The organism is Streptomyces sp. NPDC002776 (assembly GCF_053592195.1).
In genome coordinates this window covers 301,570-359,240 of record NZ_JBSFVG010000007.1, presented here as the reverse complement: position 1 = coordinate 359,240, position 57,671 = coordinate 301,570, and the positions used below count along the sequence as shown (strand labels likewise).

43 protein-coding genes and 1 pseudogene (1 of these 44 running past the window's edge) are annotated in these 57,671 nt (G+C 71.3%); 23 read left to right on the top strand and 21 right to left on the bottom strand.

What is annotated here, in order from left to right; genetic code table 11:
* From ACWD11_RS17665 to ACWD11_RS17635, 7 genes and pseudogenes are all read left to right on the top strand, one after another.
* Positions 1–13: the 3' portion of a VOC family protein gene (locus ACWD11_RS17665; protein WP_451283918.1), read on the top strand. Its footprint begins 521 nt before the window's first position; only the last 13 of its 534 coding nucleotides appear in the window; its start codon lies beyond the left edge, outside the window; the stop codon is at positions 11–13.
* A 69-nt stretch (positions 14–82) separates the two neighbouring features.
* A pseudogene (locus tag ACWD11_RS17660) lies at positions 83–166 on the top strand (alpha/beta hydrolase); the annotation flags it as partial.
* A 191-nt stretch (positions 167–357) separates the two neighbouring features.
* Positions 358–942 (top strand): redoxin family protein, encoded by a 585-nt coding sequence (locus ACWD11_RS17655; RefSeq protein ID WP_389417376.1) that lies wholly within the window; start codon positions 358–360, stop codon positions 940–942.
* A gap of 5 nt (positions 943–947) precedes the next feature.
* Positions 948–1,811 (top strand): cytochrome c biogenesis CcdA family protein, encoded by an 864-nt coding sequence (locus ACWD11_RS17650; RefSeq protein ID WP_451283916.1) that lies wholly within the window; start codon positions 948–950, stop codon positions 1,809–1,811.
* A gap of 184 nt (positions 1,812–1,995) precedes the next feature.
* Positions 1,996–2,385 carry a hypothetical protein gene (locus ACWD11_RS17645; RefSeq protein WP_389417374.1) on the top strand — a complete coding sequence of 130 codons (390 nt, stop codon included), beginning with the start codon at positions 1,996–1,998 and terminating at the stop codon, positions 2,383–2,385.
* 77 nt (positions 2,386–2,462) lie between these two features.
* On the top strand, positions 2,463–4,496 hold the full coding sequence (locus ACWD11_RS17640; RefSeq protein ID WP_451283914.1) for a flotillin family protein: 2,034 nt from the start codon (positions 2,463–2,465) through the stop codon (positions 4,494–4,496).
* Positions 4,497–4,575: 79 nt separating this feature from the next.
* Positions 4,576–9,489 carry a DNA repair ATPase gene (locus tag ACWD11_RS17635; protein ID WP_451283912.1) on the top strand — a complete coding sequence of 1,638 codons (4,914 nt, stop codon included), beginning with the start codon at positions 4,576–4,578 and terminating at the stop codon, positions 9,487–9,489.
* Between the two features lie 50 nt (positions 9,490–9,539).
* Here the strand turns inward: ACWD11_RS17635 and ACWD11_RS17630 are convergent, their stop codons facing one another.
* Entirely contained in the window at positions 9,540–10,115 is a 576-nt protein-coding gene (locus tag ACWD11_RS17630) for a CGNR zinc finger domain-containing protein (protein ID WP_451283910.1), read from the bottom strand.
* A gap of 87 nt (positions 10,116–10,202) precedes the next feature.
* Between ACWD11_RS17630 and ACWD11_RS17625 the strand changes: the two genes are divergently transcribed.
* Positions 10,203–11,084 carry an alpha/beta fold hydrolase gene (locus ACWD11_RS17625; RefSeq protein WP_451283908.1) on the top strand — a complete coding sequence of 294 codons (882 nt, stop codon included), beginning with the start codon at positions 10,203–10,205 and terminating at the stop codon, positions 11,082–11,084.
* Positions 11,085–11,097: 13 nt separating this feature from the next.
* On the opposite strand, the gene ACWD11_RS17620 is transcribed toward ACWD11_RS17625, so the two are convergent.
* Together ACWD11_RS17620 and ACWD11_RS17615 are read right to left on the bottom strand one after the other, a co-directional pair.
* Complete coding sequence (locus tag ACWD11_RS17620; protein ID WP_451283906.1) at positions 11,098–11,934, bottom strand: DUF3592 domain-containing protein; 837 nt, start codon at positions 11,932–11,934, stop codon at positions 11,098–11,100.
* 103 nt (positions 11,935–12,037) lie between these two features.
* The gene (locus ACWD11_RS17615) at positions 12,038–12,277 is read right to left on the bottom strand and encodes a DUF5132 domain-containing protein (protein ID WP_451283904.1); all 240 of its coding nucleotides are present in this window, start codon (positions 12,275–12,277) and stop codon (positions 12,038–12,040) included.
* A 262-nt stretch (positions 12,278–12,539) separates the two neighbouring features.
* Here ACWD11_RS17615 and ACWD11_RS17610 point away from each other — a divergent pair, with 262 nt between their 5' ends.
* A complete protein-coding gene (locus tag ACWD11_RS17610; RefSeq protein WP_389417367.1) occupies positions 12,540–12,752 on the top strand; it encodes a hypothetical protein in 213 nt (70 codons plus the stop codon).
* Positions 12,753–12,779: 27 nt separating this feature from the next.
* Here the strand turns inward: ACWD11_RS17610 and ACWD11_RS17605 are convergent, their stop codons facing one another.
* The 11 genes from ACWD11_RS17605 to ACWD11_RS17555 form a co-directional block, all read right to left on the bottom strand.
* Positions 12,780–14,063: an acyl-CoA dehydrogenase family protein gene (locus tag ACWD11_RS17605; RefSeq protein WP_389417366.1), complete on the bottom strand. Its 1,284-nt coding sequence runs from the start codon at positions 14,061–14,063 to the stop codon at positions 12,780–12,782.
* 119 nt (positions 14,064–14,182) lie between these two features.
* Positions 14,183–14,407: an MbtH family protein gene (locus ACWD11_RS17600; RefSeq protein ID WP_389417365.1), complete on the bottom strand. Its 225-nt coding sequence runs from the start codon at positions 14,405–14,407 to the stop codon at positions 14,183–14,185.
* A 304-nt stretch (positions 14,408–14,711) separates the two neighbouring features.
* Positions 14,712–16,961 (bottom strand): ATP-binding cassette domain-containing protein, encoded by a 2,250-nt coding sequence (locus ACWD11_RS17595; protein WP_451283901.1) that lies wholly within the window; start codon positions 16,959–16,961, stop codon positions 14,712–14,714.
* Positions 16,962–17,041: 80 nt separating this feature from the next.
* Positions 17,042–24,412 carry an amino acid adenylation domain-containing protein gene (locus ACWD11_RS17590; RefSeq protein ID WP_451283899.1) on the bottom strand — a complete coding sequence of 2,457 codons (7,371 nt, stop codon included), beginning with the start codon at positions 24,410–24,412 and terminating at the stop codon, positions 17,042–17,044.
* 316 nt (positions 24,413–24,728) lie between these two features.
* Complete coding sequence (locus ACWD11_RS17585; RefSeq protein WP_451283897.1) at positions 24,729–25,508, bottom strand: IclR family transcriptional regulator; 780 nt, start codon at positions 25,506–25,508, stop codon at positions 24,729–24,731.
* Positions 25,509–25,524: 16 nt separating this feature from the next.
* Positions 25,525–26,790 (bottom strand): ABC transporter substrate-binding protein, encoded by a 1,266-nt coding sequence (locus ACWD11_RS17580; RefSeq protein ID WP_451283895.1) that lies wholly within the window; start codon positions 26,788–26,790, stop codon positions 25,525–25,527.
* 93 nt (positions 26,791–26,883) lie between these two features.
* The gene (locus ACWD11_RS17575) at positions 26,884–29,352 is read right to left on the bottom strand and encodes a glycoside hydrolase family 3 protein (RefSeq protein WP_451283893.1); all 2,469 of its coding nucleotides are present in this window, start codon (positions 29,350–29,352) and stop codon (positions 26,884–26,886) included.
* A gap of 360 nt (positions 29,353–29,712) precedes the next feature.
* Positions 29,713–32,286, bottom strand: a complete 2,574-nt coding sequence (locus tag ACWD11_RS17570) for a family 78 glycoside hydrolase catalytic domain (RefSeq protein WP_451283891.1) — start codon at positions 32,284–32,286, stop codon at positions 29,713–29,715.
* Between the two features lie 70 nt (positions 32,287–32,356).
* The gene (locus ACWD11_RS17565; RefSeq protein ID WP_451283889.1) at positions 32,357–33,265 is read right to left on the bottom strand and encodes a carbohydrate ABC transporter permease; all 909 of its coding nucleotides are present in this window, start codon (positions 33,263–33,265) and stop codon (positions 32,357–32,359) included.
* 4 nt (positions 33,266–33,269) lie between these two features.
* On the bottom strand, positions 33,270–34,154 hold the full coding sequence (locus tag ACWD11_RS17560; RefSeq protein ID WP_389417357.1) for a carbohydrate ABC transporter permease: 885 nt from the start codon (positions 34,152–34,154) through the stop codon (positions 33,270–33,272).
* Positions 34,155–34,241: 87 nt separating this feature from the next.
* Positions 34,242–35,558, bottom strand: coding sequence for an ABC transporter substrate-binding protein (locus ACWD11_RS17555; RefSeq protein WP_451283887.1), 1,317 nt, complete (start codon positions 35,556–35,558; stop codon positions 34,242–34,244).
* Positions 35,559–35,820: 262 nt separating this feature from the next.
* Here ACWD11_RS17555 and ACWD11_RS17550 point away from each other — a divergent pair, with 262 nt between their 5' ends.
* Positions 35,821–36,870, top strand: coding sequence for a LacI family DNA-binding transcriptional regulator (locus ACWD11_RS17550; protein ID WP_451283946.1), 1,050 nt, complete (start codon positions 35,821–35,823; stop codon positions 36,868–36,870).
* A gap of 93 nt (positions 36,871–36,963) precedes the next feature.
* On the top strand, positions 36,964–37,983 hold the full coding sequence (locus ACWD11_RS17545; protein WP_451283944.1) for a LacI family DNA-binding transcriptional regulator: 1,020 nt from the start codon (positions 36,964–36,966) through the stop codon (positions 37,981–37,983).
* A gap of 10 nt (positions 37,984–37,993) precedes the next feature.
* Here the strand turns inward: ACWD11_RS17545 and ACWD11_RS17540 are convergent, their stop codons facing one another.
* Together ACWD11_RS17540 and ACWD11_RS17535 are read right to left on the bottom strand one after the other, a co-directional pair.
* Positions 37,994–39,235 carry an MFS transporter gene (locus ACWD11_RS17540; RefSeq protein WP_451283885.1) on the bottom strand — a complete coding sequence of 414 codons (1,242 nt, stop codon included), beginning with the start codon at positions 39,233–39,235 and terminating at the stop codon, positions 37,994–37,996.
* Between the two features lie 225 nt (positions 39,236–39,460).
* The gene (locus tag ACWD11_RS17535) at positions 39,461–40,372 is read right to left on the bottom strand and encodes a LysR family transcriptional regulator (protein WP_389417353.1); all 912 of its coding nucleotides are present in this window, start codon (positions 40,370–40,372) and stop codon (positions 39,461–39,463) included.
* Positions 40,373–40,509: 137 nt separating this feature from the next.
* Between ACWD11_RS17535 and ACWD11_RS17530 the strand changes: the two genes are divergently transcribed.
* The 10 genes from ACWD11_RS17530 (at position 40,510) to ACWD11_RS17485 (ending at position 49,244) form a co-directional block, all read left to right on the top strand.
* Entirely contained in the window at positions 40,510–41,508 is a 999-nt protein-coding gene (locus tag ACWD11_RS17530; RefSeq protein WP_451283883.1) for a fumarylacetoacetate hydrolase family protein, read from the top strand.
* Entirely contained in the window at positions 41,505–42,461 is a 957-nt protein-coding gene (locus ACWD11_RS17525; RefSeq protein WP_451283882.1) for a cyclase family protein, read from the top strand. Before ACWD11_RS17530 ends, ACWD11_RS17525 begins: the two co-directional genes overlap by 4 nt.
* A 24-nt stretch (positions 42,462–42,485) precedes the next feature.
* On the top strand, positions 42,486–43,616 hold the full coding sequence (locus ACWD11_RS17520) for an FAD-dependent oxidoreductase (protein WP_451283880.1): 1,131 nt from the start codon (positions 42,486–42,488) through the stop codon (positions 43,614–43,616).
* Positions 43,613–44,638, top strand: a complete 1,026-nt coding sequence (locus ACWD11_RS17515) for an amidohydrolase family protein (RefSeq protein ID WP_451283878.1) — start codon at positions 43,613–43,615, stop codon at positions 44,636–44,638. The genes ACWD11_RS17520 and ACWD11_RS17515 overlap by 4 nt, the downstream gene beginning before the upstream one ends.
* A gap of 5 nt (positions 44,639–44,643) precedes the next feature.
* Positions 44,644–45,576: a VOC family protein gene (locus ACWD11_RS17510; RefSeq protein ID WP_389417348.1), complete on the top strand. Its 933-nt coding sequence runs from the start codon at positions 44,644–44,646 to the stop codon at positions 45,574–45,576.
* An 84-nt stretch (positions 45,577–45,660) separates the two neighbouring features.
* Entirely contained in the window at positions 45,661–46,632 is a 972-nt protein-coding gene (locus ACWD11_RS17505; RefSeq protein WP_451283876.1) for a fumarylacetoacetate hydrolase family protein, read from the top strand.
* Positions 46,629–47,384, top strand: coding sequence for an SDR family NAD(P)-dependent oxidoreductase (locus ACWD11_RS17500; RefSeq protein ID WP_451283874.1), 756 nt, complete (start codon positions 46,629–46,631; stop codon positions 47,382–47,384). The genes ACWD11_RS17505 and ACWD11_RS17500 overlap by 4 nt, the downstream gene beginning before the upstream one ends.
* Positions 47,381–47,845: a hypothetical protein gene (locus ACWD11_RS17495; RefSeq protein ID WP_451283872.1), complete on the top strand. Its 465-nt coding sequence runs from the start codon at positions 47,381–47,383 to the stop codon at positions 47,843–47,845. The genes ACWD11_RS17500 and ACWD11_RS17495 overlap by 4 nt, the downstream gene beginning before the upstream one ends.
* Positions 47,842–48,597, top strand: a complete 756-nt coding sequence (locus ACWD11_RS17490; protein WP_451283870.1) for a CoA transferase subunit A — start codon at positions 47,842–47,844, stop codon at positions 48,595–48,597. Before ACWD11_RS17495 ends, ACWD11_RS17490 begins: the two co-directional genes overlap by 4 nt.
* Complete coding sequence (locus tag ACWD11_RS17485; RefSeq protein WP_389417343.1) at positions 48,597–49,244, top strand: CoA transferase subunit B; 648 nt, start codon at positions 48,597–48,599, stop codon at positions 49,242–49,244. Before ACWD11_RS17490 ends, ACWD11_RS17485 begins: the two co-directional genes overlap by 1 nt.
* A 491-nt stretch (positions 49,245–49,735) precedes the next feature.
* Here ACWD11_RS17485 and ACWD11_RS17480 read toward each other — a convergent pair whose 3' ends face one another.
* On the bottom strand, positions 49,736–50,182 hold the full coding sequence (locus tag ACWD11_RS17480; protein WP_389417342.1) for an SsgA family sporulation/cell division regulator: 447 nt from the start codon (positions 50,180–50,182) through the stop codon (positions 49,736–49,738).
* A 195-nt stretch (positions 50,183–50,377) separates the two neighbouring features.
* Here ACWD11_RS17480 and ACWD11_RS17475 point away from each other — a divergent pair, with 195 nt between their 5' ends.
* Complete coding sequence (locus ACWD11_RS17475; RefSeq protein ID WP_451283867.1) at positions 50,378–51,367, top strand: Gfo/Idh/MocA family protein; 990 nt, start codon at positions 50,378–50,380, stop codon at positions 51,365–51,367.
* A gap of 104 nt (positions 51,368–51,471) precedes the next feature.
* Here ACWD11_RS17475 and ACWD11_RS17470 read toward each other — a convergent pair whose 3' ends face one another.
* The 4 genes from ACWD11_RS17470 to ACWD11_RS17455 all read right to left on the bottom strand — a co-directional run bounded on the left by ACWD11_RS17470 (position 51,472) and on the right by ACWD11_RS17455 (position 56,304).
* Positions 51,472–52,914 carry a GH1 family beta-glucosidase gene (locus ACWD11_RS17470; protein ID WP_451283865.1) on the bottom strand — a complete coding sequence of 481 codons (1,443 nt, stop codon included), beginning with the start codon at positions 52,912–52,914 and terminating at the stop codon, positions 51,472–51,474.
* A gap of 47 nt (positions 52,915–52,961) precedes the next feature.
* Entirely contained in the window at positions 52,962–53,885 is a 924-nt protein-coding gene (locus ACWD11_RS17465; protein WP_389417339.1) for a carbohydrate ABC transporter permease, read from the bottom strand.
* A 12-nt stretch (positions 53,886–53,897) separates the two neighbouring features.
* Entirely contained in the window at positions 53,898–54,896 is a 999-nt protein-coding gene (locus tag ACWD11_RS17460) for a carbohydrate ABC transporter permease (RefSeq protein ID WP_389417338.1), read from the bottom strand.
* Positions 54,897–54,990: 94 nt separating this feature from the next.
* Entirely contained in the window at positions 54,991–56,304 is a 1,314-nt protein-coding gene (locus ACWD11_RS17455; RefSeq protein WP_389417337.1) for an ABC transporter substrate-binding protein, read from the bottom strand.
* A gap of 303 nt (positions 56,305–56,607) precedes the next feature.
* Between ACWD11_RS17455 and ACWD11_RS17450 the strand changes: the two genes are divergently transcribed.
* Positions 56,608–57,624: a LacI family DNA-binding transcriptional regulator gene (locus ACWD11_RS17450; RefSeq protein ID WP_451283863.1), complete on the top strand. Its 1,017-nt coding sequence runs from the start codon at positions 56,608–56,610 to the stop codon at positions 57,622–57,624.
* The last annotated feature ends 47 nt before the right edge of the window (positions 57,625–57,671 follow it).

The window sequence follows — 57,671 nt, the reverse complement described above, 5'->3', positions numbered from 1 at the left end:
GACCGCCGGTTGACGGACTGCGGCCTGGCGTCGGCGCGGCGGGTCCGCAGCGACCTCGGCGAGGGTCGGGGGCCCGGTGTACGGCTACGCGGTGGCCTCCATCGACACCGCCGGATGCGGCGACCGGCCTCTCTCCGCCGCCAACCTGCTAACCCGCGCCGACCTCCCGGCCACGGGCCCAGTCGGCCTGCGACGTCAGGCGGTGCCGCCACCCGGGCACCGCCTCCCGCACGCTGCCGGACGCCGCCTCAGCCCAGGGCACCGCAGGCCGACGTCATCGAACCGTAAGATCGCCGCCCTGCCCTGCGAGGCCCAGGAGACCTACAGTCGCAGCAGCCCACAACCAGAGGAGTCCTCATGCGCGCCCGCGCCCTCGTCCCGGCCGCCTTGGCCGCCGCCCTGCTGACCATGACCGGCTGCGGTTCGGACGGCAGTTCCGGCTCTGGAGGCGACTCGGCGCCGAAAGCCTCCTCCCCGGCCTCATCCGCCACCGGACAAGCCTCCCCGTCGGACGCGGGCGGCGCGGGGACCGCGGTTCCCGAGGCGCTGACCTTCTCCGGCACCACCGTGGACGGCGAACCCTTCGACGGCAAGACCCTCGCAGGCAAGCCCACCGTGCTGTGGTTCTGGGCGCCGTGGTGCCCCAAGTGCCGCGCCCAGGCCGCCGAGACCGCGAAGGTCGCCGCCGACTACGCGGGCAAGGCCAACGTGGTCGGCATCGCGGGCCTCGACACCAACGCCGCCATGAAGGACTTCGTCGCCGAGACGGACACCGCCTCCTTCCCCCACCTGTCCGACGAGGACGGTGCCCTCTGGAAGCGGTTCGAGGTCACCGAGCAGAGCCGCTACGTCATCCTCGACAAGGCCGGCAAGACCGTCTACGAGGGCGTCCTGCCCGGTGGCGAGGGCCTGGCCGACAAGGTCGCCGGGCTCACCGGCTGAACCCCATGTCCGACCTGCCTCTCGTCCTCGCCCTCGGCGCGGGCATGCTCGCCGCCGTCAACCCGTGCGGCTTCGCCCTGCTCCCCGCCTACTTGTCCCTGCTCGTCCTCGGCGACGACTCCCCCAGCCGCGCGGTCTCCCTCGGCCGCGCCCTGATCGCGACCGCCGCGATGACGGTCGGCTTCGTCGCGCTGTTCGGCATCTTCGGCCTGGCCGTGCAACCCGTCGCCGGTCAGGTGCAGCAGCATCTGCCCTGGTTCACCATCGGCTTCGGGCTGCTCATGGCGATCGCGGGTGCCTGGATGCTCGCCGGGCGACAACTGCCCACCCTGGCGCCGAAGATCCGACGGGCACCCACCGTCACCCGCTCCCTGCCCTCCATGATGCTCTTCGGCATGGCCTACGCCACCGCCTCGCTGGGCTGCACCATCGCACCGTTCCTCGCCATCGTGGTCTCCGCCTTCCGCAGCGGCTCCACCGGCGAGGGCGTCGCCCTGTTCGCGGCCTACGCGGGCGGGATGGGGCTGGTCGTGGGCATCGCCTCGCTCACCGTCGCCCTGACCCGCGCCACCGCCGTCACCCGCCTGCGCCGCATCGGCTCGTTCGCACCCCGCCTCGGCGGCGCTCTGCTCCTCCTCGTGGGCGCTTACGTGGCCTACTACGGCTGGTACGAGATCCGCGTCCAGGACGACCCCACGGTCCAGGACCCGGTCATCGACGCGGCGGGCACCGTTCAGCGCGCCATCGCCGACGCCCTGGACGCCGTAAGCCCGGCGATGGCCCTGCTCGTCTTCGTCGGTCTGCTGATCGCAGTGGTCGTGCCGCTGCGGCTGAGGCAACGCCGCCTGCGGCAACGGCAGATCGTCTGAGCATCACCCCGCCCAAGCCACCGAAGCACCAACCCACCCGGCCGCAGGCCCAGGCCGCTGCAGGCTCCGGCATGCAGAACATGTCGAACACTGCCGGGATCCGGCAATGCACGGCCGTGGGCCGGTCGGCCAGCATGGGGCGAGGACAGCACGGCGGAACGCTCAGGTGAGGGGGGATCGGGACATGCGAACCCTTCTGGTTGCCGCCACGGGGCTTCCCACGATCCTGCTGACCGCGGCGCTCGTCGTGGTCGTGTGCTTCTGGCTGCTGGTCGCCGTGGGCGTCACCACCCCCGACAGTTTCGACACGGACGTGGATCTGCGGGCACAGCGCCTGAGCGGCGTGCCGGTCGCGGTCGCCTTCACGCTGCTGACCGTGGTCGGCTGGGCCTTGAGTGTCGGGGCGACCGTCGCCCTGACCGCGGTCGCGCCGCAGGGACCGGCCACCGGGCTGCTGCGCCTGGCCGTCCCCGTGGGGGCGCTGTTCGTGGCCTGGCCCACCACCTGCTGGATCGTACGGCGGTTGCACCGCCTCTCCCCGGACGAACCGGGGCCTTGGCATCCCGCGGCCTGAGCCGCGGACGTCGCCTCCTTTCCCCTCTCGCGTACCTGCCTGTCGCCTCAACTCCGCTACGCCTCAAGGACGTATCCATGACTGCCATGATCCTGGGCGTCGGCGTGCTCGTCGCCGTCTGCCTGCTCGTCGTACTCGTCGTCGCCCGGTTGTTCCGCAAGGTGGAGCAGGGCAAGGCGCTGATCGTGTCCAAGATGCGGAAGGTCGATGTGACCTTCACCGGACAAGTCGTGCTGCCGGTGCTTCACAAGTCCGAGGTGATGGACATCTCGGTGAAGACCATCGAGATCACCCGTGCCGGCAAGGAGGGACTGATCTGCAGGGACAACATCCGTGCCGATATCCGGATCTCGTTCTTCGTGAAGGTCAACAAGACCGTCGAGGACGTCATCAAGGTCGCCCAGGCTGTCGGCACCGCGCGGGCGAGCGACCGGAACACGCTGCAGGAGTTGTTCCACGCGAAGTTCTCCGAGGCCCTCAAGACCGTCGGCAAGCAGCTGGACTTCACCGACCTGTACACCAAGCGCGAGGAGCTGCGGTACCGGATCATCGAGGTCATCGGCGTCGACCTGAACGGGTATCACCTGGAGGACGCGGCGATCGACTACCTGGAGCAGACGCCGATCACCCAGCTCGACCCGGCCAACGTCCTCGACGCCCAAGGCATCCGCAAGATAACCGAGTTGACGGTCGTGGAGCACGTGGCCACGAACGAGGCGCAGCGCACCGAGGAGAAGGAGATCACCCGGCAGAACGTCGATGCCCGCGAGGCGATCCTGGAGCTCGAACGGCGCCAGGTGGACGCCGAGATCAAGCAGCGGCGGGAGATCGAGACCGTACGGGCGCGGGAGGAGGCCGAGACGGCGCGGGTGGTGGAGGAGGAGCGGCTGCGGGCGCAGTCCGCGTTCCTGAGGACGGAAGAGCAGCTGGGCGTCCAGCGCGAGAACCAGGCCCGCGAGGTCGCCGTCGCCGCGAAGAACCGCGAGCGGGTCATCGCCATCGAGAGCGAGCGTATCGAGAAGGAACGTCTCCTCGAAGTCATCGCGAGGGACCGGGAGACCGAGCTGACCCGGATCGCGGCCTCGAAGGAGGTCGAGGCGGAGAAGCGGGAGATCGCCGAGGTCGTCCGCGAGCGGGTCGCGGTGGACCGTACGGTCGCCGAGCAGGAGGAGTCCATCAAGAAGCTGCGTGCCGTGGAGGAGGCCGAGCGGCGGCGGCAGTCCGTGATCATCGCCGCCGAGGCCGAGGCGCAGGAGAGGCTGGTCAAGGACATCAAGGCCGCGGAGGCCGCCGAGCAGGCTGCCACCCACCGCGCGGCGGAGGAACTCTCCCTCGCGGAAGCGCGGTTGCAGACCGCCGACCTGGACGCGCAGGCCAAGCTGCGGCTCGCTGAGGGCGTTCAGGCGGAGGCCGCCGCGGAGGGCCTGGCCGCCGTCCAGGTCCGCGACAAGGAGGCCGAGGTCATCGAGAAGGCCGGCCGGGCGGAGGCCGAGGCCGCCGAGGCGCGGATGCGGGCCGAGGCGGAGGGCTCGCGGGCCAAGGCGCTCGCCGAGGCCGTGGGCATCGGCGAGAAGCTCAAGGCGGAGGCCGCCGGTCTCACCGAGAAGGCCGCGGCGATGGCCGCGCTCGACGAGGCGTCCCGTACCCACGAGGAGTACCGGCTGCGGCTGGAGGCCGAGAAGGACGTCCGGCTCGCCGGGCTCGACGTGCAGCGGCAGGTCGCCGAGGCGCAGGCCACGGTCCTCGCCACCGGTCTGGAGAACGCCGACATCAGCATCGTCGGCGGCGACTCGGTCTTCTTCGACCGCCTCGTCTCCTCGATCGCGCTGGGCAAGGGGCTCGACGGGTTCGTCCAGCACTCCGAGACCGCCCAGGCGCTCGCCGGGCCCTGGCTGGACGGTACGGCGAGTTTCACGGACGACTTGGGCCGGATGCTCGGCCAGGTCTCCACGGCCGACGTGCAGAACCTGACTGTCTCGGCGCTGCTGATGAAGCTCATGAAGTCGGGCGGCGCGAACTCGGGACAGCTCCAGCAGCTGCTGGACAAGGCGGGCGAGCTGGGTCTCGCCGACACCTCCCTCGTCGCCCTCAACGGCAACGCCAAGGGCTGACCGGTGCCTGGTCCACAACTGCCGCACGGGGGACGGCAGTTGCGGGCCGCGTTCTCCCTGCGACCTCCTGGAAGGACCCATGACCACCGGCCTGGACACAAGCACGTACGAGGTGCTGCGCGACCGGCTCACCGCGCAGGCGGCCGAGCTGGCCCGCCGCGCCGAGGCACTGAACGCCCGCCGCATCGAGGAGTTCGGCTCGATCCGGTTCGAACTCGCCGGCACCGAGCGGCTGCGCACCGAGCACGCCTGTGTGCCCCGTGACATCGTCGCCGTCGGTGACGTACTGCTCTTCGGCCACAACGTCTTCCTCGGCCTGAAGCCGGAGACAACCGTCGGCGACGTCTTCGCGCTGCACGACCGCGACTTGAAGCGGCTGCCCGACGACGCGATCCCCGGGCTGCTCGACGACGCCGCGTTCCGGCGGGAGTTCACCGCCCTGTACCGCTACTACCGCCAGGCCCACCTGCTCCAGCTCCGCCGCGTCGACGGCATGCTGCTGGCCGTCTTCCAGACCGGTGAGAAGGCCGACGACATCCGCGTGCTGCGCTGGGCCCTGGCCGAGGACGGCCAGCCCCGCTTCCTCGACGCCCGCGGCGAACGCGACCACGTCTTCCCGCCCTCCCACGACTTCGATTGGCGGCGCACCACCCGCGAGGACCACATCCTCGGCCGGCACCCGCACGTCTGCGTCGAGGGTGAGATCTTCGTCGAGACGGTCGGCGGCACCCTCACCGTCAAGGTGGAGGACAACACCGAGACGGGCGAGGGTATTTACGCCGAGCCGGTCGACGAGCCGCTGCAGTCCCTCGCCGACGCCGACATCGCCTACGCCCGTGTCGGCGCCCTGATCCTGCTGCGGATCCGTCCGTACAAGGAGGACGCGCACCGCTTCCTGGTGTTCAACACCCTCACCAAGACCGTCGTCCGCCTCGACGGCATCGGACAGGCATGCCGTCGGCTGCCCGAGGACCAGGGGATCGTGTTTCCCGGTGGCTACTGTCTCGCCACCGGGACGTACAAGACGTTCGACGCCGTCGACACCATGGACCTGGAGTTCGAGCGTGCGGTCCGCTCCCCGAACGGCGAGGACGTGCTGTTCGCCTTCCACGCGCGGGGGGAGGGCCGCAGCCTCCTGCTGCCGTACAACATGATCCGCAAGGAGGTCAGCACTCCGCTGTCCTGCCACGGCTGGGCCCTCTTCGGCGACGGCTCGCTGGTGGTCCTGCGCGCCGACGGCGACGAGCCGCAGCGCGTGCACCCCGTGCAGCGGTGGAACTCCCCGTTCGTCTCCGACACCCACGCCGCCGCCCAGCCCGTAGGCACCGGTCGGCTCGCCCGGGTCGGCAACGCCGACCTCGTCCGCGGGATCTCCGACTGTCTGTCCCTCACCCGCGCCGTCACCGAGACGACCCCGACGACCGAGGTGTACGAGGCCCTGGTCGCGGCCTGCGCGCGGACGGCGGACTCCTACCACTGGCTGCCCGAGCCCGAACTCGGCGATCTGCACACACCGTTGGAGCAGGTGCGGGCCACGGCCGAGCAGGTACTGGGCGAGTTCGAGACCGTCCAGACCCTCACCCGGCAGGCCGCCGACGCCCTCACCGAGGCCGCCGAGCGCACCGCCACGGTCGTACGACGGCTGCGCGGCGAGACTCCCCGGGACGCCACCGCCTGGATCGCCGGGTTGACCGAACTCCGGCATGCCCAGGGCCACTTGCTGACCCTGAAGGACCTGCGGTACGCGGACGCCGCGCGTATCGACGAACTCGCCACCGGCGTCGAGGCCGATCTCGCCACCTTCGGGCAGCGGGCCGTCAGCCACCTCGCCCGTGACGACGCCTTCGCCGGGCACCAGGTCGCCGTCGAGCGGCTCGTCGCCGACGCCGAGGCCATCTCCACCGTCGCCGAGGCCGCGCCCGTCGCCGCTCGCCTCGACGAACTCGTCGGCGGGCTGCACACGGTCACCGAGGTCGTCACCGGGCTCGACATCGGTGACGCCACCGTCCGTACCTCCATCCTGGAGCGCATCGCCGAGGTCCTGGGCGGCGCCAACCGCGCTCGCGCCACGCTCGACGGCCGACGCCGCGCACTCCTCGATCGCGAGGGGCGAGCCGAGTTCACCGCAGAGTTCGCGCTGCTCGGCCAGGCCGTCACCGGTGCTCTGGCGGCCGCCGACAGCCCGGAGGCGTGCGACAACCAACTCGCGCGAATACTGGTGCAGTTGGAGAATCTGGAGTCCCGGTTCGCCGAGTTCGACGACTTCCTGGACGAACTCGCGGACAAACGCGACGAGGTCCACGAGGCGTTCTCCTCTCGCAAGCAGACCCTCGCCGACACCCGCGCCCGGCGCGCCGAACGACTCGCCGATTCGGCGGCCCGGGTCCTGCACACCGTGGCCCGGCGTGCGGCCACGCTCGGCGACGCGGACGCCGTCGCCACGTACTTCACCTCCGACCCGATGACCTCCAAGGTCCGCCGTGTCACGGACGAGCTTCGTGAACTCGGCGACCATGTGCGGGCGGAGGAGCTGGGGGGGCGGCTGAAGTCCGCCCGGCAAGAGGCACTTCGCTCCCTGCGCGACCGTAACGACCTGTACACCGACGACGGCCGCACGATCCGCCTCGGCAGCCACCGATTCGCGGTCAACTCCCAGCCCCTGGAACTCACGCTGGTTCCCCACGGCGACGGTCTCGCCTTCGCCCTGACCGGCACGGACTACCGTGCCCCCGTCACCGACCCCGACTTCGCCGCCACCCGCCCGTACTGGGACCGCCCACTGCCGTCCGAGTCACCCGAGGTCTACCGCGCCGAGCACCTCGCGGCCCGCCTCCTGGACGAGCACGGCCCGGCGGCCCTGTCCGACGCCGACCTGCCCGCCCTGGTCCGCCAGGCAGCGGAGGCGGCGCACGACGAGGGCTACCAGCGTGGGGTCCACGACCACGACACGGTCCTGATCCTCGCGGCCCTGCTGCGCCTGCACGAGGGCGCGGCCCTCCTGCGCCACGAGCCCGCCGCCCGGGCCACGGCTCAGCTGTTCTGGGCGCACGGCACGACCGCCGACGAGCGCGCGTCGTGGGCTCGCCGTGCGGTGTCCCTGGCGCGCGCCCGGGAGACGTTCGGCCTGGCCCCCGCCATCGCCGACCTCGAGAGGGAACTCGCCCACGCCATCGGCCTCCGGGCAGGAAAGGACCCGGCATCGGTCTCCGGGCCCACCGACGAGGCGCTCGCCGCCGCCTACCTCTTCGACGAGCTGACCAGCGGCCCCGACGGCTTCGTCCTCAGCACCCAGGCCCGCACTCTGCTGGACAAGTTCCGCCGCACCGTCGGGACTTCGGCCTACGACGACGACCTCGCCGCCCTCGGTGACCTGGCTGCCCGCACGCAGCTCGTCGAAGCGTGGCTGTCCTCGTACGCTTCCGCGACCGGCCTGGACATCGCCCCCGGCGACCTGGCCGAAGCGGTGGCCGCCGAGCTCTGCCCGGACCTGGCCCGCTACGAGTCCGACGCACCGCTCACGCAGACCGTGGAGGGACTGCTCGGCACCCACCCGCGCATCGACGGCCGTAGGCTCACCGTCCGCATCGACGAACTCCTCGCCCGCACCAGGGCGTTCCGCGCCCGCGAGGTCCCCGAGCACCGCGCCTACCAGCGCCGCCGCACCGCGCTGGTGGCCGCCGAGCGTGCCCGGATCCGGCTGGACGAGTTCCGGCCACGGGTGATGTCCGCGTTCGTGCGCAGCAGGCTCATCGACGAGGTCTACCTCCCGCTGGTCGGCGACAGCCTCGCCAAACAGCTCGGCACCACCGGCGAGTCCAAGCGCACCGACACCGGCGGCCTGCTCCTGCTCATCTCCCCGCCGGGCTACGGCAAGACGACGCTCATGGAGTACGTCGCCGACCGGCTCGGCCTGCTCCTGGTCAAGGTCAACGGCCCGGCGCTGGGCCACTCCGTCACCTCGCTCGATCCTGCCGAGGCCCCGAACGCCACCGCCCGCCGGGAGATCGAGAAGATCAACTTCGCGCTGGAGGCGGGCAACAACACCCTGCTCTACCTGGACGACATCCAGCACACCTCACCCGAGCTGCTGCAGACGTTCATCCCGCTGTGCGACGCCACCCGCCGCATCGAGGGTGTGCGGGACGGCGAACCGCGCACCTACGACCTGCGGGGCAAACGCTTCGCCGTCTGCATGGCCGGCAACCCCTACACCGAGTCCGGCAGCCGCTTCCGGGTGCCCGACATGCTCGCCAACCGTGCCGACGTGTGGAACCTGGGCGACGTCCTGACCGGCAAGGACGACGCTTTCGCCCTCAGCTTCGTCGAGAACACGCTCACGTCCAACCCCGTCCTGGCGCCGCTCGCCGGCCGGGACCGCGCCGATCTCAGCCTGCTGATCCGCCTCGCGCATGGCGACTCGACGGCCCGCGGTGACCGGCTCAACCACCCCTGCTCCCCCGCCGAACTGGAACGGATCGTGGCCGTGCTGCGCCATGTGATCACGGCTCGCCAGACGGTTCTGGCGGTGAACGCCGCGTACATCGCCTCGGCAGCCCAGTCCGACACCACGCGGACGGAACCGCCCTTCCGACTCCAGGGCTCCTACCGCAACATGAACAAGATCACCCAGCGCATCCAGCCGGTCATGAACGACGCCGAACTGGCCGCCCTGGTCCACGACCACTACTCGGCCGAGGCCCAGACCCTCACCACCGGCGCCGAGGCCAACCTCCTGAAACTGGCCGAGCTGCGCGGCACCCTCACCACCGAACAGGCGGCGCGCTGGGCCACGTTGAAAGCGACCTACGTGCGCGCGCACGCTCTCGGCGGCCCGGATGCCGACCCCCTCACCCATGCCGTCGCCGCCCTCGGACTCCTCGCGGACCGAGTCGCTGCCGTGGAGTCGGCGATCACCCGAGCCGCTGATCCGCGCCGCCTGATGGCCAACCCGACAGCTCGCCACGCGGTTCGCCCGGACGTGGAGGGCGGCTGAGAGCGCGGCGATCCCTCGGCGGGTGACGGAGTGCCACAGCATCGGCGGGCTCAATCGGCCTTGTGGCGCTGGTAATAGCGGGCGACGCGCGTGCGGTTGCCGCACCGGGCGGCCGAGCACCAGCGGCGGCGCGGATGCGCGGGCAGGAACAGCATCACGCAGTCCTCGGCCTCGCAGGGGCGGACCTTGCGGACGGCCGGATCGGCCAGCAGTACGGCAGCGTCCTCGGCGAGCAGGGCGGCGAGCCGCGTGCCGGGGGTGCCCGAACGGCGGGTGGCGAGGGTGACCGCGGTGCCGTCCCAGCCGACTCGCGGGACGGCGGGCGCGGCGGACAGCGCCTTGTTGAGGCCGTCCAGTGCGGCCGTGGGGGGCCGCTCGCCCTGACGCGCGGCGTTCACGGCGGCCGCGACGTGTTCGCGTACCTCGTGCACGGCGGCCAGATCCGCGTCGGAGAGAAGCGTCGTGTCCGACGCCGGTTCCGGGAGGCGGTTCGCCTGGAGAACGAGCCAGGACCGCAACTGCGTGACGTCGCCGAGCAGGTCGAGCGGGCCGTCGGCCGTGTGCGGTCTGGTGTTGACCAGGTCGAGGGCCAGGGGCTCTCCGGTGAGCGGTCTGAGATCAACCATGGGCCTAATGATACCTAGATCCGTTGACGCGTTAGATCTCCACCGGTACAACTAATGCGTAACCTCACTCAGGAGGCATGTGAAGTCATGGTTGCCGCCCTCGCACGCACCGTCCACCGCCACGTCGACGTCGACGGGGTGCGGGTCTTCTACCGCGAGTCGGTCCCCGTCCGGGCCGACGCCCCCGTCCTGCTCCTTCTGCACGGATTCCCGTCGGCCTCCCACCAGTTCCGACGCCTCATCGACGCTCTCGGCACGCACTACCGGCTGATCGCGCCGGACTACCCCGGCTTCGGGCACACCGAGACCCCCAGCGACTTCGTCTACACCTTCGATCACCTCGCGGACGTCGTCGAAGGCGTCGTGGAACGGCTGGGCCTGACCCGGTTCGTGATGTACGTCTTCGACTTCGGGGCCCCGGTCGGCTTCCGGCTGGCGACCCGGCACCCGGAGTGGATCGCCGGCTTCGTCGTGCAGAACGGCAACGCCTACCAGCAGGGCCTGTCATCCGGCGCCCGTGACTTCATCGCCCTCACCCCGGACACCCCCGGCAGCGAAGACGCCATCCGCGGCCTGCTGACCCTGCCCGGCACGCGCGGACAGTACGAGGGCGGCACCAGCGTTCCCGAACTCGTCGCCCCCGACGGCTGGACCCTCGACCAGCACTTCCTGGACCTGCCCGGGCGCAAGGAAGCCCAGATCGCCCTGGCCTTCGACTATCACACCAACGTCGAGCGCTATCCGCAGTGGCAGGCATGGCTGCGCGACCACACTCCGCCCGCCCTGATCACCTGGGGCCGCAACGACCCGTTCTTCCCAGAGGCCGGCGCGCACGCCTACCTGGCGGACCTTCCCGACGCCGAACTCCACATCTTCGACACCGGTCACTTCGCCCTCGAAGAGAAGCTGCCCGAGATCGCTCCGCTCATCGCCGACTTCCTCGACCGCACCAGCGCTGCGATGACGTAGTTTCCACCGCGGTTCAGCCGTGCAGGAGGCTGTCCAGCACGGCGATGACAAAGCCGGTCAGCGGCACGAAGGTTGCGAGCGAGCCGAGTACGGCGACGAAGAGACCCGCGCTCATATGGGCCGGGGCTCGGCCGCCTCGGACCCTGCTGGGGTTCTGCGGATCGTAGGTGACATCCACGGCCGGGCTCCGGCGCCGCATCAGTACGGTGACCGTCGACTCCTGAGTGACGGTGACACCCCCGGCGGTCGTAAATCGCAGGACGGGGTTCATGGCCTGCTGCTTCGGGGACGTGCGGTAATCGACGATCTCGCCGGGCACCGTCACGCCGCGGCGGCGCAGTATCCACGGGTCGCGCAGGAAGAATCTCCATGCCAGCACCAGCAGTCCGGCGCCGCCGGGCAGCAGGAACGCGGTGGCGGTCAGCCAGCCCACTTGGTCCGGCGCCTCCACGACCGCGAACAGGACAACGAGCAGCAGCAGATAGCCGCCCACCCCCACGGTCCACCTGGACGCGCGACTGCTCAGGGCCGGCGGCGTCCGGGGCGTGGGCTCGGTGCTCACCAGCGCCGCGCCGTCCAATACGGGCGGGTGGCCCGCCATGGCCCGACGCAGCGCCTCGGTGAACGCGCCGACGGCGTTACTGTTGCCGCTGCTCACCTGGAAGCCGTCTCCCGAGGTGTCGCCGCTGATCCTCAGCCGTACCGAGGTCGCGCCGTCACTCTCCACGGAACCGAGGGCCCGCAACGGTATCCGCCACGTCACGCGCCCCCGCACCACCCGAACCTCCCCGCTCTCCAGTCGCATGACGCCCCCGCGCCCCTTCAGCACCACACTCACGTCCCGCCCCATGTAGCGGATCCTAGGGCCTGATCGCAGGCGCTACGCGAAACCGAACCCGTTACCGCCGAGTGGAAGAAGGACGCGAAGGCGGCGGGAGCTTACCGGAGCACTTTCATACGTTCGGGGCCGTGGTGCTCGGTCGGGTCTTTTTTACGGTCTGGCGCGGCACCTCGGACCCCTCCTGAAGGTCTGCGGCGAATGCCTCGGCGGTGGCTTCCGCCGCGATGTCGCTCAGGTCTTCGTTGATTTCGTGGGCGACCCGCTTGGCGTCCATGGCCAGCTTTACGGAGGACTTTACGGTCCCCCGCACGACCGGCCGGATCATCTTCTTCAGGAGGGGGGCGGCGGCCACCCCGACCAAGAAGACAGGAAGTACAGGAAGCATAGTCAGTACAGCCCTTCTAGCAGCATACCGGAATTCTCCGGCAGCATCCTGGAAATACCAGCCTAGCTATTCGAGATGCCCACTCACCAGGGCTTCTCAGGACATTCACCCGTTCGTGTGCATACTAGGTTACGTTGATCTTTTCGGGGTCGATGTGACTTAGCGTGCGATAGGGGGCAAGCTGTGCTTATCCGCCCCCTAGGTGAGAATACTGAGCCGGGAGTGAATTGTGGAAAAGGCAGTAACCGACGAGGCCACTGCTGCGGCTGAGCCCACGTCAGGGGAAGTTCTCTATTCCGCTGAAGTGCGCCATGCAAACGGGAAATGCATCCTCACCATCAGCGATCATTTGCATGGCGCGGTGGAAATCTATGAAGTACCGCGGGCAGCCGTGAAGAAACTCCCCTTCTATCTCTCGATGCTCAGGAACAGGCTTTCCTGAAGGACAGCGAAAGGACGCCGAGAGGAGTCACGCCTGCCGCTGGGCCACCAGGGGCGCGGACGGCCGGGAGCCCGTGAGCAGGGAATGGGCGAGCACCCCGTAGAGGGTGTCATTGGGGCCGTCGGCGATCCGCAGGCCACGGATGTCGCGCAGGCGTTTCTCCATGGGCGTGCGGCGGGTGTAGCCCTCGCTGCCGTGCAGTTGCAGCCCGATGTCGACGGCTCGGTAGGCCGCGTCGGTGGCGAAGGCCTTGGCGGCGGAGCAGGCCGCCACGTCGATGTCTTCCCCGTCCCGGTCGAGCCGCTCCAGCAGGGAGAAGCACCAGGCGGTGGCCGCCTGCACCTCGGCCGCCGCGGTGCCGATCCGGCACACCACGGAGGGCACGCCGGCCAGGGACGTCCGGCCGACACTGCGTCGGCGGACCCTGGCCGTCGTCTCCTCGATCGCCGCGGTCGCCGCGCCGAGGCAGACCAGCGCCATCATCAGCCGCCAGCCGGAGAAGTGGGAGTCGAAGATGTGGCGGCCGTCGCCGGGCCTGCCGAGCAGCGCTTCCCTGCCGACTCTGACGTTGTCGAAGTGCAGATGCCCCAGGCTCCAGCCCCGTAGCCCGAGGGGCACGGTGGTCTCGGTCAGGATGCCCGCGGTCGCCATCGGCAACCAGAGGGCCGACAGCGGCACTTCGCGCAGCCAGGATCCGTCGGCATCCCGCCCGGCGGCCTGTTCGGGCGTGACCAGCTTGCAGAAGACGACAAAACCGGTGGCCTCTTCCACCCGGCTGACCAGGCCCTTGGTGCCCGAGAGCAGCAGGTGGTCGCCCTGATCGACCGCTACGGTGCGCAAGCCCCGCAGGTCCGACCCGGAGTGCGGTTCGCTCGACGCCACACCGGCCAGCTCGCCGCCGCCCACGATCCGGTCGTGGACCGTCCGGGCGATGGGAGGCAGGCCGTACCGCACGGCCATCGCGCCGTGCGCCGAGCTGAAGAGCTCGCGGGCGTCGCAGTCGCGCCGGCCGGCCAGGAACATGGCCAGACCTTGGGCCACGCGTTCCAGACGCGGGGGGACGAGAGCGGCCGCGTCCCGGTCCCCGGCGAGGCCGCACGGGTACGGCGGCCGGCCGTCGGTGCGCGGCAGGTCGAACCCGGTTAACCCGGCTTGGGCCGCGCGCTTGCGCAGATCGAGCCATGGCGGCCGGGCGGCATCCTCGGTGACGGGCTGAGGCAGGTGGGTGTCGAGGAAGTCGGTGACACGACAGGCGAATTCCTTCAGGCCGGGATGGCGGGCCAGAACGGCGCAGGATTCCGAGAGAAACACGGGCGGTGTCCTAACGGCTGGTGGGATGAGGGGAGTTCACGGGCCGGAGTCCGGGAGGGGCTCTGCGGTCGTGCACGGCGGGGACGCGGCCGGCGTGTGCCGGTGTGCTGTCCGGCGTCTCAGCCTCCGGCGTCCATGGCCTCGACGAGGCTGCGCGGCCGCATGTCGGTCCAGGTCCGGTCGATGTGGTCCAGGCACGCCTGCCGGGTGTCGGCGGGGTGGGTGACGGTCCAGCCGTCGGGGACGTCGGCGAAGGCGGGCCACAGCGAGTGCTGGCCCTCGTCGTTGACGAGCACCAGGAAGCGGCCCTCGTCGTCGTCGAACGGGTTGGTGGCATGCGCCATGTCGGTTCTCCGGGTTCTGGTGGCTCGCGGGTTACGACTCGTGCACTCATGGACACGGGCACGCATGCGGCGGGCCGGTGAGCGAGGTGGGCGAACGTGAGGAAGCGTCAGGTTCGGCCGTGCGGACAGGAGTGTCCGGCGCGGTACAGGGCTCGGCCCGCGCCCGCTCCTCGAACAAGGGCGGGCGCGGCGACGGCTTGACAAAAGGGATCGGATATACATCTTGCCAGGTCAACGGTGGTTCCAGGAGGCCCGGCAGGTGTTGCCACCCGAACGAATGACGAACAGCTGAACAGGTCATCCGTCAGGCGACGGTCGGGGTGCCGGCCTGGAGCTGCCACAGGGTGGTGTAGGTGCCTCCGCGGGTCACCAGCTCCTCGTGCGTGCCCTGTTCGGCCACGAGTCCCCCTGGTCCCATGACGTAGATCTGGTCGGCGCTCTGGACGGTGGACAGCCGGTGCGCGATGACGACCATCGTGCGGTCCGAGCCGAACACCTGCAGGGCCCGCTGGATGATGGCCTCCGTCTCGTTGTCGACGGCGGAGGTGGCCTCGTCGAGGATGATGACCGGGGGGTCGCGCAGGATCGTGCGGGCCAGTGCGATGCGCTGTTTCTGCCCCCCGGACAGCGCCGCGCCCCGCTCCCCGACCCGGGTGTCGTAGCCGTCGGGCAGGCTGTCGATGAAGGTGTCGGCGCCGGCGGTGCGGGCGGCGTGGAGGAGTTGCTCGTCGGTGGTGTCGAAGGCGCCGTAGCGGATGTTCTCGGCGATCGTCGCGTCGAACAGGAAGGGTTCCTGGGTGACGTAGCCGATCGCGCGGCGCAGGTCTGGCAGGGCGAGGGTGCGCACGTCGGCGCCGTCGAGCAGGACCCGGCCCCGGTCGGGGTGGTGGAACCGCATGAGGAGTTTGGCGACGGTGGTCTTCCCGGCGCCGCTGGTACCCACGATGCCCGTGGTCCGGCCGGGTGGGATGAGCAGGGACGTGTCGTTCAGGGCCGGGGCGCGGCCGGGGTAGGCGAAGGTCACGTTCCGTAGTTCGATCTCGCCCTTCACCTGCTGCCGGGGCAACGGGCGCCCCTGCGCGACGGGTTCGAGCGGCAGCCGGTGCAGGCGCTCCACACGGTCCAGGGCGGTGACGGTGCGCTGGTACTGGTCGGTGGTGCTGCCCAGCCGGGACAGCTTCAGCATGGCGATCCCCGGCATCTCGATGAGCGGGCCGAAGGCGGCGGTGGACAGGGTCCCGCGCAACACGGCCGTACCGCCCAGCAGGACCGTACCCACCAGGGCGGAACCACCGGCCAGGCGCAGGATCTGGGGTGGGATGGCGGAGCTGCGTCCGCTGGCGCGGTTGGCCTCGCTGCACTCGCGGTTGAACTCGGTGATCCGGGCGATCTCGTGCTCTTCGGTGACGGCGGACTTGATGGTGGTGTGGGCGTGGAGGTTCTCGGTGATGCGGCCGTTCAGCCGGGCCCGGCGTTCGTCGGAGGCGGCGTGGTGGGCGACGGCGCGTTCGTGGAAGCGGAAGGAGAGCCAGGCGACGACCGGAATGGGGACGAACGCGATCCAGGCGATCTGCGGGGCGAGCAGCAGGAAGGCCGGGACGACCAGTGCGAGGCTGGCGACCATCTGCACGACGTCGTTCATGTTGGAGGCGACGAAGGTGCTGATCTGGCTGATGTCCTCGGACAGGACGCTGTTGACCCGGCTGACGCGCTCCTTTTCCAGCTCGGAGGGCGCCACCCGCTGGACGTGCTCGTAGGTGCGGGTGCGCCAGTCGTCCTCGATGGTCTGCGCGAGCTGCCGCCAGGCGACGCTTGCGCCGTAGCCGAAGGCCGCCATGGCGAGACAGGCGGCGCCGGCGGCACCGACGAGGAGCCCCAACTGGCTGGTGACACCGGCCAGTCCGTAACCGGCCAGGGTCGAGCTGCCACCCTTGGCGACCAGGAGCACGATCGACGGGCTGAGGGCGAACAGTGCCATCTCCGCCAGCTGCGAGAGACCGGACAGCACCGCCGCCAGCGCGAACTTACGTTTGTGGGGGCCGATGATGCGGCGCAGGGGATGGCGGTGCGCCGCGGCTTCGTCGCCGGTGCGGTCGGATCTGCGCCAGGCTCTGCGGACGATCCCCACCGTGGCCGCGGTGGTCAGCCCGAGCATGAGCAGGGGTTTGCTGAGCACCTTCAGCAGGAGCGGTCCGCCGACGACGGCCGCCGCCACGGCGCCGCCGGCCGCGACGATCCGCGGCAGCCAACGTCCCTTGCCTGCTTTGTCCGTTCGGGGCGTCGGGTCCCGGCGAGGCGCCGCGGGCCGGGCCGCGCGGGGTCGTACCACCGTCGTGAGGAGGGCCGTCAAGGTGCGTGACACGGCCTGCCGCAGCAGTCCGGCGGCCTCGCGCGGGCTGACCGTACGGTCGTGCCGCAGCAGCACCCGGCCGGTGACCGGGCTGGCGTGCACTTCCTCGATGCCCGGCGTCTCGAGGAGCGTCGCCTCAGTCAGCCGCGCTGCCGCGGGCCTGCCCTTGAGGAGGTCGACCTCCCAGCGTTGGCGTCCGGGCACGATCGAACGGGGCCGCATCTTCGCTCGGGTGGGAGTCAGCCGTGTCATCGGCCGCTGGGCCGGGGGACTTTCCAGCAAGGTCATCGCTTGTCCACGAACTTCCAGTAGCGGGAGACCGCCGCCTCGTCGATCTCCGGGATCACCACGCCCAGTCGCCGCAGTCGGCGCACCGTGCGCTCGTTGGCGAACTCCAGGCCCGGCTGCCGCGCGTCCTGTGCCGTGTCGGCGTACTCCTCCAAGTACGCCTGGTAGGGCGCGATCGGCAGGTCCTGTCCGCGTTCGGTCGCGCGGCGCAGGCGGCGCAGCCAGTCGGTGAGCGGGAGTGGTTCGGTGCGCGTCCCGTGCAGCCGGTCGTAGCCGGCCATGAAGACGCCGGGGCCGGTCCGGCGCGGGTGGTGGAGGTGGTGCACGAGATCGGTCCCGTCGGTGTCGAGGAGCAGTCCTACGACGGCGGTGGCGAGGACGTCGACGGGGAGCAGGCTCTCCTCGAGGCCCGGGTCCACCGGATGGCAGCCCAGCGCCGCACAGCTGGTGAGCAGGCGGGAGAACATGTCGTCCGGGCTCATGGCGCCGGATGAGGAGTGGGCCCAGACGCGGCCGAGGCGATGGATGCCGCCGCTCGCTCCCCGTGCGAAGGCACGCTCCACCAATCGGTCGGCGACCCACTTGCTCGCCGCGTAGCCCCGGCCGTAGGGGTGGCGTGCACCGTCGATCGCCGAGTCCTCCGTGACCGGCCGGGGTGCCTCCGGGCCGGACCGGAACACCCCGAGCGTCGACAGATGGTGGAACGCCTTGGGCCGGCCTTCGCCCGCCAGGTGCAGCAGGGTTCGGGTGCCGTCCACGTTGGCCGGCTTCAACCGGGCGTAGGGCGACAGGTGATGGACGCGGGCACCGCTGTGGACGATGGTGTCGACCGTCTCCCGCAGCCGCGCCCAGTGCGCCGATCCCACGCCGAGGTCCACGGCGGTGAGGTCACCGCGCACGATGTGCAGGCGCGGATCGTCCACCGTCGCGGTGATGCCGTACGTCCGCAATGCCTCGGCCAGCCGTTCGCGTGCCTCGGCGTCGGTCTGTGCGCGGACCAGGCAGTGCACCTGGGCCGTTGTCCTGTCCAGGAGTTCGGCCAGGAGGAAGGCGCCGACGAAGCCGGTGGCTCCGGTGAGCAGGATCTCCCGTGGGTCACCGCCGCGCCGGGGGTCGGAGGCGAAGCGCAGGGCGGGGCTGAGTCTCGCCTCGGTGTCCGGGACGTACGAGGGTGTGGTCGTCTCGCCGGTCTGCAGGTGCCGGGCCAGTCCCGCCGGGGTCGGTGCCTCCAGGAGGGCCGACAGGCCGAAGGGCACGGCCAGGGCGTCGCCGATCCGGCTGGCCAGACGGGTGGCGAGCAGGGAGTGGCCGCCCAGGGCGAAGAAGTCGTCGTCGACGCCGACCGCGGGCAGGTCCAGCACCTCGGCGAACAGGTCGCACAGGGTGCGTTCCTCGGGGGTGCCGGGGGCCCGGCCGCCGCCGGCGCCCGCGGCGAAGTCCGGTGCGGGCAGGGCGCGGCGGTCGAGCTTTCCGTTCGGGGTCAGGGGCAGAGCGTCCAGGGTGGTGAACGCCGACGGCACCATGTGGGCGGGCACGCGCTCCCGGAGAAAGGTCCGCAGTTCGTCGGGGTCGATCCCGGCCCCGTCGGCGGGGACCGCGTAGGCGGCCAGGCGGGTGTCTCCCCGGTGGTCGGCGCGGGCGGTCACGACGGCGTGGGCGACGAGGGGGTGGGTGGCGAGGACGGCTTCGATGTCGCCGGGTTCGACGCGGTGGCCGCGGACCTTGACCTGCTCGTCCGCCCGGCCCGCGAACACGAGGAGGCCGTCACCGCGCCGCCGTACGAGGTCGCCGGTGCGGTACATCCGGCTCCCGGGCGGACCGTACGGATCGGCCACGAACCGGTGGGCCGTCGCACCCGGGCGGCGCAGATAGCCGCGTGCCAGTCCGGCGCCCGCAACGTACAGCTCGCCGGTCACCCCGGGCGGCACCGGCCGCAACGCGGTGTCCAGGACGTAGGCGCGGCCTCCCGGGACCGGTTGCCCGAGGACGGGACTCGGCGCCGCGTCGAGGCGCACCTGGAGCGCGTCCACGGTGCACTCGGTCGGCCCGTACATGTTGTGGGCCACCAGCCCGTCCACCGCCCGTAGTTCGCTCCACAGCCGCTCCGGCAGCTCCTCACCGCCGAGCACGGCCAGGCCCGGCCGCCACCGCTCGTCGGTGAACAACCCGCGGTCGTACAGGATGCGCTGGTACGAGGGGGTCGCGTCGATGGTGTCGATGCGATGCCGGACGGCCCAGGCCGCGAACCGGTCCGCGTCCGCCCAGGTGCCGCTGTCGGGAACGTGCAGTTCATGACCGGCCGTCAGGGCGGCGAGCTGGCCCCACGAGGCGTCGAACGACACGGAGGCGGTCAGCGCGACCCGCAGCGGCCGGCCCCCGAGGCGCTCGGCCGCCGGACCGAAGACCCGTTCCCGGTACTGCGCGGCGAGGTTGGCCACGCTCGCGTGGCGGGCGACGACCCCCTTCGGCGCCCCGGTCGACCCCGAGGTGTAGATCACGTAGGCGGGATGGTCGGGCGACAACCTTGTCACCGGGTCGCTGTCGGGCAGCCCCTGGAGCGCCTGCTCGGTCTCCGGGGTGTCCAGCAGAAGAGCGGGCATCTCCGGGCCGACGGCGGTGGCCCGGTGGGTGAGCAGCAGCACCGGCTTGGCGTCGTCGACCATGGCGGCGAGACGTGGCCGCGGGTACTCCGGGTCGAGCGGCAGATAGGCGGCCCCCGCCTTGAGCACGGCGAGCAGGGCCACGACGAGGTCGTGCGAACGCGGCAGGGCGACCGCGACCACGTCCTCGGGACCCACCCCGCGCGCGGCCAGGGCGTGGGCGAGCCGGTTCGCCCGGGCGTTCAGCTCCCCGTACGTCGACGTGACGCCGCCCGCCACCACGGCGACCGCGTCGGGCGCGGCACGCACGCACGCGTGGAAGAGCTCCGGGACCGTGCCCGTGGCCGCGGCGGGCCGGCCGGTGTCGGCCAGCAGGTGACGGCGTTCGTCGGCGGACAGGACGTCGAGGCTGCTGAGCGGCCGGTCGGGGTCTCGTACGACCTCCTCCAGCAGCCGTACCCAGCGCGCGGCCAGGTCCTCGACCGTGCCCTGGTCGAACAGGTCGGTCGCGTAGTCGAGGGTCGCGTGCAGACCGAGGCACGTGCCCTGCGCGGAGCGCTTCTCGTAGACGCCGATGTCCAGGTCGAACTTGGCGGTCTCGGTAGGTACCGCGATCGGGGAGACCTCCAGCCCAGGAAGCCGGAGCGCCGCGCCCTCGTCGGCGTCGAGGGAGAGCGCGACCTGGAACAGCGGGTGGCGGGCGGGCGACCGGGGCGGGGCGAGCGCCTCGACGACCTGCTCGAAGGGCGCGTCCTGGTGCGCGTAGGCGGCCAGTGCGCTCCGGCGGACGCGCTCCAGCAGCCGGGTGAACGCGGGGTCTCCGGCGGTGTCGGTGCGCAGCACCAGGGTGTTGACGAAGAAGCCCACCAGGTCGTCCAGGGCCTGGTCGTTGCGCCCGGCGATCACGCTGCCGACGGGCACGTCGGTGCCCGCGCCCAGCTTCGTGAGCAGCGCGGCCAGCCCGGCGTGCAGCACCAAGAACAGGCTCGCGCCGGACCGGCGGGCCAGCTCGGTCAGTGCCGTGTGCAGCTCCGGATCGATCGTCAGGCGGACCCGGGCACCGCTGTGGGACGCGACGGCCGGGCGGGGCCGGTCGTAGGGCAGGCCGAGCTCTTCGGGCAGGCCCGCCAAGGTCTGCCGCCAGTGGTCGAGTTGGCGGGCGAGCACTCCGTCGGGCTCGCTCAGGAGCCTGCGCTGCCACAGGGCATAGTCGGTGTACCGGGCGGGCAGCGGCGCCCAGTCGGGGCTGCGGCCCTGGCTGCGGGCGGTGTAGGCGGTGGCCAGGTCGCGGGCGAGGGGCGCCAGGGACCAGCCGTCGGCGGCGATGTGGTGGATCGCGATCACGAGGACGTGCTCGGCGGGGCCCAGCGCGAACAACTCGGCGCGCAGGGGCGGTTCGATCGCCACGTCGAAGGGGTAGCGGACGGCGTCGAGCAGCCGGGCGTGCAGCGCCTCCTCGTCGTCCACATCGGTCACCGGCAGCGCGGTACGCACGGCGTCGGCGTCGAGGATCCGCTGGAAGGGCTCGCCGTCGATGTCGCCGTAGACCGTGCGCAGGCTTTCGTGGCGGCCCACCACGTCACCGAGGGCCTGCTCCAGTGCGGCCCGGTCGAGAGGGCCGGACAGGCGTTGCACCAGGGGGATGTTGTAGGTGGCTCCGGGTCCTTCGACCTGGTGCAGGTACCACAGGCGCCGCTGCGCGAACGACAGCGGAGTGCGGTCGGATCGTTCCTGGACGGTCAAGGGCGGACGGGCCGTGTCCGCGAGGTCGAGCCTCGACGCCAGCAGGGCGGGCGTGGGTGCGTCGAACAGCGTGCTGAGGGTGAGATCCACGCCGAGGACGGCGCGGACGCGGGAGACCAGGCGGATCGCCAGCAGGGAATGCCCGCCGGTTTCGAAGAAGTGGGTGTCCGGGCCGACTTGGGAGCGGCCCAGGGCCTCGGCGAACAGTTCGCACAGCAGTTGTTCGCGCGGGCTGCGGGGCGCACGCGACGGCGGTGCCTCCAACTGGTCGTCGTCCGGGGCGGGCAGGGCGTCGCGGTCCAGTTTGTCGTTCGGCGTGCGGGGCAGCTCGTCCAGCCGTACGAACACCGAGGGCACCATGTGCTCGGGCAGGCTCTGCCGCAGGCGCTCCCGCAGCAGCCCGGTCCGGGTGGCGTCCTCGTCCCCTACGACGTAGGCGACGAGCCTGACATCACTGTGCCGCCGGCCGGACCGGGCCAGCACGGCGGCCTGCCGCACCCCGGGGCAGGCCGTCAGCGCGGCCTCGACCTCCCCCGGTTCGATGCGGAACCCGCGCACCTTGACCTGCTGATCGGCGCGGCCGATGTACTCCAGCTGACCGTCGGACCGCCACCGCACCACGTCGCCCGTCCGGTACATCCGGCTGCCCGGGGGTCCGTACGGGTCGGCCACGAAGCGGGAGGCCGTCAGCGCCGGCCGGTGCAGATAGCCGCGCGCCAGGGAGGGCCCGGCGATGTACAGCTCCCCCGCGGCACCCACCGGCACCGGATGCAGGGTGCCGCTGAGCACGTAGAGGCGGCTGCCGGAGGTCGGGTGGCCGATCGGCGGCGCCGCGGCCGAGGGCACCAGTGGCGTGCTCAGGGTCGCCATGACCGTGGCTTCGGTCGGCCCGTAGGCGTTCAGCATGCGCCGGCCCGGCGCCCAGCGCGCCACCAGCCCCGGCGGACACGCCTCACCGGCCGCCTGCACGGTCGGGACACGCACGTCCGTCTCGGGCAGCGCCGCCAGCACCGAGGGCGGTACGACCACATGCGTGAGGGAGGTGCCGTCGAGGAGGGCGGAGACGGGGTCGGCCGCGGGGGCGACCACCAGCGTGGCCCCGTTCAGCAGGGCGCCATACGTCTCCAGTACGGAGGCGTCGAAGCTGGGCGAGGCGAATTGCAGCACCCTGCTGCCGGAGGTCATCGCCGCGCCTTCTCCCTGGAATGTCGCCACTGAGGCGATACCGGTGTGCGTCACCACCACGCCCTTGGGTTTCCCGGTGGAACCGGAGGTGTAAATCACGTACGCCGGATGCCGTGGGTCCACGACCCGGCACACATCGGTCTCCGGCTGCCCCTGTGACAGTTCGGCCACCAGCGCCCGGTCCTCGATCACCAGGGCCGGGCGGGCGTCGGCCAGCATGTACTGCTTGCGCGCCGCCGGATACGCCGGATCGACCGGCATGAAGGCGGCCCCGGCCTTGAGCACGCCGAGGTGCGCCACGACCAGTTCGGCCGACCGGGGCAGCGCGAGGGCGACCACGTCCTCGGGCCCGATGCCCCTGGCGACGAGTGCGTGCGCGAACCTGTTGGCGCGCGCGTTCAGTTCCGCGTACGTCAGAGACGTCCCGTCGGCCACCAGGGCCGCCGCGTCCGGGGCGCGGCGCACCTGCTCCTCGAACAGGGTCGGGAACGGCACGGCCGGACTGCCCGCCGCGGTGGCGTCGCCCAGGTCGAGGAGGCGCTGCCGTTCGTCCTGCGTCAGGACGTCGAGCGAGCCGATCGGCCGGTCGGGGTCCAGGTCCGACATGTCCGCGAGGAGGCGCAGCAGACGCTGCTGGGTGTCGAGCAGGTCCGTCTGGCCGTGCGCTCCGGGCGCGGCGTGCAGTCGCATGTGCGGCCCTGATCCGTCCCGACGGTCCCAGACCATGATCAGCAGGTCGGCGCCGAGCGGGAACGAGAGGTTGTGCGCGACGCAACGCTGCCCGGCGAAGGTGACGTTGTAGTCGAAGCCGATGAGGTTGACGACCGGTGAGAACACGCTGCCGGGGCCGCGGGACAGGTGGAGGTCGCGGTGCAGGTCCTCGGTGCGGTAGCGCTGGTGCTCGACCGCTGCTCGCATCTGCCGGTCGACTTGGGCCAGCAGTTCCCGCAACGGCATGTCGGGCCGGACCGTGAGACGTACGGGGACGCTGTTGGCCAGCATGCCCGGTGTCTCGCGGGCGGCCTCGCCCACCCGGCCCGCGACGGTCAGCCCGAGCACGATGTCCCGGGCGCCGGTCAGCCGGTGCGTGTGGAGCGCGACAGCGGCGAACACGAAACGGAAGCGGGAGACGCCCGCGCGGGTGGCCGCCTCCTTGAGGGCCTGGGGCCGCTGGAGGGGCAGCAACTCCGTGCGCGGAACGGGCCCTTGAGCATCGGCGTCGGCAGCGGGCGGCGCGTGCGTGCGCGTCCATCCGGACAACTCGCCCGCCCAGTACTCCCGGTCCGCGGCGTGATCCGGGGACGCGTGGTAGTCCCGGTCGGCCTGAACCAGTGCGGACAGCGGGCCGAAGGGGCACGGGCCGGGCTCGGTGTCCTGGACCAGGGCGGTGTACACCTCGGCGACCCGGCGGGCCACCAGGGCGTAGCCGTAGGCGTCCACGGCGGCGTGGTGGTAGGTGTGGTACCACCAGAAACGGTCCGGTGCGAGCCGGAACAGCGCGTAGCTGAACAGGGGCCCGTTGGCCAGGTCCATGGGCCGGGCCATGTCCTCGGAGATCCAGGCTCGGGCGGCCGCCTCCGGCGCGGGCTCGTCGCTCACGTCGACGAAGGCGAGCGTCCAGGGCAGTTCGCGCTCCAGGATCTGGACGGGGCCGTCCGCGCCGGGCACCAGGCGCACCCGTAACGCGTCGGTCTCCTCGACGACTTGGCGCAGGGCCGTCTCGAACAGACCTGGGTCGACGGGTCCGTGGATGTCCAGGTACTCACCCAGGCGCAGGGCCGAGCCCAGGTGCGGGGAATGCTGCTCGGCGAGCCACACCTCGCGCTGCCCCGCCGTCACCGGAAGGATCTCGGCCGATGTGTCGGGTCTGTGTTCCTGAGTTTGCGAATGGTCACCGACGTACTGAGCGGGAAGCTGAGGACGGGACAACGACGTACCTCCTGTGGTGCCGGCGCCCCCTGATCACGGCCGGCCTTCGCCAGACCACCCATCGTGTCAGCTACCAGCACATTCTCCGCATCAGGAGCAACAGAGCCACCCGAAGGAATGACGCCGACGGTGTGTCGCGCGGCTCCGGCGGGCGGGAGTGGGCGCGGTGACCGGTGCGGCGGGGTGCCTTGCTGCTTGCTGCTGCGCACTTCGCAGGTGGGTTTTCTCATCCAGTGAGAGGCCGGCTCCGGGAAGACGTCGCGCTGCCGGCCAGTGCGCGGGAGATGCCCCGGGCGGCGGTGCGGACGACGGGGACGACCGTCTGCGCCCGGGCGTCCTGGGGCACGATGACCGACAGCGCCGCCACCACCGTGCCGTCCGCACCCCGCACGGGGGCAGCGACGCCGAGGGCGTCGGCGTGGACGAACCCGGGGCAGGAGGCGTAGCCCTGGCGGCGGACCTCGGCCAGCGTCGCCCGCAGTCCCGCGGAGGTGGCGGGGGTGGCCGGGGTGTAGGCCGTCAGCGGGCCGTCGCAGATCCGCTGCTGGAGGTCGGCCGGGCCGTGGGCCAGGAGGACCAGGCCGCTGGAGGAGGCGTGCAGAGGCAGACGACCGGCGATCCGGGTGTAGTTGACCACCGCGTAGGGGGCCGAGAGGCGTTCGAGGAACAGCACCTCGCCCCCTTCGAGCACGCCGAGCTGCACATGGTGGCCCACGACGTCGTGCACGCCCTCCATGAACGGCATGGCGTGGTCGCGCAGCGAAAGCGTCGGTGAGGCGCGGGTCACCAGTTCCCAGAGCCGGACACCGATCCGTACCTTGCGATCGGCGTCCCGGCTCAGGAAATCATGGGCGACGAGCTCGGCCACCAGCCGGGACGCCGTGGCCACGTGCAGTCCCGTCCGGCGTGCGATCTCGGAGACCGTCAGGGCCGGTTCGTCCTGGCTGAACGCCTCGAGGATGCGCGCCGCTCGGGAGAGCACCGACTCCTGGCGTGGTGTGTGCATGGCCCTCCGCGTGTCCCTACTTGTAGGCGCCGTCCATCGCGGCCAAGGCCCGGTCGATGTCTGTGGTGCCCTCGAAGAGGGCGCGCACCTGGGCGAAGTGGGTTTGCTGCACCTGCGAGTTGGGCCACCGCTGGTCCATGAAAGGTACCGTCGTGCCCTCCTTCTGGCGCCGCGCCACCTCCGCTACGGCCGGGTCGACGGAGGTGGAGTCGTTGGGGAGCGCCGGCAGTGTGGCGCCGGACTTGTTGTAGAGGTTCTGCCCCCGTTCGGAGCCCAGGAAGTCGATGAAGGTCAGGGCTGCCCGGCGGTGCGCGGTGTCCGCGTTGAGTCCGTAGGCGGCGGAGACCGCGCCGGGCATGCGGGTCGCCTCGGGGTCGTCGGTGGCGGGCAGCGCCGTCATCCGGAAGTGCATGTCCGGTGCGGCGGCACGCAGATCGGGGAGGGTGCCGGCCACCTGCACCACGCCCACCGCTCGTCCGTCGGCCACTTGCTCGACGGCTTCCTCGTAGGTGGTGTGGAGGGGGTCGGAGCTGAAGCAGCCGTGATCCCGCATCTCCAGGTACTTCGCCATGGCCTGACGCCAGCCGGATCGGGCGAACGTCCTTCGGCCGTACTCCATCTGCGCGTCGAAGTCGGGGTCGTCGGCGTACACCGTGGTGGCGACGAGCGCGTAGTCGACGAGCTGGGTCACCCAAGGGGTCGCGTTGCCCAGCGCGAACAGGACCTTGCCGTGGCTGCGGGCGGTGTCGCAGAGCTCCAGCAGGCCGCTGTAGGTACGGGGAGCGGTTTCGCCGAGCGTCTCCAGCGTTTCCGAGGAGTAGATCGCGCCGATGGCGCTGAAGGTGACGGGGACGACGTACGTCCCCAGGTCCGTGTCGGTGACCGGCCGGATGCCGGACGGTATGCGGCCGCCGAAGCGGCGCAGGGTGAGCACTTGCAGGAAGTCCTCCCGCTCCAGGGCGACGACCGATGCGGGATTGCCGTTGCCCGGCCAGACGGTGAAGATGTCCGGCGCGTCGCCCGCGCGCAGCCGTCGTGGGAGCTCCTTCTGCAGTGTGTTCGTATCGGCGTAGCGGACGGTGACCCGTAGGCCGGGATGGGCTCGGTGGAAGGCTTCGACGACGGCCTGCATGGACGTCTTGTCGGTGGTGTTGGCCATGACGGACAGCTCGGTGTCCGCGGTGTCGCCGCCGATCCCGCCGACGGCGGAGCAGCCCGTCAGCAGCGCCATGGCCGTGGCGAGCCGCGCGGCGAGCGGGATGCGTCTCGGTCTGGAGGGCACGAGAGGGCTCCGTGCGGTAGAGGGACGTGGTAGGTGGGGCGCGCCATGCCGTGACGGGAGGCGGCAGGCGTGGCGCGCCGGCAGGGGTGGCTGTCAGCCGATGGGGACGGCCCGCTGCGCGGTCTGGTCCCGTGAACTGCGTGCCGTGGCGAAGGTGTAGGTGCCGGGCACGAGCTTCCAGGTACCGGCGTTCCACACCGTCAGGTCCTGCGCGGGGATCGTGATCGTGAGCCGCTTCCCGGCCGCGGGGTCGAGGGTGACCTTGCGGAAGGCGACGAGCCGGCGCGGCTCGGCCGCCGCGGCGCCGGGCAGGGTCGCGTAGACCTGCACGACGTCCGTGCCCCGACGTGAGCCGGTGTTGGTCACGGTGACCTGCAGCGTCACGCTCCTGGTGGTGGTGTCGTACGTGGCTTGCAGGGAGCCATGGGCGAAGGAGGCGTACGACAGGCCGTGGCCGAAGGGGAAGCGTGGCTGCTGGCCCTTGCTGTCGTAGTAGCGGTAGCCGACGAGGATGCCCTCGTCGTGGCAGACGGTTCCGTTGGTGCCGGGGTACGTCGCCGGTGTGGTGCCGGGGCCCTGGGTGGCGTCGACGGGGAAGGTGACGGGCAGGCGGCCCGAGGGGTCGCTGTCACCGAAGAGGACCGCCGCCAGCGCCGTGCCCATGGCCCGGCCCCCGTACCAGGCCTGGAGCACGGCCTCGACCTCGCCGAGCCAGGGCATGGCCACGGGGCCGTCGGTGTTCAGGACGACGACGGTGCGCGGGTTCACCGCGGCCACGGCGCTGATGAGCTGGTCCTGGTCGCCGGGCAGGCCGAGCCCGTGGTGGTCCATGTCCTCGCCGGCGACCCGGTTGACGAAGACGACGGCGGCGTCGGCGGCACGCGCCGCCTCGACGGCCGCGGGGATCAGGGAGCCTGGCTGCCAGCCCAGGGTGAGGCCGCAGGTGCCGGGGTCGGTGGTGGCGTTGGTGTAGGTCAGCTCGACGGTGACGGCCTTGCCCGCGGTCAGCCGGGCGGTTCCCTGGAGGGGGTAGTCGTAGGGGCCGAGGAAGAAGCGGCGGCTGTGCCGGGTGCCGGTGACGACGGTGGCGCCGTTGATCTTGAGGGTGGCGGTTCCGGCGGGCAGCAGGGAGAAGCGGTGCAGACCCGTGGTGGTGGGGACGAGCGTGCCGGTCCACTTCGCCGACCAGACGGCGGGCAGCCCGTCCACCGGGGCGGAGGTGAAGTCGACGGTGGCGTCGGTGCGGGAGGTGAGGGGCGTGCCGGAGGCTTCGGCGCCCGCCCAGTAGGTGCCGGTCAGGCCGGGCGCTCCGGTGCCGGTGCGCAGCACGGAGGACGGCACGGTGGTCAGGGGCAGGTCTCCCTTGGTGCCTTGGGCGTGCGTGACCTTGACCCCGCTGCCGGCCCGGGCGCGGAGGGCGTCCAGGGGCGTCGTCCAGGTGCCCGGGTCTACGTAGCTGGAGCCGGCCACCCCGGTGAAGGCGTCCGTCCCCGCGGGTCCGATGACGGCCAGGGACTTCAGGCTGGCCGACAGGGGCAGTGCGGCGGAGCGGTTGGCCAGCAGGACGAGGGAGGCGACGGCGGTCTCGTGGGCGAGGGCCTGGTGTGCTTGGGTGCTGACGTCGGCCGAGGCGGGGGGCACCGGGTGGTCGAAGAGGCCGTTCGCGTACATCGAGACCAGGATGCGGCGGGCCGCGTCGTCCAGCCGGGTGCCCGGGATCGCGCCGCCGGTGAGGGACCCGGCGGGAATCCTGACGCCGGCGGGGCCGAGCCCGGCGAGGTCCATGCCCGCCCGGGCGGCGGCGACTTGGTCGTCACCCGCCCAGAAGTCCGGCACGGTGTAGCCCTGGAGGCCGATCTGCTTCTTCAAGTCGTCGAAGAGGGCGGCGTTCTGCGTCGCGAAGGTGCCGTTGATCTTCGGGTAGGCCATCATGACGGACGTGGCCGGGGCGGCGGTGACCACGCGGCGGAACGGCGCTTCGTAGATCTCGTGCAGGGCGCGGCCGGAGACCGCGGTGTCGGTGAAGAAGCGGTTGGTCTCCTGCGTGTAGGCGGCGAAGTGCTTGACCGTGGCGACGACGTTGCGGCTCTGCATGCCCACGGTGAGGGCCGCGCCCAGTTCACCGGCGAGCAGGGGGTCCTCGCCCATGCCCTCGGCCAGCCGGCCCATGTGCCAGGTCCGCGCCAGGTCGATGGTGGGACCGAGGAGGTTGTTGTACCCCTTGGCCCGGCCCTCGGTTCCGATGGCGCTGCCGACCCGGCCCATCAGGGAGGCGTCGAAGGTCGCCGCCTGGGCGATCGGCACCGGGAAGGCGGTGACGCCCTGCTCGCCGCGCAGGCCGGCGGAGGCGTCCACCATCGTCAGGGCCGGTATGCCCAGATGGGACAGGGCCGCGAAGTCGCACCTGACGAGCGCCTCCTTCTCGGCGGCCGTCATCCGGGCGAGCATCGCGGCGGCGCGGTCCTGGGAGGTCGCGGCGGCTGCCGCTCCGGTCAGCACGGGAGCCATGCTCGCGCTCAGGGCGGTGAGGGTGGCGGCGGACAGAAACGTTCTTCTCTTCACAGCGGCTCTCCGGGGAAATGGGGGCGGTGCGCAACGGACACATGGGAAAGGGGCCGGCCGCTGGGTCAGGTGACGGCCGGCCCCAGCTCTGAGAGGAGCGCAGTTCCCATGCATTCCCATGCATTCCACGGGGAGGGGAATCGGCTTTCCGTTGCGCCTTGCACTTATTGAGCGGCAAAACTAAGGGCCACATCCAGAGCGGTCAACCCTTGCGGCAGCCGCACCGGAAAAATGCTTCTGACCAGGCAATCTACCCGTCTTATTGAAATGGTGAAGTGAAATTTCAAATGAAAACGGACGGACGCCGACCCGCGCCATCAACCGTATGGATGATGGCCATCGACGAGAAGAATGAATACGTCAGGCGGACTTCTTCTCCAGTTCCCAGGAGTCGAATTCGTGTTCTCCCGGACCCACCTCCAGGGGAGGGCATGAGGCGAGTCGTACGACGCCGGTGCAGCCGTCCGGTACGACGACACGGGCTCGTATCCGGCCGCCGGACGTCGTCTCCCACGACATCCGAGCCGTCCCGTAGGGCGTCTCGTGGCGGGTGCGGGCCCAGGTGATGCCGCCGCCGGGGCGGGGGTGGAAGACGAGGCGGCGGTAGCCCGGCGCGGACTCGGCGATACCTCCGACCACGCGGTGCAGCCAGTCGGCGACAGCGCCGAGGGCGTAGTGGTTGAAGGAGGTCATGCCGCCCGGGTTCAGGGTGCCGTCCGGGCGGAGGCTGTCCCACCGCTCCCAGATGGTGGTGGCTCCCTGGGTGATCGGATACAGCCAGGAGGGACACTCGGTCTGGGTCAGCAGGCGGTAGGCCACGTCGAGGTGTCCGGTGTCGGTGAGCGCGTCGCAGATCAGCGGGGTGCCGACGAATCCGGTCGCGATGCGGGCCCCGTCGGCGAGGACCAGCTCGGCGAGCCGGTCACCGGCCGCGTCGCGCTGTTCCTCGGCGAGCAGTCCGAAGGCGATGCCGAGCGCGTAGGCCGTCGGACTGTCGCTGGTCATCCGGCCGTCGGGCAGCACGTACCGCCCGCGGAAGGCGGCCGTGACCTCGTCGGCCAGTGCCGCGTACTTCTCGGCGTCTTCCTCGGCGCCCAGCTCGGCAGCGGACAAGGCGAGATGACGGGCCGAATGCGCGAAGTAGGCCGTGGCCACCAGGTAGCGGTCGGTGCAGCCGGCCGCCGGGTCGTCGGGCGGAGCGGCGGGGTCGAGCCAGTCGCCCAGCTGGAAGCCGGTGTCCCACAGGCGGCTGGGGCCGGCCAGCCGTGTGACGAGGTCCACCCAGGCCCGGGCCATCGGGTAGGTGCGGCGCAGGATCCGCAGGTCGCCGAAGCGCCGGTACAGCGTCCAGGGCGTCAGGGTGGCGACGTCGCCCCAGGCGGCGCCGGGCTGGATCGGCGTCCACATGGGCTCGCCTGGGATGACCGGGACGTACCAGGGGATGGTGCCGTCGGGCAGCTGCTCCAGGGCGACATCGGTGAGCCAGGATTCGAGCATGCCGGCGCAGTCGTAGAGGAAACCGGCGGTGGGGGCGAACACCTGGAGATCGCCGGTCCAGCCGAGGCGTTCGTCGCGCTGCGGGCAGTCGGTGGGGATGTCGACGAAGTTGCCGCGCATGCTCCAGACGACGTTCTCGTGCAGCCGGTTGATCAGCGGGTCGCTGCACTCGAACCAGCCGGTGCGGCGCATGTCGGTGTGGTACACCCGGGCGGTCACCGCGCCCTCGGTCAACTCCCCCGGCCAGCCGGTGATTTCTGCGTAGCGGAAGCCGTGCAGCGTGAAGCGCGGCTCCCAGGTGCACGGACCGTGTCCGGCGAGGATCAGGGTGTCGGTGGCGTACGCCTCGCGCAGGGGGCGGGTGGCCAGCTCGCCGTCCTGCAGTACTTCGGCGTGCCGGAGCACCAGGGTCGTACCGGCCGGGCCGTCGACCGTGACGCGGAGGCGGCCCACCAGGTTCTGGCCGAAGTCGAGCAGATGGCGGCCGTCGGCGGTGCGGGTGATGCCGGTGGGGGCGATCTCCTGGGTGCAGCGCACGGGAGGCCCTTGCGGTGCGACGAGGGTGCGCGGGTCACGGCTTCCGGGCCGTACCGGGGTCCACTCCGCGTGGTCGGCCGCGGCGGGGGTCGCCCAACGGGGGTCGTCCAGGCGTGCGTCGAAGACCTCGCCCTCGTACAGGCCGCTGCGCATGATGGGCCCCGGGGCCGCGGTCCAGGTCCCGTCGGTGGCGATGACCGCGGTGGTGCCGTCGTCGTAGGTCACTTCGAGCTGGGCGATGAGGGCCTGGTCGGTGCCGTAGATGTTGCGGGTGCCGCCGTCGAAGCCGTACTTGCCGCGGTACCAGCCGTCGCCGAGCCAGGCGCCGATGGTGTTGGCGCCCGCGGCCAGGTGCCCGGTGACGTCATGGGTGCGGTAGCGCAGCCGGTGCGGGTAGACCGTCCAGCCGGGGGCGAGGATCTCCTCGCCGACCCGGCGGCCGTTGATCTCCACCTCGTACAGGCCGTGCGCGCTGACGTACAACCGGGCCCGGGCCACCGGGCCTTCCAGGTGAAAGTCCTTGCGCACCCGGGCGGGGCGGCGTTCGGCGTCCGGGTCCTCGGCCCATCCGGCGCCGACGGGAACCGCCCGCCAGTCCGCCGGGTCGAGCAGCCCGGCCTCGACCACACTGGGCTCGCTCCATGCGGAGGGCTGTGCGGCGTTGGTCGTCCAGACCCGGACCTGTACGGTCACGCGCTCCCGGGAGGCCAGCGGTGCGCCGGGCCAGGGCACCAGTACCTGGTCGGGGCCGTCGACCCGGCCGCTGCCGTAGGCACGGCCGGCGCGGAGGAGCCTGACGTCGTACGCCTGCTGGCCGCCGGAACCGGGGGGCAGGGTCCAGGTCAGCCGGGGGGTGGCCGTACCGATGCCGAGGCCGTCCGGGAGGTGTTCGAAGGACACCGGCGAGGGCTGAGGGGACAGCAAGAGGAACCTTTCGTCAGGTGCGCGGGAGCTGAAGGGGGGCCGGGCGTCAGCCCTTGAGCGCTCCGGAGGTGAGGCCCTTCATGACCTTCTGGTTGAGGAAGAGGTAGATCAGGAGGGTGCCGAAGACGTTGATGCAGATCGCGGCGAACAGCGGGCCGTACTGGGTAGCGCCGAAGTCACCGGTGAAGTTGAGCAGGCCGACCTGGACGGTGCGCAGATCCTGGCTGTTGGTGAAGGTGAGGGCGATCAGCAGGTCGTTCCAGATGAAGAAGAACTCGACCAGTCCGACCGTCAGCAGGGCGTTGCGGACCATGGGGACGCTGATGGTCCAGAAGGAGCGCAGGATTCCCGCGCCGTCGAGCGTGGCGGCCTCGAACATCTCCCGCGGGACGGCCCGGTAGTACGTGGCCATCATGAACACGGTGAGCGGCAGACCGATGCCGGTGTAGGTGAGGATCAGCGGCCACAGAGTGCCGGACAGGCCGGTCTGGAAGTACACGGTGAACAGCGGCAGCAGGATCATCTGCGGCGGCACCATCATGCCCGCCAGGAAGATCACCAAGGTCAGGCTGCGGCCCTTCCACACCATGACCTGGAGGGCGAAGCCGGCGGCCGTGCCCAGCAGCAGGATCAGCGCGAGCGCCGGGCCGACGGCGAGCAGGCTGTTGCGGACGTACAGGCCGATGTTGCCGGTGGTCCAGGCCTCGGAGTAGTTGGCCCACTCCCAGGTGGTCGGCAGGCTCCAGGTGGAGTTGTTCAGGTAGTCGCTGTTGGACTTCAGCGAGGTGAGGAACATCCACACGAGCGGATAGATCTCGACGACCAGCAGCAGTGCGACGACGACCTTCACCCACACCTTGCTCACCCGCGGGCGCCTGCGGGGGCGTCCGGTGGCGGCGGACGGTCCGCGGCCGGCCCGGCGGGCGGAGGTCTTCAGCGGTGTTTCGACGGCCATGGGTTCAGCCCTCCGTGAGGTCGCGCCGCGAGACGCGGTAGACGACCAGGCTCACCAGCAGGCACACCACGGTCAGCAGCAGGGCGATCGTGCTGCCGTAGCCGTAGTCGCTGTAGGTGAACGACGTCTGGAACATGTACAGGGTCAGCGGGGTGGTGCCGGTGCCCGGTCCGCCGTTGGTCAGGGCCACGATGGAGTCGAAGACCTTGAGCGTGCCGTTGATGCTGAAGATCAGCGACGACATCAGCACGGGCAGGGACAGGGGCAGCACGATGTGCCGGATCAGCCGCAGCCCGGACGCTCCGTCGAGGCGGGCCGACTCCAGGATCTCGTCGGGGATGTCGACCAGGCCGGCGAAGAGGAGCACGGCGTAGAAGCCCATCGAGCGCCAGATGTCCATGACGATCAGCACCCAGAAGGCGTGTCCCGCGCTGCCGAAGAAGTCGATCGAGTCCATCCCGACCGCGTTGAGCAGTGAGTTGACCGGTCCGGTCTGCGGGGCGACCTGGAAGAACTTCTGGAAGAGCAGGCCGACCGCGACCGTGGGCAGCACCACCGGGAAGAACACCAGGGTGCGGACCAGCGCCGAGGCCCGCTTGAGGAAGAAGACGTACAGCAGCGCCAGCAGGTAGCCGGCGACGACCTGGCCGACGGTGACGACGGCGGCGTACTTGAGGGTGAACCACAAGGCGTCGTGGACGGCCGGGTCCGAGAAGAGGCGGGAGAAGTTGGCGACGCCGTTGCCGGTGAAGCCGTCGATGGAGTTGCCCTTGGTGAAGGAGTAGCCCAGCGACCACACCATGGGGACCAGCATGATCAGTGAGTAGACGACGAGTGCGGGACCGAGCAGGATCGCGATGGCCCTGCGGTCACCGAGTACGCGGTGCATGGGTGGTATCCACTTCGATGGCGTTGAGGGGGAGGTGCCGGGTCGGAGGCGGGGCGGCGCGGCCGGGTGTGCGCCGCCCCGGCCGGACTACTGGGCGCCGAGAGCGTCCTGGACGGTCTGCATGAACTGCTTCGCGCTCATGCTGCCGCCGATGAGGCTCGCGGCGTTGGTCTGGCTGACCGTCGTGGCCTTGGTGCTGAACAGGGCCTCGAACCACAGCACGTTCTGCTGGGAGGCGCTGATCGTGTCGCGGACCTGGGTGGTGACCTCGTTGGCGTCCTTGACCGGGGTGTTCACCTTGAAGCCGGAGATGGCGCCGTGGTCCTTCAGCGCGGTGCTGCCGTAGTTCTCCGTGATGCAGGTGACCCAGTCGCCGGTCTTCTTGTCGAAGGACTTGGCGCCCAGCGCGATGCCGAGGCCGACGTTGGAGGGGTACTGGTCGACCGAGCCCTTGCCGCCGGCGACGGCGGGGAAGGGCATGAAGCCGACGTTCTCGGCACCGACCTCGTTCTGCTTGTCGTCGGCGATGTTCGCCAGCGCCCAGCTGCCCATGTAGAACATGGCGGCCTCGCCGGTCAGGAACTGGTTCATCGCGGTGTCGTAGTCGATGGAGCCGACGCCCTTGCCGAACCAGCCCTTCTTGCCCAGCTCGGCGATCTCCTCGGCGGCCTTGACGTACTCGGGGTCGGTCAGCTTCGCGGTGCCGTCGGCGACCTTCTGCAGGACGTCGGGGCCGAGACTGCGGTAGAGGTAGCCGCTGATCAGCCGGGTCAGGGGCCAGCCCTGCTGACCGGAGGCGGAGAACGGCTGGACGCCCTTGGCCTCCAGCTTCGCGGCGGCGGCGGTCAGTTCGTCCCAGGTGCCGGGCACCTTCAGGCCGTGCTGGTCGAAGAGCTCCTTGTTGTAGAAGATCCCCTCGATGTTGTACTCGTACGGCAGCACCTGGAGCTTTCCGCCGTACAGCGCCTTGATGGTGGAGACGGCAGCCGGCTCGAGCTGGTCGAGGACGCCCAGCTTCTTCAGCTCGGCCTCCAGGTCCGCCACGTGCCCCGACTTGGCGAGCTTCTGGGTGAGCGCGGGGGCGTTGCCCGCGGCGAACTGGACCGGCAGGGCGTTCTGCCCGGCCAGCAGTTGCAGCCGCTGGTCCAGGCTGCTCTGCGGCACGGTCTCCACCTTCAGGGGCAGCTCGTCGTTCGCCGACTTGCACGCTCCCTCGGACATGGTGGTCAGGGCCGTCTTGACCGTGGTGTTCTCGGTGACGCTGAGGTAGCTGAAGTTGCTCGGCGCGGACGCGGTACCACCCCCGCTGCCGCCGCAGGCGGTGACCAGCAGCGCCATCGACGCGGCGCCGGCCGTGAGCAGGCTCAGCCGCGTACGCCGAGCGGAGGACATGCGAATCGACACGGGTGACTCCCAGTGGGTTGGAGAGGGAAGCGAGACGTCAGGCGAGGAACGGAAGAACGGCGCCGGGGGCATCTGAGAGCCGCGCCGTGCGAGGGTTCGTAAAACGTTCTCCGAAGCGAGTGGGCAACACCCTGCACTCGCCGCCCGACTTCGTCAAGACACGGAGCTGTAACACCGGATTCGTCGGCAGGAGACTTGACGTCACACCTATGACATCCTGTAAACCGTTACACCAACGACTACGAGATCCGGAGTGCTGACGATGGACGGGGCCGCGGGACCCAGGCAGAACAAGCGGGTGACCATCACCGATGTCGCCCGGCACGCGGGAGTCTCCACCGCGGCGGTGTCCAAGGTGCTCAACAACGCCTACGGCGTGAGCCCCGCGATGCACGAGAAGGTGCAGGCGTCCATCTCCGCACTCGGCTACCGCCCGCACGCCGCCGCACGCGGCATGCGCGGCCGGACGTACACGATCGGGGTGCTGCTGGACAACGTCCGCAACGCCTTCTTCGCCGACATCCTGGACGGCATCCGCGACGAACTCAGCAGCACCGACTACACGGTGCTGATCGGAGCGGCCGGCTTCGACCCGCAGGACCAGGCCCGCACCATCCGGTCCATGGTGGACCGCCAGATGGACGGGCTGATCCTCATCGCGCCCGGCACCCCCCGGCCGGAAGTGCTCGCCACCGCCGCGTCCACGCCCACGGTCGTGATCGGGCATCACGACGCCGACGCCGGTCACGATTCCGTCGTCGACGCCGACGACGTGGGCGCCGGCCTGGTGGTGGACCACCTGGTCACCCTCGGCCACCGGGACATCGCCCTGGTCTCGGCCCCGGGCGCCAAGGCCGGCCAGTGGAAACGCACCCCGGAGATCGTGCTCGCCACCGGATACCTGGAGGCAATGGAGCGGCACGGCCTCGCGGACCACGCCCAGGTGCACTACGCCGCCTACTCCGACGACGGCGGTTTCAAGGCCGGTCTCACCCTGCTCACCGCGGAACGGCCCCCCACGGCCATCATGACCGGCGCCGACGTCGCGGCCCTGGGCATCTACCGCGCGGCCCACGAACTCGGCCTGCGCATCCCCGGCGACCTCTCCCTCGTCGGCTACAACAACACCGCCCTCGCCGCCCTGGCGCCGGTGCAGTTGACCAGCGTCGACCAGGCCGGGCACACGATGGGCTCGGCAGCCGCGCGGATGCTCATCGAACGGGTCGAGGGCAAACGCGACCGGGCCATCCGCACCACCATGACGCCACGCCTCGTCGTGCGGGCCAGCACGGCCGAGGCACAGGGCCGGTAGACGGTGGAGCGGGGAGTGCCCGCCGTTCCCGCGGCCCGGCGCGCGAGCCATCACCGCACCTCGGCCGCCCGCGGGGACGGGGCGCGGCGCAGAGTGGGCATCAAGGACGTGGCGAGGCAGGCCGACGTCTCCCTCGGCACGGTCTCCAACGTCCTCAACCGCCCCGAGATCGTCGCCGAGCCGACGAGGCAACGTGTCCTGGACGTCATCGACGCCCTCGGCTACGTCCGGTCCGAAGGCGCCCGTCAGCTGCGCGGGTTCACGTCCCGGCTGGTGGCGGTGCTGGTGCTGGACCTGGCCAATCCCTTCTTCACCGCGCTGGCCGCCGGTGTGGAGCAGGCCGCGGGCGAGGCGGACCTCGGCATCATGGTGGGCACCGCCGGTCGGGGACCGGCCGACGAGGCACGCCATCTGTCGCTGATCACCTCGCACCAGATCCGCGGCGCCGTCCTGGCCGCGGGCGAGGGTGCGGGTCGTACTGTCGCCGCCTTCCGCCGCAACGACGTGCCCTTCGTCATCGCGGACCAGAACGCCCCCCAGCCGGGCGCGTGTTCGGTCGGCATCGACGACGTGGCCGGCGGCCGGGCCGCCGTGCACCATCTGCTCCAGCAAGGACACCGCTCGATCGGCTACGTCAGCGGACCCGACCGTCTCCAGCAGGTACGCGACCGGCGCCGGGGCGCGGCGATCGCCGTCGGCCTGGCCGGTCTTCCCGCGACGGTCCTGCGGGATCTGCCCTGCCCGGCGCTCACCGTCAGCGCCGGGAAGGACGCCGGTCACCGCATCCTGGGGCTCGCGCAGCGGCCCACCGCCGTGTTCTGCGCCAACGACCTGCTCGCCCTCGGGGTGCTGCAGGCGCTCTACGAAGCGGGCCTGAGGGTGCCGGACGACATCGCGGTGATGGGCTACGACGACATCGAGTTCGCGGCGTCCGCCGTCGTACCGCTCACCTCCGTGCGGCGGCCAGCCGTCGCGCTGGGCCGCGAGGCCGGCCGCCTGCTGCTGCAGGACACGGCGGAGGGCTCCGGTCACTCCGGTCACGAACACGCCCATGTCGTCCTGCAACCGGAACTGGTCGTCCGCAGGTCCACCATGCGGACGACCACCCGGTGAGCCGGCCCGGTCAGGCCTGTACACCGGCATGCTGCGGAGGTGCCTTCGGTGCGCGCGGGGTCAGCAGCATCAGCGCGGCCGACATCAGCAAGGTCAGCAGGCCGAGCAGCAGGACCGCCGAGGCCAGGGTGCCCAGCATGCCCTGTGCGGCGAGGAGCGCGAGCGGGCAGAGGAACTCGCCGAGGAAGAAGGCCGCCGTCCACAGGCCGGTGCCCCGGCCGCGATCGGCGAAGTCGAGCCGGGACAGCGCCAGCGTCAGCAGCGACGGCAGCAGCAGCCCGGTGCCCACGCAGTTGACGACGGCGCCGATGATGAGCAGCGCGAGGTGGTCGGTCGCGCCCATCAGCAGGAAGCCCACCGCGCACAGCAGGAACAGAGCGGGAAGACGGCGGCGGGTGTGGTCGCCGAGCTTGGTGAAGATGACCGACCCGAGGACGGTGGCCGCACTGGCGAGCGCGGTGACCGCGCCCACCATTGCGGTGGACTGCACGCCCAGGTCGTCCATGAGGAAGGACATCTCCACGGGCACGGTGTAGAAGACGGCGGCACCGAAGACGGTCAGCAGGCAGATGCCCGCCATGCGCCGGACGGGGAAGGGGCGCCGCTCCTCCGCGGGGGCCGGCTCCAGGGCCGTGGCGGGGACCGGGCCCGGGGCGGGCAGCGCCCAGGCCATCACCGGGGCGAGCAGCAGGCCGACCGCGTACAGCCAGAAGGGCGCCCGCCAGCCGACCGAGCCCAGGGCGCCGCCGACGGCGAAGAAGACGGTGGCGGACGCCGACGCGCACATCGTCTGGAGCGCGAGGTAGCGGTCGCGCACCCGGCCTTCGTAGTAGTCACCGATCAGTGTCGTGCAGCAGGTCATGATGGCCGCTTCGACGATGCCCACCAGGACGCGGCTGACCAGGATGGCGTGCAGCGAGTCCAGCCACAGCGGCGCGGTGCCGAACACGGCGTACAGCGCGGTGGCGGCGACCAGCAGCCGCTTGCGGCCGAGCCGGTCGACGAGCACCCCCGCGAACGGCGCGAGCACGGCCAGGGAGAGGGCCGGGACGGTCAGGACGAGCGGGACCAGGGCGGCGCTGCCGGCGACGTGCGCGAAGTGGTCCTCGATGCGCGGCAGGACGGGCGCGATCAGCACGGCGCCGAGGATCGGAAGGCAGCTCCCGGCCATCAGCAGCACGACGGGCAGCCTGCCCAACAGGCCGCCGCTTCCTGTGCGTTCGTGGGTGGGCAGGGCGGCGGAAGCGGGCATGGCGGCACTCCGGGGGACGCGGGGAAGGAGGGCACCGCGGCGGGGACGGGCCGGAGGTGTGACGGCTCCGGCAGGCGGCGTACGGGCGCGGCGGTGTCCCACGACTATGCGTTCCGGGTATCGCTCTGCCCAGCCCTCGCGCCATCCAAGTTGCCGATGGGATCGATCCAGCGGATGGATGGCGGTGCGCCTTCACGAGCCGCCCTCCCTTGAGCGGCCACCGGCTCAGCCCTCGGGCCCCAGGCGCGCGCCGACGCGGGCGGCCGTCTCGCGCAGCCAGATGTGCGCCGCGTCGTGCGTGTGGACCGGGTGCCACCACAGCGCCTCACGCAGCGGCACCGCCTCGTAGGGCGGCTCCACCACCCGCACCGCGGCGACGGGTTCCATCATGCGGGCCATCCGCGCCTGCACCAGGGCGATCCGCCGGGTCCCGGCGACCAGCAGCGGCAGCAGCTGGAAGCTGTCGACGGAGACCTCGACGCGCGGTTCGATCCCGAGCATGCCGAGCTGGCGCACCGCGGGGGCGTCGTAGGTCCGCTGGTACGTCACCCAGGGCAGCCGGGCCAGGTCCTTGCGGGTGAGCCGGTCGTCCACGCTCGGGTGGTCGCGTGCCACGAGGAAGACCCAGCGGTCGTCGTAGAGGTCGGTGGCGGGGAAGTCGCTGATGACGCCGTGCGGCATGAACAGGCCGTCGGTGGCGCTCAGCAGGGTGGCGGTGTCGTCGACCACGGTCGTCGGGGTCTGGGAGAAGCGCAGCCGGATCCCGGGCGCCTCCTCGTGGATGACACGGGCCAGTTCGGTGCCGAAGACCGCCACCGCGTAGTCGGAGGCCACCAGCCTGAATTCGCGGTTCTCCTTCGCCGGGTCGAAGTCCGCCTGGCTGGCGAAGAGCCGTTCCAGCACGTCGTAGGCGGTGGAGGTGCGGTCCAGGAGCACCTGGCCGAGCGCGGTCAGCTCGTAGTGGCCGCCGACGCGGGCGAGCAGGTCGTCGTCGAAGTGGCGGCGCAGCCGTGCGAGGGCGGCGCTCATGGCGGGCTGGCTGAGGCCGACGCGCTGCCCGGCACGGGTGACGTTGCGCTCCTCCAGCAGGGCGCGCAGGGCGACGACGAGATTGAGATCCAGCCGGGCCAGGTTCATCGGTTTTCCTCTGCGGTCCTGTGCGGTACGGCGTCGACCAGGGCGGAATCCATCGGGTGGATGCCAGTCATCCACAGAATCTATTTCCCTGATCGTGGGTGCGAGGTCCAGATTAGTCGCATCGCCATCAGGAGGACATGTCCGTGAAACCTGACACCGCGTCCGCGCTCTTCGCCGGACCCTTCGCCCTCGCCACCCTCTCGGCCCCGGACGGGCCCCGCTTTCCCGCCCTCGTCACCCCCGACGGGACCGCCCTCGATCTCCGGTCCGTCCTGGGCGATGAACGGCTCACCATGCTCGACGTACTGGACGACTGGGAGGCCCTCCTGCCGAGGCTGCGCGCCCTGGCCGCCGACCCCGGCACCGACCGCACCCCCGTCACCGACCTGCGCGTGCACGCCCCGGTCGCACCCCGCCAGGTCTTCCAGTCCGGCGCCAACTACCGTCAGCACGTCATCGACCTGCACGTCGCCCACCGCGCCCCCGGCGACGACCGGCCCGAGGCCGAACGGCGGGCGGAAGCCGCGGAGATCATGGACCGGCGGGCCGCCGAGGACCTGCCGTACGTGTTCATCGGCCTGCCCAGCGCGATCACCGGCCCCTACGACGACGTCGTCCTGCCCGCCTGGGCCGAGCAGCCGGACTGGGAACTGGAGGTGGCGGTCGTGATCGGCCGGCCCGCCTACCAGGTGTCCGTGGCGGAGGCGGCGGCGCACATCGCGGGCTACACCATCGCCAACGACCTGACCGACCGGGCGACCGTCTTCCGTCGGGACATGCCGCAGATCGGCACCGACTGGCTGCGCAGCAAGAACGCGCCCGGCTTCACCCCGCTCGGGCCGTGGATCGTGCCCGCCGAGTCGGTCGCCGACCCGGACGACCTGCGCCTGACGCTCAAGCTCAACGGCGACACCATGCAGGACGAGTCCACCAAGGACATGATCTTCAAGGTCGCCCGGATGGTGTCCTACGCCTCCCAAAGCGCCCGTCTGCTGCCGGGGGACCTCGTCCTCACCGGCAGCCCCGCCGGCAACGGCATGCACTGGGGCCGGCTGCTGCGCGACGGCGACGTCATGGAGGGTTCCGTCACGGGACTCGGCGTCCAGCGCACCCGCTGCGTCGGGGAGACGGCATGAACCGGCACGACCCCGAGGGCGCCATCGCCGAGGCCGCCAAGTCGTACTCCAACTGGGGCCGTTGGGGCGAGGACGACGTCCTCGGCACCCTGAACTTCCTCGACGAGGGCAAACGCCGCGAGGGCGCAGCGCTCGTCCGGCGCGGCGTCAGCTTCTCGCTGTCCCAGCGCTTCGACATGAACGGCCCGCAAAAGGGCTGGCGCCGGCGCACCAACCCGGTCCACACCATGCTGGACACCGGCACCGACGCCGCCCTCGGCCACCAGGGCTTCCCGCACGGCATCGGCGGCGCCGACGACGTGATCGCCATGCCGCTGCAGTGCTCCACCCAGTGGGACGGCCTCGGGCACATCTTCGACCACGGCAAGGCCTGGAACGGCCGCCCGGCCGAGCGGGTCGTCACCTCCGACGGCGACCTCGTCACCGGTATCGAGCACATGGCCCCGCACGTCGCCGGGCGCGGAGTGCTGCTGGACGTGGGCCGGGTCATCGGCACCGACGGCGAGCTGGCCGACGGGTTCGCCATCACCGAGGAGCATCTGACGACGGCCGCCGAGGCGCACGGAGTGAGCGTCGGCCGCGGGGACATCGTGCTGGTGCGCACCGGCCAGCTGGCACGCGTACGGCGCGAGGGGTGGGGCGAGTACGCGGGCGGCCCCGCGCCGGGCCTGTCCTTCACCACCGCGGGCTGGCTGCACGGCACCGAGATCGCCGCGATCGCCACCGACACCTGGGGCTTCGAGGTACGGCCCAACGAGTTCGACGACGCCTTCCAGCCGCTGCACCAGGTCGCCATCCCCAACATCGGCCTCCTCATCGGCGAGATGTGGGACCTGGAAGCCCTCGCCGAGGACTGCGCGGCCGACGGCACCTACGACTTCTGGCTCACCGCCGCTCCCCTGCCCATCACCGGCGCCGTCGGCTCACCCATCAACCCCATCGCCGTCAAGTAACCAGCGGAACAAGGGAGTTCCCCCATGAGCACAGCCCGCACGGTCCTGGTGATCGGTGGTGGCGCCGCCGGCAACGCCGTGACGATCCTGCTGCGGCGTGCCGGTCTCGCCGTGGACCTGATCGAGGCCAAGGACGACTGGAACGCCACCGCCGGATCCGGCATCACCCTCCAGGGCAACGCCCTTCGCGTACTGCGCGAACTGGGCGTGTGGGACCAGGTCAAGGCATCCGGCTTCGGTTTCGGCTCGGTCGGCATCACCGCCCCCGACGGCACGGTCCTGCACGTCGCCCGCGACATCCGCACCGGCGGCGACGACCTGCCCGCCACCGTCGGCATGCAGCGCCCCCACCTCCAGCGCATCCTCATCGACGCCGTCCGCGCCACGGGCGCCGGTGTGCGCCTCGGAGTGCGCGCCGAGTCCCTGGACACGGACGACGACGGAGTGACCGTACGCTTCACCGACGGCAGCGAGGGCCGCTACGACCTGGTGATCGGCGCGGACGGCCTCGGCTCCGCCACCCGCGCGGCCGTCGGCATCACCGCCAAGCCCGAACCCACCGGCATGGCCATCTGGCGCGTCGCCGCTCCCCGCCCGGCCGGCGTGACCCGCACCGACCTCGCCTACGGCGGCCCCGCCTACATCGCCGGCTACTGCCCGACCAGCGACACGACGCTGTACGCCTATGTCGTCGAGGCCAACCGCGACCGGTCCTCGATCCCGCCGGAGACCTACGCCGAGGAGATGCGGCGCCTGGCCTCGGCCTACGGCGGCTGCTGGCCGGAGATCACCGCGCACATCACCGACCCGGCGCAGGTCAACTACACCTGGTTCGACCGCCTGTTGGTCGAGGGATCCTGGCACCGCGGCCGGGTCGTCCTCGTCGGTGACGCCGCCCACTGCTGCCCGCCGACCCTGGCCCAGGGCGCGGCCCTGTCGCTGGAGGACGCCTGGGTCCTCGCCCAGCTGCTGACCAGCGGCGAGGAGTGGGACGACGCGCTGTTCCAGACGTACTACGAGCGGCGGATCACGCGGGTGCGGCCGGTCGTGGAGGCGTCCGTACAGATCGGGCAGTGGCAGCTCGACGGGGTGCGCGACGCGGACGTACCCGGCCTGATGGGCCGCACCATGACCATGCTCAGGGAGCTGCCGTGACCGCCCCCCAGTCACCCGGCGCCCGCACCTGTCCCACCGTCGACGTGCACGCCCACGTGCTGCTGCCCGAGGTCGAGGCGCTGGTGGCCGACCTGCCGGGACTCGCGGAGGCGAAGGCGCTCGACGCCCGCCGCAACGGCCCCGCCGCCCTCGCGGTCAGCGGCCCCATGGTGGGCGAGCGCATCCCCCTGCTCACCGACGTGACCGCCCGGCTGGCCGCGATGGACGCGCAGGGTGTGGACATCCAGCTCGTCAGCCCCTCCCCCTCCCACTACCACTACTGGACGGACGAGGGGACCGCCGAGAAGCTGTACCGGCTCGCCAACGAGACGACCGCCGCGCACTGTTCGGCCGCCCCCGACCGGCTGCACGGCCTCGGGCTGGTGCCGCTGCAACACCCGCAGCACACGGTCCGCGCGCTCGACCACGCCCTGGAGCAGGGCCTGGCCGGGGTGGAGATCTCCAGCCACGCCCCGGGCCGGGAACTGTCCGACCCGGCGTACGAGCCGCTGTGGTCGCGCGCCGAGGAGACGGGCGCGATCGTCTTCCTGCACCCCTTCGGCTGCACGCTCGACGAGCGCCTGGACCGGTGGTACCTGTCCAACACGGTCGGCCAGCCCACCGAGAACGCCGTCGCCCTGTCCCATCTGATCTTCTCGGGAGTGCTCGACCGCCACCCCGGGCTGAAGGTGCTCGCCGCTCACGGCGGCGGCTATCTGCCCACCCACATCGGCCGCTCCGACCACGCCTGGTCCGCCCGCTCCGACGCGGGCGCCGGCTGCGCGCACCCGCCCAGCAGCTACCTCAAGCGCCTGTACTTCGACTCCCTCGTCCACGACCCGGCCATCCTGCGCGAGCTGGTGCGGGCCGCGGGCCCCGGCCAGGTCCTGCTCGGCTCCGACTTCCCCTTCGACATGGGCACGCGGGACCCCCTCGGCGCACTGCGCGCCGCCCAGCTGCCCGAGGCCGACTTCGAGGCCGTACGCGGCGGCAACGCCATCGCCCTCCTCCGGAAGGACTGACCACCATGCGCCTGCTCACCCATCTGCGCCACGTCGACCTGGCCGTGCCCGACTACGACAAGCAGCTCGACTTCTACGCCGGCGTCTGGGGCCTGACCAAGGTCGCCGAGGACTCCGGCATCTCCTTCCTCGCCGCCGAGGGATCGCCCGAGCAGTACGTGATCCGGCTGCGCAAGGCCGAGGAGAAGCGTCTCGACCTGGTCTCCTACGGCGCCGCCACGCCGGCCGACGTCGACACCCTCGCCGAGCAACTCCTCGCGGGCGGCGTGCAGTTGATCACGCAGCCGGGCAAGGTCGACACCCCCGGAGGCGGTTACGGCTTCCGCTTCTTCGACGTGGACGGCCGCACCATCGAGGTCTCCGCCGACGTGGAGGTGCGCCGGCACCGCAAGATCGAGGAGAAGGAGTCCATCCCGGTCAAGCTGTCCCACGTCGTCCTCAACTCCCCCGACCTGGACCGCACCAAGGACTGGTACGAGCGGCACCTCGGCTTCCGCCTCTCCGACACGCTCAGCTCCCCGCACATGGGCGAGGTCATGCACTTCATGCGGATCTCCAGCCAGCACCACTCGATGGCGCTGGCGAAGGGCCCGCACACCGCCCTGCACCACGTCTCCTTCGAGATGCGCGGCATCGACGAGTACATGCGCGGCTCGGGCCGTGTCATGCGCGCCGGGTTCAAGAAGATCTGGGGCCCCGGCCGCCACATGGCCGGTGACAACACCTTCACCTACTTCCTCGACCCGCACGGCAACACGGTCGAGTACACGACCGAGCTGGAGTGCCTGGACGAGGACACCTGGCACCCGCACGTCTACGACTTCTCCCAGCCCGAGGTCACCGACCAGTGGGGCACCGCCAACCCGATGAACGAACTCATCGCCAAGGAGTCCTTCAACGACCCCGACCGCGGCTGCTTCATCGCCCCGCCGGTCTGATCCCACCCCCCTGCCCCGGGGTGCGGCCGCAGCCCTGTCACGCTCGCGCCGCGCCCCGGGACCGGCCCCAGCCAGGAGCTGCCCATGCGCTTCGCCGCCTACGAACACCACGACCGGCGCCGCCTGGCGGTCGTCGACGACCAGGGAGTGCTGTACCCGGTACCCGGGGTGCGCTCGCTCACCGAGGTCATCGCCGCCGGGGACGGAACCGGCGCACTCCTCGACCTCGGCGCCGCCACCCTCGACGTGCCGCCCGGCCCGCACATCTCCCAGGTGCGCCTGCTGCCACCGCTGCAACCCGCCTCCGTACGCGACTTCGTCACCTTCGAGGAACACGTCGAGGGCGTGCGCCGGTCGGTGGAGGGCACCGGCGGGGTGCCCGAGCAGTGGTACGCCGCGCCCACCTTCTACTTCACCAACCCGCACGCCATCTACGCGTCGGGCGACGACATCCCGATGCCGCCCGGCTCCGCGGTGCTCGACTTCGAGCTGGAAGTCGCCGCCGTCATCGGCCGCGAAGGCCGCGACCTCACCCCCGAGCAGGCACGCGAGCACATCATCGGCTACACCGTCTTCAACGACTGGTCCGCCCGCGACCTCCAGTCCGCCGAGATGAAGGTGGGCCTCGGCCCCTGCAAGGGCAAGGACACCGCCACCACCCTCGGCCCCGTCCTGGTCACCGCCGACGAGCTGGACCGGTACCGGGACGACGAGGGCTTCCTGCGGCTCGCGCTCACCGCCGAGGTCAACGGCGAGATCGTGGGCGAGGACCTGCTGTCCAACATGAGCTGGACGTTCGAGGAGATGGTGGCCTACGCCTCCCGGGGCACCCGGGTCATGCCCGGCGACGTCCTGGGCTCCGGCACCTGCGGTCACGGCGGTTGCCTCGCCGAACTGTGGGGCGTACGCGGCGAGAAGACGCCGCCGCCGCTCAAGCCCGGCGACACCGTCACGCTCACCGTCGAGGGCATCGGCTCGGTCTCCAACACCGTCGTCCCCGGCGCCGACCCCGTCCCCCTGCCGACCGGCAGGCGCCGGCCCCGGGAGCGGCCGTGAACGACCTGCACCCCAAGCGGCTGGCCGGCAAGGTCGTCGTGGTCACCGGCGCGGCCCGCGGACAGGGCGCCGCCGAGGCGGAGGCCCTGGTGCGGGAGGGGGCCCGTGTCATCGCCACCGACGTGGAGCCCGGCGACGGCTGCCGCCGCCTCGACGTCACCAGCGAGACGGAGTGGGCCGCCCTCGCCGCCGAGCTCAAGGAGGCGTACGGGCGGGTCCACGGCCTGGTCAACAACGCCGGCGTCACCTGGCGTGCCCGCATCGCCGATGTGCGTGCCGAGGACATGGCACGCGTCCACGCCGTCAACGTCACCGGCCCACTGCTCGGCATCCAGCACCTGAGCCCGCTCATGCCGCCCGGCTCCTCCATCGTCAACGTCGGCTCCTCTGCGGCCCTCACGGCGCACTACCCGGTCGCCTATACGACGAGCAAGTGGGCCCTGCGCGGGCTGTCGAAGACCGCGGCCCTCGACCTCGGACCGCGCGGCATCCGCGTCAACACCATCCACCCCGGTTACATCGAGACCGAGATGACCGCCTCCGCCGCCCCGTCCTTCCGCGAGGCCAACATCCGCGAGACACCCCTGGGCCGCACCGGCACCGTCCACGAGATCGCCCCGCTCGTCGTCTTCCTGCTGTCGGACCAGTCGTCCTTCATCACCGGCGCCGAGATCCCCGTGGACGGCGGCCTGACCGCACACGGCGGCGTGAAGTCCGTCTCGGATGCCCTCCTCGCGGAGAACCGGGCATGACGCGGCGCAACGGCGACGTGGCCCTGATCTCCGGGACCGCCCGCGGCCAGGGCCGGGCCGCGGCGCTGCGCGCGGAACCGGACTCGGTGCGGCTGGCCGCCTGGCCGCACCTGGCCCGCAGCCGCGGTTGCATCCGCACCGTCGGCTCCACGACGGGACTCACCGGCTCGCTCGCCGACCGGCTCGCGCCGACCCGGCAACTCGCCGCCGAAGGAGTCCCGCACGGCATCCGCGCCAATGGCGTCAGCCCCGGCATGCTCGGCACCCCGGGTCCCGCGCCGGTCTCTTCGCCGATCTCTGCGCCGACGAGCCTCCGATGCGCGCCGTCGGCCGCCACATCCCGCTCGGCCGCCTCGGCCGCCCTGACGCGGCCACGTACATCACGGGCGCCCATCTCGTCGTCGACGGCGGCCGGCCCCGTGCTGCCCGGCGCGACTCCCCGAAAGGACTCCCCCGCATGAACAAGGTCCGCCCGAGCGCCACCGAGGCGGTCGCCGACATCCCGGACGGCGCCTCGCTGGCCGTCGGCGGCTTCGGCCTCAGCGGCGTGCCCGAGACCCTCATCCGCGCCCTGCACGCCCAGGGCGCCGGCCGCCTGGAGATCATCTCCAACAACTGCGGCGTGGACGGCCGCGGCCTCGGCGTCCTGCTCGCCGCCGGCCGCATCGCGCGGGTGACCGGCTCCTACGTCGGTGAGAACCGGGAGTTCGCCCGCCAGTACCTCTCCGGCGAGCTCGAGGTCGAACTGGTCCCGCAGGGCACGCTGGCCGAGCGGCTGCGCGCGGGCGGCGCCGGCATCCCGGCCTTCTACACCCCCGCCGGTGTCGGCACCGCGGTCGCGCACGGCGGTCTGCCCTGGCGCTACGCCCCCGACGGCTCGGTCACCGTGGCCTCCCCGCCCAAGGAGACCCGCGAGTTCGCCGGCCGCCCGCACGTCCTGGAGCACGGCATCACCACCGACTTCGCCCTCGTCCGCGCCTGGCGCGGCGACCGCCACGGCAACCTCTGCTTCCGCCGGGCCGCCGCCAACTTCAATCCCCTGGCCGCGATGGCGGGCCGCGTCACGATCGCCGAGGTGGAGGAACCCGTCGAGCCGGGCGACCTGAACCCGAACGAGGTCCATGTGCCCGGCATCTACGTCCAGCGGGTCACGGTGCTGACCGCCGAGGAAGCCGCCGACAAGCAGATCGAGAAGAGGACGGTACGTTCCTGATGGCCTGGACCCGCGACCAGATGGCCGCCCGCGCCGCCGCCGAACTCACCGACGGCTCCTACGTCAACCTGGGCATCGGCCTGCCCACCCTCATCCCCGGCCACCTCCCGCCCGGCGTGCACGTCGTCCTGCACTCCGAGAACGGCATCCTCGGCACCGGCCCCTACCCCACCGAGCCGGAGGTCGACCCCGACCTCATCAACGCGGGCAAGGAGACCGTCACCGTCCTGCCCGGAGCGAGCTTCTTCGACTCCGCGCTCTCCTTCGGCATGATCCGCGGCGGGCACATCGACACCGCCGTCCTGGGCGCCATGCAGGTCTCGCAGCGAGGAGACCTGGCCAACTGGATGATCCCCGGGAAGATGGTCAAGGGCATGGGCGGGGCGATGGACCTCGTGCACGGCGCACGCCGGGTCATCGTCCTGATGGAGCACACCGCCAAGGACGGCAGCCCCAAGCTCCTCGAGGAATGCACCCTCCCCCTCACCGGGGAACGGTGCGTCCACCGCGTCATCACCGACCTCGGGGTCCTGGACATCACCCCGGACGGCATCGCCCTGGTCGAGACCGCCCCCGGGGTCACGGTGGAGGAGATCGCCGCGCACACCGACGCTCCGCTGCGCGTGGAGCAGCCGACGCGGAGGTGACGGGGGCGCCGGGCCGCTCCCGGGTCAGGCCATGCCGAACCGCTCGGCGTGCACCTGGCGCTCGGGCCGAACGGCGGGACGCCCTGCTCACCGGTCCGGCCGGCGAGCAGGTGCAACCGTCCGCCCCGCTGGGCGACCAGATGGCGCACCTCGTTCAGCAGCACGGCCTCGGCCTCGCTGCGCACCCGGTACAGCACGACGACGTCCCTGTCCGCCCGGCGCCGCCGACAGGGAGAAGGGGTTGGCGGTCCACCAGTGGTTCTGTCCGGGGAAGCGCCAGATGCAGAACTGCCCGGCAAGGGCGGGGAACCGGTCGAGGTGCCGTCCGGTGCCGTACACCGAGACCGTCGTCTCCTGCAACTGTGCACGAACGCCAGCCCCAGGCGACGTAGAGCAGCAGGTGCAGTCCGTGCCACACCTCGTACCGGAGCCGGCGCCGAAACCGACCCAGCGGTGCCACCCCGTCAGCCGGTCCATCCCGATCCGCCGGCTCACGAGCCGCCGAGCAGCTCCCGGGTGACGGCGTCCCAGTCGACGTCACGCAGTTCCGTGCCGATCGGCACCAGCGCGCACGTCCGGGTCAGCCACTCCTGGAGCTCGGGCAGGCCGACGTCGAACTGGGCCGTGGCGCCGTGCTCCTGCAGGCGCACCCGCACCAGGGCGCCGTACCGCGTCGGCCGGATCCGCACATCGCCGATGCCGCTGGGCTCCGACAGTCCCTCCACCAGCAGGTCACGGCTGATCTGCCAGGTCACCGCGGGCTCCCCCGCCGGCCTGAAGACCAGGGTCACGAACAGCGGGTCGGCCGGATCGTAGGAGAACTCAGCCTGCAGCGGAGCCCTGGACTCCCCCACCACCTGGTGCACCGTCAAGGACAACGGTTCCAGCCCGCTGGTCGCACGGTTCTTCCCGCCCGGTTCGAAATGCTTGCCGTTCATACACCCCTCCGCCCGTTCATTCTTCTTCAGCGCTCGACGCTCCCGACAGCGCGAGTACCCCCGTACGGCCACAACTCGCCTCCCGCAATGTGATGAACCGTCAGCTCATCGAATTGACGGTGCCGGGACACACCCGGTGGGAACGTGCCCATAGAGTGCGGGGTGTACGCGAGCACCGCTGAACAGGAGAAGCACGTGAGCGATCAGCCCGTCCGTTGGGGTGTCCTGGCCACCGGAGGCATGGCCGCCGCCTTCACCGAGGATCTGCTGCGACTGCCGGACGCCCGGGTCACCGCGGTCGGGTCCCGGTCGGCCGAGTCCGCGCAGGCGTTCGCGGCCCGGTTCGGCATCCCCCGCGCCCACGGCAGCTGGCGGGAGCTGGCCGCCGACCCGGAGGTCGACGTCGTCTACGTCGCCACCCCCCACGCCCAGCATGTCGCCGCCGCGACGGCCTGTCTGGAGGCCGGCAAGCCGGTGCTGTGCGAGAAGCCGTTCGCCCTCAGCGGCCGGCAGGCCCGCCAACTGACCGGACTGGCCGAGAAGCAGGGCCTGTTCGTGATGGAGGCGATGTGGACCTGCCTCAACCCGGCCGTCCTGCGCATCGCGGAGCTGGTGGCCGAGGGGGCCATCGGCGAGGTCCGCGCCCTGCACGCCGACTTCGGCGCCCGCGTGGACGCGCCCCAGGACCACCGCCTGTGGGACCCCGCGGCCGGCGGCGGCGCCCTGCTGGACCTGGGCACCTACCCCGTCTCCTTCGCCCACCTGATCCTCGGCGCCCCGGAGACGGTCACCGCCCACGCCCGGCTCTCGCCGCGCGGTGTCGACGAGCAGACGGGCATCCTGCTCGGCTACCGGGACGGCGCGATGGCCGTCCTGACGTGCTCGCTGCTCGCGCAGGACGAGCACCGGGCGACGGTGTACGGCACCACCGGCCGCATCGAGATACCGGCCGACTTCTACAACCCCCGTTCCTTCGTGCTGCACCGCGACGGCCACGAGCCCCGGACCGTGACCGCCGCACAGCAGGAAGGACACGGCTACGGGCACCAGGCCCGAGAGGTGATGCGCTGCCTGCGGGCGGGCCTGACGGCGTCCCCGCTGCTGCCCCCGGCCCACACCCTCGCCGTGATGGACACCCTGGACCAGGTGCGCGAACGGACCGGCGTGCGCTACCCCGGCGAGTGACGCACGCGAGCCCGTCCTCCGGCCCGGTGGTCCGGGCCGGAGGACGGGCTGCGGGACGCGGCACCCGTGCGGGGCGGGCTGGAAGGCGCCGCGCCAGGCGTGGGTCAGGCGCCGGGCAGGACGCCGGTGCGCGCCACCTGGGAGTACCAGCGGGCGCTGGCCTTGGGGATGCGCCGCCCGGTCGGGTAGTCCACGTAGACGGCGCCGAAGCGCTTGCTGTAGCCGTGCGCCCACTCGAAGTTGTCCAGCAGCGACCACAGGAAGTACCCGCGCACGTCGGAGCCGTCGCGCAGGGCGTCGTGCACGGCGGCCAGGTGGTCGCGCACATAGGCGATCCGGCCCGGGTCGTTGACGTTGCCCTCGGGGTCGGCGTAGTCGTCGAACGCCGCGCCGTTCTCGGTGATGACCAGCGGCAGCCGAGGGAACTCGGACGACAGCCGGCGCAGCAGCTCGTACAGACCGCTCGGGTCGATGGCCCAGCCCATGGCGGTGGTCTGACCCGGTGACTGGTGGAAGGCGACCTCGTCGGCGGCCGGCCACGGGCTGAACGCGCTCTTGCCGTGCCCGTCGGAGGTGTGGGTGCCGCTGCCGTCGGCCTGCGAGACGAGCGTGGGCGAGTAGTAGTTGACGCCGAGGAAGTCCAGCGGCTGGTGTGCCGTCTCCAGGTCACCGTCGCGCACGAAGGACCAGTCGGTCAGGGTGGCGGTGTCCTTGAACAGGTCCTCCGGGTAGGCGCCGCGCAGCATCGGGCCGGTGAAGACGCGGTTGGCCAGGGCGTCGATGCGGCGCGCGGCGTCGAGGTCGGCCTCGGTCGCGGTGAGCGGGCGTACGTGGTGGATGTTGAGGGTCACCGAGACCTGGGCGTCGGCGCGCAGGCGGTCGCGCAGCGCCTGTACGGCCATGCCGTGGCCGAGGTTGAGGTGGTGGGCGGCGCGCAGGGCGGCGACCGGGTCGGTGCGGCCGGGGGCGTGCACGCCTGAGCCGTAGCCGAGGAAGGCGCTGCACCAGGGCTCGTTCAGGGTGGTCCAGGTGCGCACCCGGTCGCCGAGGGCTTCGGCGGCCAGTGAGGCGTACTCGGCGAACCGCTCGGCGGTGGCGCGTTCGGGCCAGCCGCCGGCGTCCTCCAACTCCTGGGGCAGGTCCCAGTGGTAGAGGGTGGCGACCGGCTGGATGCCCTTGTCGAGCAGGTCGTCGACGAGACGCCGGTAGAAGTCCAGGCCCTTCTGTACGGCGGGGCCGCGGCCGGTGGGCTGGATGCGGGGCCAGGCGAGGGAGAAGCGGTAGGCGCCGACGCCGAGTTCGGCCATGAGGGCGACGTCCTCGCGCCAGCGGTGGTAGTGGTCGGTGGCGATGTCACCGGTGTCGCCGTTGCGGACCCGGCCCGGGGTGCGGGCGTAGGTGTCCCAGATGGACGGGGTGCGGCCGTCCTCGCCGGCGGCCCCCTCGATCTGGTAGGAGGCGGTCGCGGTGCCCCAGAGGAAGCCCTTCGGGAAGGTGCGGGAGGCGTTCGGGGCGGACTCGGGCTGCTGTCGTGCTGCGGTGACCACGGAGGTCCTTTCGGAAATGGGGGGAATCGATGGGAGTGGGACGAGGGTCAGCCCTTGACCGCGCCGGCCATGATGCCGCTGACGATCTGGCGGCCGAAGACGATGAACATCGCCAGCAGCGGGAGCGTGCCGAGGAGCGCGCCCGCCATGATCAGGGACTGGTCGCGGACGTAACCGGCGCTGAGCTGGGTGAGGGCGACGGGGACGGTCGGGTTGCTCATGTCGAGCACCACGAACGGCCAGAAGAAGTCGTTCCAGGCGTGCACGAAGGTGATCATGAAGAGGACCGCCATCGCGGGGCGCGCGACGGGCAGCACGATGCTCCAGAAGATCCGCAGGGAGTGCGCGCCGTCCACCCGGCCCGCCTCGACCAGCTCGTCCGGCAGCGCCTCGGTGAGGTACTGCCGCATGAAGAACACTCCGACGGCGCTGACCAGGGTGGGGAAGATGACGGCGGGCAGCTGCTGCGACCAGCCCAGCTCGGACATCATCATGAACAGCGGTACGACGCCGAGTTGGGGCGGCACCATCATCGTGCCGATCACCAGCATGAGCAGGACGTTGCGGCCCTTGAAGCGGAGTTTGGCGAAGGCGAAGCCGGCCAGGGTCGCGAACATCACCGTGGACAGGGCGATCACCCCGGCCACGATCGTGCTGTTGATCATGGCCTTGCCCATGGCCGCCTCGTCCCAGGCGCGGGCGAGGTTGCTGAACAGGTTCGGTCCGGGCAGGAACGGCGGTGGCGTCTGGCTGACGCGGGTGTTGTCGGTCGAGGCCGCCACCATCGTCCAGTACAGCGGGAAGATCGACACGATCGCGACGATCCCGAGCAGGACGTAGGAGAGCGGGCCCGCGTGGTGCTGGCGGCCGGCGCCCGGCCGGAACACCCGGAGGCTGCGGCGGGCGGCGGGCTTGGTGACGGGGATCCGGGCGGGGGCGTCCGTCCGGACCGGGAGGCTTTCGGTGGTCATGACGACTCCTGGTCAGGACGTACGGGCACGCAGGCGCGTGATGAGGCGCTGCGCCACGAAGACGACGACGAGCAGCAGGAACATCGCCCAGGCGACGGTCGCCGAGCGGCCCATCTGGTAGTTCTTCCAGCCCTCCTCGTACAGCAGCAGGCCCAGCGTCTGGTACTGGTTGTCGGCGCCGCCGGAGATGCCGTTGGGGCCCTGGCCGAAGATCAGCGGCTCACCGAAGAGCTGGGTCGCGCCGATGGTGGAGAGCACGATGGTGAAGACGATGGTGGAGCGGATCCCGGGCACGGTGACGTGGGTGAACTGCTTCCAGCGGGAGGCGCCGTCGAGGGCGGCGGCCTCGTACCGGTCGGCGGGGATGGCCTGCATGGCGGCGAGGTAGAGCAGCGCGTTGTAGCCGGTCCAGCGCCAGATGACGATGGTGGAGATGGCGATCTGGGCGGGCCACTTGTCGGCCTCCCAGTCCACCGGGTCCAGGCCGACCGTGCCGAACGCCCAGTTGATCATGCCGAAGTCACGCTCGAAGAGCATGGTGAACACCAGGGCGGCGGCACCGACCGAGGTGGCGTAGGGCACGAGCGAGGCGACCCGGAAGAAGAGCGAGCCGCGCATGCGGTAGTTGAGCAGGTGCGCCAGCCCGAGCGCCATCAGCAGCTGCGGCACCGTGGAGATGATGCCGATGGTGATGGTGTTGGCCAGCGCGTTCCAGAAGCGCTCGTCGTTCCACAGCTCGACGTAGTTGTCGAACGCCACCCACTCCATGAGGTCCAGGGTGGCGAGCTCCACCCGGTGCAGGGAGATCCAGGAGGTGTAGACGAGGGGGTAGAAGCTGAACGCGGCGAACACGACGAAGAACGGAGCGACGAAGGCGTAGGGCGCGCCCTTGACGTCGATGCGGTGCAACAGCGCGCCGCGGCGCCGGCCGGCGCCTTTGCCGCCGCCGGGGTGCGGGGTCGGACCCCGACGGCCCTCGCCGACCTGGGCCTTGGTGGTGGAGGTGGCCACCGGATTTCCTTCCTGAGAGCGGATGAGGGGCCGGGGCCCGGGCCCGCCCGCCGTCGAGGACGGGCGGGCCCGGGCGGCCGGAGCGGTCGACGGGTCAGCCGACCGCCTTCTCGATGCGCTCCGCGGTGGTCTCCCACGCCTTGTCACGTGAGGTGCCCTGCTGCTCGATCAGGGTCAGGCCCTGGGAGAAGGTGTCCTTGATCGTGCCGTCCTTGCGGCCGAGGACCTGCTTGTCCGGGATCTCCTGGGCGGCGGCGCCGAAGATCTCACCGATCGGGGCGTTGTTGAAGTACTCCGAGGTGATGCTCTTGACGTCCGGGCTCTCCAGCGCCTTCTGCGAGGACGGGACGCTGCCCTGCTTCTCGAAGATGTGCGCCTGCTGCTCCGGCGCGGTCAGCCAGGCGGCGAGCTTCTTCGCCTCCTCCTTCACCGGGCTCTGCTCGACCACGCCGAGGAAGGAGCCACCCCAGTTGGCGCCCTTGGGGGCCTTGGCGACGTCCCACTTGCCCTTGTTCGCCTCGCCGGCCTTCTCACCGATGTGGCCGAGCATCCAGGCCGGGCAGACGGCCGTGGCGAACGTGCCGTTGGCCAGGCCGGGGTCCCAACCGGGCTGGAACTGACGGAGCTTGGCGGACAGGCCGTCCTCGGCGGCGTCCGCGGCGAGGTTCCACGCCTCCTTGACGGCCGGGTTCTTGTCGTAGATCAGCTCGCCCTGGGCGTCGTAGTACTGCTCGGGGTAGCCGTAGACCATGGCGTTGAACAGGCCGCTGGCGGCGTCCATGAACGCCACGTCACCGTCCTTGAAGTCCTTCTTGAAGGTGCGGCCGACCTCGACGTACTTCTTCCAGTCGCCCTCCCACAGCTTGGCGACCTCGTCGCGGTCGCTGGGCAGGCCGGCCTGCTCGAAGTAGTCCTTGCGGTAGCAGACCGCCATCGGGCCGATGTCGGTGCCCAGGCCCAGGACCTTGCCGTCCTCGGTGGTGATCTGGGACTGCTTCCACGGCAGGAAGTGGTCGGTGCCCGCCACGTCGGAGAAGTCCGCGAACTTGTCGGCCTGGGTGTCGACGATCTCCTTGGCGCGGCCGATCTCGATGCCCTGGATGTCCTTCAGGCCCTTGCCGGCCGCGAGCCGGGTCTGCAGCGCGGTGTAGTACGTCTGCTCGTCACCGGCTATCTCGGCCTTGATCTCGACGCCCGGGTTCTCCTTCTCGTACTGCTCCAGCAGGCCCGTCTCCTTGAAGCCCATCACCCCGTACAGGCCCACGGTGATGACGACCTTGCCGTCCTTCTTGCCGCCGCCGGTGACGGAGTCGTCGTTGCCGCCGCAGCCGACGACGAGCGCGAGCGCGCCGGTGGCCGCGACGGCCGCGAGCGCTCTGGTCCGTGATGACCTTCGAACAGTTGCCATGTTTCTTCCTCCAAGCGACGGCGCTGACGCACCGGAGCAGCGGGTTCCGCGATCTACGGGGTGGGGCGTTTTGTCGGTGGGCACGTTCCCACCGAGGGGTGGGAACGTGCCCACCAGTGGATGGAAGACTCGTGGCAGGGATCGGCTATGTCAATAACTTGAAAACAATTCGTGACTGAAGCCCTGGTTCGGTGTTCGGTTCGTGACTTTGGCGGGGGTGCTGTCCCCCGTTCCGCGTCTGCCACAATTGCCGCTGGTCACGTCCGCGGCCGGTGCCGCCGCGGCTGCTGCCGGGAGGAGCACATGACAGGGAACCGCCGTCCCACGATCAAGACGGTCGCCGCCCGTGCCGGGGTGGGTCGGACCACGGTGTCCCGCGTCATCAACGGCTCGGAACTCGTCAGCGCCGACGCGCGGGCCCGGGTGCTGGCCGCGATCAAGGAGCTGGACTACGTCCCCAACTCGGTCGCCCGCGGACTGGTCACCAACCGCACCAACGCGGTGGCCCTGGTGATCCCCGAGTCGGAGAGCCGGCTCGGCTCGGAGCCCTACTTCGCCGCCCTGATCCGCGGCGTGAGCGGCGCGCTCTCCGAGACCCGCACCCAGCTCCAGCTGATGCTCGTCCGCGACCAGTCCGAACGGGACCAGCTGGCCGCGTCGGTGGCCACCCGCCGGGTCGACGGCGTCCTGCTGGTCTCGGTCCACGCCCACGACCAACTGCCCGGCATGCTGGAGGAGATGGGCCTGCCCACGGTGCTGGCGGGCCGCCGCGACGAGAACGAGCCGCTGAGCTACGTCACCGCCGACAACGCCGGGGGCGCCGCCGCGGCCGTCCGGCATCTGCTGGACAGCGGCCGGCGCCGCATCGCCACGATCACCGGCGCGCTCGACATGGACGTCGGCCGCAGCCGCCTCGAGGGCTGGCGCGCCGCCCACGCGGAGGCGGGGGTTCCGGCCGATGAACTCCTGGTCGAGGTGGGCGACTTCACCGAGGAGGGCGGCCGCCGGGCGATGCGTTCGCTTCTTGAACGTGCACCGGATCTGGACGCCGTCTTCGCCGCGTCCGACCTGATGGCCGTCAGCGCCCTGAGCGAACTGCGCCGCCAGGGACGGCAGGTGCCGGGTGACGTCGCCGTCGTCGGCTTCGAGGACTCCGTCCTCGCCCGCCACACCAACCCGCCGCTGACCACGATCCGGCAGCCGGTCGAGGAACTGGGCCGGATGATGGCGGCGATCCTGCTCGACGAGATCAGCGAGGTCCCGTCCGCCGAGCGGCAGTTGACGCTGCCTACGGAGCTGGTGGTGCGGGAGTCGTCCTGAGGGGCGGCTGCGGGGGCGCTCGGTGGAAGCAGGGCGGACCGGCTGCG

Excerpts from the sequence above, each read along its gene's own strand:
- ACWD11_RS17620 (WP_451283906.1), bottom strand. The coding sequence starts at position 11,934 with ATGGGGCGGGACGTGAGTGTGGTGCTGAAGGGGCGCGGGGGCGTCATG.
- ACWD11_RS17450 (WP_451283863.1), top strand. The coding sequence starts at position 56,608 with ATGACAGGGAACCGCCGTCCCACGATCAAGACGGTCGCCGCCCGTGCC.
- ACWD11_RS17465 (WP_389417339.1), bottom strand. The coding sequence starts at position 53,885 with ATGACCACCGAAAGCCTCCCGGTCCGGACGGACGCCCCCGCCCGGATC.
- ACWD11_RS17485 (WP_389417343.1), top strand. The coding sequence starts at position 48,597 with ATGGCCTGGACCCGCGACCAGATGGCCGCCCGCGCCGCCGCCGAACTC.
- ACWD11_RS17490 (WP_451283870.1), top strand. The coding sequence starts at position 47,842 with ATGAACAAGGTCCGCCCGAGCGCCACCGAGGCGGTCGCCGACATCCCG.
- ACWD11_RS17625 (WP_451283908.1), top strand. The coding sequence starts at position 10,203 with ATGGTTGCCGCCCTCGCACGCACCGTCCACCGCCACGTCGACGTCGAC.
- ACWD11_RS17600 (WP_389417365.1), bottom strand. The coding sequence starts at position 14,407 with ATGGCGCATGCCACCAACCCGTTCGACGACGACGAGGGCCGCTTCCTG.
- ACWD11_RS17455 (WP_389417337.1), bottom strand. The coding sequence starts at position 56,304 with ATGGCAACTGTTCGAAGGTCATCACGGACCAGAGCGCTCGCGGCCGTC.
- ACWD11_RS17520 (WP_451283880.1), top strand. The coding sequence starts at position 42,486 with ATGAGCACAGCCCGCACGGTCCTGGTGATCGGTGGTGGCGCCGCCGGC.
- ACWD11_RS17565 (WP_451283889.1), bottom strand. The coding sequence starts at position 33,265 with ATGGCCGTCGAAACACCGCTGAAGACCTCCGCCCGCCGGGCCGGCCGC.
- ACWD11_RS17560 (WP_389417357.1), bottom strand. The coding sequence starts at position 34,154 with ATGCACCGCGTACTCGGTGACCGCAGGGCCATCGCGATCCTGCTCGGT.
- ACWD11_RS17655 (WP_389417376.1), top strand. The coding sequence starts at position 358 with ATGCGCGCCCGCGCCCTCGTCCCGGCCGCCTTGGCCGCCGCCCTGCTG.
- ACWD11_RS17550 (WP_451283946.1), top strand. The coding sequence starts at position 35,821 with ATGGACGGGGCCGCGGGACCCAGGCAGAACAAGCGGGTGACCATCACC.
- ACWD11_RS17525 (WP_451283882.1), top strand. The coding sequence starts at position 41,505 with ATGAACCGGCACGACCCCGAGGGCGCCATCGCCGAGGCCGCCAAGTCG.
- ACWD11_RS17535 (WP_389417353.1), bottom strand. The coding sequence starts at position 40,372 with ATGAACCTGGCCCGGCTGGATCTCAATCTCGTCGTCGCCCTGCGCGCC.
- ACWD11_RS17480 (WP_389417342.1), bottom strand. The coding sequence starts at position 50,182 with ATGAACGGCAAGCATTTCGAACCGGGCGGGAAGAACCGTGCGACCAGC.
- ACWD11_RS17650 (WP_451283916.1), top strand. The coding sequence starts at position 948 with ATGTCCGACCTGCCTCTCGTCCTCGCCCTCGGCGCGGGCATGCTCGCC.
- ACWD11_RS17495 (WP_451283872.1), top strand. The coding sequence starts at position 47,381 with ATGACGCGGCGCAACGGCGACGTGGCCCTGATCTCCGGGACCGCCCGC.
- ACWD11_RS17505 (WP_451283876.1), top strand. The coding sequence starts at position 45,661 with ATGCGCTTCGCCGCCTACGAACACCACGACCGGCGCCGCCTGGCGGTC.
- ACWD11_RS17645 (WP_389417374.1), top strand. The coding sequence starts at position 1,996 with ATGCGAACCCTTCTGGTTGCCGCCACGGGGCTTCCCACGATCCTGCTG.
- ACWD11_RS17635 (WP_451283912.1), top strand. The coding sequence starts at position 4,576 with ATGACCACCGGCCTGGACACAAGCACGTACGAGGTGCTGCGCGACCGG.
- ACWD11_RS17640 (WP_451283914.1), top strand. The coding sequence starts at position 2,463 with ATGACTGCCATGATCCTGGGCGTCGGCGTGCTCGTCGCCGTCTGCCTG.
- ACWD11_RS17510 (WP_389417348.1), top strand. The coding sequence starts at position 44,644 with ATGCGCCTGCTCACCCATCTGCGCCACGTCGACCTGGCCGTGCCCGAC.
- ACWD11_RS17585 (WP_451283897.1), bottom strand. The coding sequence starts at position 25,508 with ATGCACACACCACGCCAGGAGTCGGTGCTCTCCCGAGCGGCGCGCATC.
- ACWD11_RS17530 (WP_451283883.1), top strand. The coding sequence starts at position 40,510 with ATGTCCGTGAAACCTGACACCGCGTCCGCGCTCTTCGCCGGACCCTTC.
- ACWD11_RS17540 (WP_451283885.1), bottom strand. The coding sequence starts at position 39,235 with ATGCCCGCTTCCGCCGCCCTGCCCACCCACGAACGCACAGGAAGCGGC.
- ACWD11_RS17630 (WP_451283910.1), bottom strand. The coding sequence starts at position 10,115 with ATGGTTGATCTCAGACCGCTCACCGGAGAGCCCCTGGCCCTCGACCTG.